57 protein-coding genes and 1 tRNA gene are annotated in these 56,221 nt (G+C 39.9%); 47 read left to right on the top strand and 11 right to left on the bottom strand.

Going from position 1 to position 56,221, the window contains the following annotated elements; translation table 11 throughout:
* The 3 genes from rfbX (DPC56_RS06660) to DPC56_RS06670 all read right to left on the bottom strand — a co-directional run.
* On the bottom strand, positions 1-953 hold a 953-nt coding region (gene rfbX, locus DPC56_RS06660), incomplete at its 3' end, for an oligosaccharide flippase family protein (protein ID WP_112094305.1).
* Positions 940-1,905: an NAD(P)H-dependent glycerol-3-phosphate dehydrogenase gene (locus DPC56_RS06665; RefSeq protein ID WP_112094306.1), complete on the bottom strand. Its 966-nt coding sequence runs from the start codon at positions 1,903-1,905 to the stop codon at positions 940-942. The genes DPC56_RS06665 and rfbX (DPC56_RS06660), both read right to left, overlap by 14 nt.
* On the bottom strand, positions 1,902-2,591 hold the full coding sequence (locus tag DPC56_RS06670) for a phosphocholine cytidylyltransferase family protein (RefSeq protein WP_220084825.1): 690 nt from the start codon (positions 2,589-2,591) through the stop codon (positions 1,902-1,904). The genes DPC56_RS06665 and DPC56_RS06670 overlap by 4 nt, the downstream gene beginning before the upstream one ends.
* An 88-nt stretch (positions 2,592-2,679) precedes the next feature.
* Between DPC56_RS06670 and DPC56_RS06675 the strand changes: the two genes are divergently transcribed.
* The 6 genes from DPC56_RS06675 (at position 2,680) to DPC56_RS06700 (ending at position 9,596) form a co-directional block, all read left to right on the top strand.
* The gene (locus tag DPC56_RS06675) at positions 2,680-3,816 is read left to right on the top strand and encodes a glycosyltransferase (protein ID WP_112094307.1); all 1,137 of its coding nucleotides are present in this window, start codon (positions 2,680-2,682) and stop codon (positions 3,814-3,816) included.
* Complete coding sequence (locus DPC56_RS06680) at positions 3,788-5,431, top strand: glycosyltransferase family 39 protein (RefSeq protein WP_220084826.1); 1,644 nt, start codon at positions 3,788-3,790, stop codon at positions 5,429-5,431. The genes DPC56_RS06675 and DPC56_RS06680 overlap by 29 nt, the downstream gene beginning before the upstream one ends.
* Positions 5,432-5,532: 101 nt before the next feature.
* The gene (locus DPC56_RS06685) at positions 5,533-6,471 is read left to right on the top strand and encodes an NAD-dependent epimerase/dehydratase family protein (RefSeq protein WP_112094309.1); all 939 of its coding nucleotides are present in this window, start codon (positions 5,533-5,535) and stop codon (positions 6,469-6,471) included.
* A gap of 15 nt (positions 6,472-6,486) precedes the next feature.
* A complete protein-coding gene (locus DPC56_RS06690) occupies positions 6,487-7,365 on the top strand; it encodes a glycosyltransferase family 2 protein (protein ID WP_112094310.1) in 879 nt (292 codons plus the stop codon).
* A 17-nt stretch (positions 7,366-7,382) separates the two neighbouring features.
* On the top strand, positions 7,383-8,375 hold the full coding sequence (locus DPC56_RS06695; RefSeq protein WP_112094311.1) for an NAD-dependent epimerase/dehydratase family protein: 993 nt from the start codon (positions 7,383-7,385) through the stop codon (positions 8,373-8,375).
* Between the two features lie 18 nt (positions 8,376-8,393).
* Positions 8,394-9,596 carry a glycosyltransferase gene (locus tag DPC56_RS06700; protein WP_112094312.1) on the top strand — a complete coding sequence of 401 codons (1,203 nt, stop codon included), beginning with the start codon at positions 8,394-8,396 and terminating at the stop codon, positions 9,594-9,596.
* Here the strand turns inward: DPC56_RS06700 and DPC56_RS06705 are convergent.
* The 3 genes from DPC56_RS06705 to DPC56_RS06715 form a co-directional block, all read right to left on the bottom strand.
* A tRNA-Thr gene (locus DPC56_RS06705) sits at positions 9,578-9,651 on the bottom strand. The genes DPC56_RS06700 and DPC56_RS06705 overlap by 19 nt on opposite strands.
* Entirely contained in the window at positions 9,642-10,436 is a 795-nt protein-coding gene (locus DPC56_RS06710) for an MBL fold metallo-hydrolase (protein WP_112094359.1), read from the bottom strand. Before DPC56_RS06710 ends, DPC56_RS06705 begins: the two co-directional genes overlap by 10 nt.
* A 45-nt stretch (positions 10,437-10,481) precedes the next feature.
* Positions 10,482-11,405: a DUF2121 family protein gene (locus DPC56_RS06715; protein WP_112094313.1), complete on the bottom strand. Its 924-nt coding sequence runs from the start codon at positions 11,403-11,405 to the stop codon at positions 10,482-10,484.
* 133 nt (positions 11,406-11,538) lie between these two features.
* On the opposite strand from DPC56_RS06715, the gene DPC56_RS06720 reads away from it, so the two are divergent.
* From DPC56_RS06720 to DPC56_RS06805, 18 genes are all read left to right on the top strand, one after another.
* Positions 11,539-13,581, top strand: a complete 2,043-nt coding sequence (locus DPC56_RS06720) for a thioredoxin domain-containing protein (RefSeq protein ID WP_112094314.1) — start codon at positions 11,539-11,541, stop codon at positions 13,579-13,581.
* Positions 13,582-13,604: 23 nt separating this feature from the next.
* Entirely contained in the window at positions 13,605-15,446 is a 1,842-nt protein-coding gene (locus tag DPC56_RS06725) for a heavy metal translocating P-type ATPase (RefSeq protein ID WP_112094315.1), read from the top strand.
* Positions 15,443-16,015 carry a rubrerythrin gene (gene rbr, locus DPC56_RS06730; RefSeq protein ID WP_112094316.1) on the top strand — a complete coding sequence of 191 codons (573 nt, stop codon included), beginning with the start codon at positions 15,443-15,445 and terminating at the stop codon, positions 16,013-16,015. The genes DPC56_RS06725 and rbr overlap by 4 nt, the downstream gene beginning before the upstream one ends.
* A 12-nt stretch (positions 16,016-16,027) precedes the next feature.
* A complete protein-coding gene (locus DPC56_RS06735; RefSeq protein ID WP_112094317.1) occupies positions 16,028-16,405 on the top strand; it encodes a desulfoferrodoxin in 378 nt (125 codons plus the stop codon).
* A complete protein-coding gene (locus tag DPC56_RS06740; protein WP_181454414.1) occupies positions 16,386-17,000 on the top strand; it encodes a hypothetical protein in 615 nt (204 codons plus the stop codon). Before DPC56_RS06735 ends, DPC56_RS06740 begins: the two co-directional genes overlap by 20 nt.
* Before the next feature lie 287 nt (positions 17,001-17,287).
* Positions 17,288-17,962, top strand: a complete 675-nt coding sequence (locus tag DPC56_RS06745; RefSeq protein ID WP_112094319.1) for a hypothetical protein — start codon at positions 17,288-17,290, stop codon at positions 17,960-17,962.
* A 94-nt stretch (positions 17,963-18,056) separates the two neighbouring features.
* Positions 18,057-18,218 carry a rubredoxin gene (locus tag DPC56_RS06750; protein ID WP_112094320.1) on the top strand — a complete coding sequence of 54 codons (162 nt, stop codon included), beginning with the start codon at positions 18,057-18,059 and terminating at the stop codon, positions 18,216-18,218.
* 26 nt (positions 18,219-18,244) lie between these two features.
* Complete coding sequence (gene rd, locus DPC56_RS06755; RefSeq protein ID WP_112094321.1) at positions 18,245-18,406, top strand: rubredoxin; 162 nt, start codon at positions 18,245-18,247, stop codon at positions 18,404-18,406.
* A 1-nt stretch (position 18,407) separates the two neighbouring features.
* Positions 18,408-19,568 (top strand): FprA family A-type flavoprotein, encoded by a 1,161-nt coding sequence (locus DPC56_RS06760; RefSeq protein ID WP_112094322.1) that lies wholly within the window; start codon positions 18,408-18,410, stop codon positions 19,566-19,568.
* A gap of 6 nt (positions 19,569-19,574) precedes the next feature.
* Positions 19,575-20,090 (top strand): ferritin, encoded by a 516-nt coding sequence (locus DPC56_RS06765; RefSeq protein WP_112094323.1) that lies wholly within the window; start codon positions 19,575-19,577, stop codon positions 20,088-20,090.
* A 3-nt stretch (positions 20,091-20,093) separates the two neighbouring features.
* Positions 20,094-20,741: a peroxiredoxin gene (locus DPC56_RS06770; RefSeq protein WP_245923950.1), complete on the top strand. Its 648-nt coding sequence runs from the start codon at positions 20,094-20,096 to the stop codon at positions 20,739-20,741.
* 16 nt (positions 20,742-20,757) lie between these two features.
* The gene (locus DPC56_RS06775; RefSeq protein ID WP_112094324.1) at positions 20,758-21,363 is read left to right on the top strand and encodes a superoxide dismutase; all 606 of its coding nucleotides are present in this window, start codon (positions 20,758-20,760) and stop codon (positions 21,361-21,363) included.
* Between the two features lie 145 nt (positions 21,364-21,508).
* Positions 21,509-22,141, top strand: a complete 633-nt coding sequence (locus DPC56_RS06780; protein WP_112094325.1) for a cobalamin B12-binding domain-containing protein — start codon at positions 21,509-21,511, stop codon at positions 22,139-22,141.
* Positions 22,142-22,144: 3 nt separating this feature from the next.
* Entirely contained in the window at positions 22,145-23,407 is a 1,263-nt protein-coding gene (locus tag DPC56_RS06785) for a uroporphyrinogen decarboxylase family protein (RefSeq protein WP_112094326.1), read from the top strand.
* Positions 23,394-24,302, top strand: coding sequence for a tetrahydromethanopterin S-methyltransferase subunit H family protein (locus DPC56_RS06790; protein WP_220084827.1), 909 nt, complete (start codon positions 23,394-23,396; stop codon positions 24,300-24,302). Before DPC56_RS06785 ends, DPC56_RS06790 begins: the two co-directional genes overlap by 14 nt.
* A gap of 3 nt (positions 24,303-24,305) precedes the next feature.
* Entirely contained in the window at positions 24,306-26,075 is a 1,770-nt protein-coding gene (locus DPC56_RS06795) for an ASKHA domain-containing protein (RefSeq protein WP_112094327.1), read from the top strand.
* A 108-nt stretch (positions 26,076-26,183) separates the two neighbouring features.
* Positions 26,184-27,479 carry a phenylacetate--CoA ligase family protein gene (locus tag DPC56_RS06800; protein WP_112094328.1) on the top strand — a complete coding sequence of 432 codons (1,296 nt, stop codon included), beginning with the start codon at positions 26,184-26,186 and terminating at the stop codon, positions 27,477-27,479.
* Positions 27,480-27,489: 10 nt separating this feature from the next.
* Complete coding sequence (locus DPC56_RS06805) at positions 27,490-27,921, top strand: ACT domain-containing protein (protein WP_112094329.1); 432 nt, start codon at positions 27,490-27,492, stop codon at positions 27,919-27,921.
* Positions 27,922-28,106: 185 nt separating this feature from the next.
* Here the strand turns inward: DPC56_RS06805 and glmS are convergent, their stop codons facing one another.
* Complete coding sequence (gene glmS, locus DPC56_RS06810; RefSeq protein ID WP_112094330.1) at positions 28,107-29,927, bottom strand: glutamine--fructose-6-phosphate transaminase (isomerizing); 1,821 nt, start codon at positions 29,925-29,927, stop codon at positions 28,107-28,109.
* A 135-nt stretch (positions 29,928-30,062) separates the two neighbouring features.
* On the opposite strand from glmS, the gene purC reads away from it, so the two are divergent.
* The 12 genes from purC to DPC56_RS06870 all read left to right on the top strand — a co-directional run bounded on the left by purC (position 30,063) and on the right by DPC56_RS06870 (position 40,294).
* Entirely contained in the window at positions 30,063-30,827 is a 765-nt protein-coding gene (gene purC, locus DPC56_RS06815; protein WP_245923953.1) for a phosphoribosylaminoimidazolesuccinocarboxamide synthase, read from the top strand.
* On the top strand, positions 30,824-31,075 hold the full coding sequence (purS, locus tag DPC56_RS06820) for a phosphoribosylformylglycinamidine synthase subunit PurS (RefSeq protein WP_112094332.1): 252 nt from the start codon (positions 30,824-30,826) through the stop codon (positions 31,073-31,075). Before purC ends, purS begins: the two co-directional genes overlap by 4 nt.
* Before the next feature lie 2 nt (positions 31,076-31,077).
* Positions 31,078-31,740 carry a phosphoribosylformylglycinamidine synthase subunit PurQ gene (purQ, locus tag DPC56_RS06825; protein ID WP_112094333.1) on the top strand — a complete coding sequence of 221 codons (663 nt, stop codon included), beginning with the start codon at positions 31,078-31,080 and terminating at the stop codon, positions 31,738-31,740.
* Between the two features lie 3 nt (positions 31,741-31,743).
* The gene (gene cobA / locus DPC56_RS06830) at positions 31,744-32,460 is read left to right on the top strand and encodes a uroporphyrinogen-III C-methyltransferase (protein ID WP_112094334.1); all 717 of its coding nucleotides are present in this window, start codon (positions 31,744-31,746) and stop codon (positions 32,458-32,460) included.
* Positions 32,460-33,233, top strand: a complete 774-nt coding sequence (locus DPC56_RS06835) for a uroporphyrinogen-III synthase (protein ID WP_112094335.1) — start codon at positions 32,460-32,462, stop codon at positions 33,231-33,233. Before cobA ends, DPC56_RS06835 begins: the two co-directional genes overlap by 1 nt.
* 6 nt (positions 33,234-33,239) lie before the next feature.
* Entirely contained in the window at positions 33,240-33,524 is a 285-nt protein-coding gene (locus DPC56_RS06840; RefSeq protein WP_112094336.1) for a signal recognition particle subunit SRP19/SEC65 family protein, read from the top strand.
* Between the two features lies 1 nt (position 33,525).
* The gene (recJ, locus tag DPC56_RS06845; RefSeq protein WP_112094337.1) at positions 33,526-34,911 is read left to right on the top strand and encodes a single-stranded-DNA-specific exonuclease RecJ; all 1,386 of its coding nucleotides are present in this window, start codon (positions 33,526-33,528) and stop codon (positions 34,909-34,911) included.
* A 7-nt stretch (positions 34,912-34,918) separates the two neighbouring features.
* A complete protein-coding gene (locus DPC56_RS06850; RefSeq protein WP_112094338.1) occupies positions 34,919-35,719 on the top strand; it encodes a DUF7839 domain-containing protein in 801 nt (266 codons plus the stop codon).
* A 138-nt stretch (positions 35,720-35,857) separates the two neighbouring features.
* On the top strand, positions 35,858-37,063 hold the full coding sequence (gene rfbX, locus DPC56_RS06855) for an oligosaccharide flippase family protein (protein ID WP_245923955.1): 1,206 nt from the start codon (positions 35,858-35,860) through the stop codon (positions 37,061-37,063).
* Positions 37,064-37,076: 13 nt separating this feature from the next.
* Complete coding sequence (gene glf / locus DPC56_RS06860) at positions 37,077-38,219, top strand: UDP-galactopyranose mutase (RefSeq protein ID WP_112094340.1); 1,143 nt, start codon at positions 37,077-37,079, stop codon at positions 38,217-38,219.
* A complete protein-coding gene (locus tag DPC56_RS06865; RefSeq protein WP_112094341.1) occupies positions 38,216-39,268 on the top strand; it encodes a hypothetical protein in 1,053 nt (350 codons plus the stop codon). Before glf ends, DPC56_RS06865 begins: the two co-directional genes overlap by 4 nt.
* Before the next feature lie 3 nt (positions 39,269-39,271).
* Complete coding sequence (locus tag DPC56_RS06870; protein WP_112094342.1) at positions 39,272-40,294, top strand: glycosyltransferase; 1,023 nt, start codon at positions 39,272-39,274, stop codon at positions 40,292-40,294.
* Positions 40,295-40,599: 305 nt separating this feature from the next.
* Here the strand turns inward: DPC56_RS06870 and DPC56_RS06875 are convergent, their stop codons facing one another.
* The 3 genes from DPC56_RS06875 to heR form a co-directional block, all read right to left on the bottom strand.
* A complete protein-coding gene (locus DPC56_RS06875; protein WP_112094343.1) occupies positions 40,600-41,472 on the bottom strand; it encodes a glycosyltransferase family 4 protein in 873 nt (290 codons plus the stop codon).
* A gap of 210 nt (positions 41,473-41,682) precedes the next feature.
* On the bottom strand, positions 41,683-42,819 hold the full coding sequence (locus tag DPC56_RS06880) for a glycosyltransferase family 4 protein (RefSeq protein WP_112094344.1): 1,137 nt from the start codon (positions 42,817-42,819) through the stop codon (positions 41,683-41,685).
* A 56-nt stretch (positions 42,820-42,875) separates the two neighbouring features.
* Positions 42,876-43,700, bottom strand: coding sequence for a heliorhodopsin HeR (gene heR / locus DPC56_RS06885; RefSeq protein WP_112094345.1), 825 nt, complete (start codon positions 43,698-43,700; stop codon positions 42,876-42,878).
* A gap of 159 nt (positions 43,701-43,859) precedes the next feature.
* On the opposite strand from heR, the gene DPC56_RS06890 reads away from it, so the two are divergent.
* From DPC56_RS06890 to DPC56_RS06940, 11 genes are all read left to right on the top strand, one after another.
* Positions 43,860-45,062 carry a tRNA (5-methylaminomethyl-2-thiouridine)(34)-methyltransferase MnmD gene (locus tag DPC56_RS06890; RefSeq protein ID WP_112094346.1) on the top strand — a complete coding sequence of 401 codons (1,203 nt, stop codon included), beginning with the start codon at positions 43,860-43,862 and terminating at the stop codon, positions 45,060-45,062.
* Positions 45,050-46,996, top strand: a complete 1,947-nt coding sequence (tgtA, locus tag DPC56_RS06895) for a tRNA guanosine(15) transglycosylase TgtA (protein ID WP_112094347.1) — start codon at positions 45,050-45,052, stop codon at positions 46,994-46,996. The genes DPC56_RS06890 and tgtA overlap by 13 nt, the downstream gene beginning before the upstream one ends.
* The gene (locus tag DPC56_RS06900) at positions 46,993-47,340 is read left to right on the top strand and encodes a nascent polypeptide-associated complex protein (protein ID WP_112094348.1); all 348 of its coding nucleotides are present in this window, start codon (positions 46,993-46,995) and stop codon (positions 47,338-47,340) included. The genes tgtA and DPC56_RS06900 overlap by 4 nt, the downstream gene beginning before the upstream one ends.
* Before the next feature lies 1 nt (position 47,341).
* Positions 47,342-48,085 carry a metallophosphoesterase family protein gene (locus DPC56_RS06905; protein ID WP_112094349.1) on the top strand — a complete coding sequence of 248 codons (744 nt, stop codon included), beginning with the start codon at positions 47,342-47,344 and terminating at the stop codon, positions 48,083-48,085.
* A 15-nt stretch (positions 48,086-48,100) separates the two neighbouring features.
* Positions 48,101-49,126 (top strand): NYN domain-containing protein, encoded by a 1,026-nt coding sequence (locus DPC56_RS06910; protein ID WP_112094350.1) that lies wholly within the window; start codon positions 48,101-48,103, stop codon positions 49,124-49,126.
* A gap of 1 nt (position 49,127) precedes the next feature.
* On the top strand, positions 49,128-50,333 hold the full coding sequence (locus DPC56_RS06915) for a hypothetical protein (protein ID WP_112094351.1): 1,206 nt from the start codon (positions 49,128-49,130) through the stop codon (positions 50,331-50,333).
* A 78-nt stretch (positions 50,334-50,411) separates the two neighbouring features.
* Positions 50,412-50,642, top strand: coding sequence for a hypothetical protein (locus DPC56_RS06920; protein WP_112094352.1), 231 nt, complete (start codon positions 50,412-50,414; stop codon positions 50,640-50,642).
* 40 nt (positions 50,643-50,682) lie between these two features.
* Positions 50,683-51,873, top strand: coding sequence for a bifunctional ornithine acetyltransferase/N-acetylglutamate synthase (gene argJ, locus DPC56_RS06925; RefSeq protein ID WP_112094353.1), 1,191 nt, complete (start codon positions 50,683-50,685; stop codon positions 51,871-51,873).
* Between the two features lie 15 nt (positions 51,874-51,888).
* Entirely contained in the window at positions 51,889-52,770 is an 882-nt protein-coding gene (argB, locus tag DPC56_RS06930) for an acetylglutamate kinase (protein ID WP_112094354.1), read from the top strand.
* Between the two features lie 175 nt (positions 52,771-52,945).
* Positions 52,946-53,677, top strand: a complete 732-nt coding sequence (locus tag DPC56_RS06935) for an ABC transporter ATP-binding protein (RefSeq protein ID WP_112094355.1) — start codon at positions 52,946-52,948, stop codon at positions 53,675-53,677.
* Positions 53,674-54,843 (top strand): ABC transporter permease, encoded by a 1,170-nt coding sequence (locus DPC56_RS06940; RefSeq protein WP_112094356.1) that lies wholly within the window; start codon positions 53,674-53,676, stop codon positions 54,841-54,843. The genes DPC56_RS06935 and DPC56_RS06940 overlap by 4 nt, the downstream gene beginning before the upstream one ends.
* Before the next feature lie 64 nt (positions 54,844-54,907).
* Here the strand turns inward: DPC56_RS06940 and DPC56_RS06945 are convergent, their stop codons facing one another.
* Positions 54,908-56,005: an acyltransferase family protein gene (locus DPC56_RS06945; RefSeq protein ID WP_112094357.1), complete on the bottom strand. Its 1,098-nt coding sequence runs from the start codon at positions 56,003-56,005 to the stop codon at positions 54,908-54,910.
* Between the last annotated feature and the right edge of the window lie 216 nt (positions 56,006-56,221).

Consider the following 56,221-nt stretch of genomic DNA (forward strand, 5'->3'; position numbering starts at 1 on the left):
TTGACGATGAACGGCGCCATTATGAGGATTATACCACAAAATAAAGTGTTAAATATCAATGTATATTTTAAAATTTTCCTGTAGAATATCTTATTTTTTGTCTTTGCCATATAAGGGTATATGACCTGGATAAGTGGACCATACAGTCCCTGGGCGGCTGTATAAATTTTTTCGGCTGCTGAATAGTAGCCTACCGCAGTGTTACCAGCGAATAGTCCTAGGAAAAATGAATTACTATTTGTATATATGGATACAGAAGCCCTTGATAAGAAGAACTGTGTGCTCTCCTTGAATGTTTCTTTAATATCTTCAAAGGGTGGTATGTGGAATTTTACATTGAATCTTGTTCTTATGATCCATAATGAGAATATACCAGTTATTATCGGGCCTATGGAGTATAAGAGTGGCATATAAATGTAATCTGATGGTTTTTTTATGAAGATAAAGATTGTCACGAGGAATATTAGGTTTGCGATAACATTTAGGATTGTTATATATCTCATGCGTTCCATGCCCTGATAAAACCATGTTGGCGAAAGTGTGGTGCCTATAATAATCCCAAATGCAAAGAGGTATAATAACGAATTAGTTGAGAATTTTTGGATTGAGAATACAATTGTGATGAGTATAACGAAACTTATGATGGTCAGTATACCTTTTATTATCATCACAGAACTGAATATAGTTGAAACTTTAGTTATATCTTCTCTATTTATTGATATTTCCTTGACAGCTGAAAGTGCGAAACCATAATCTGTTAAAATTTGGAAGTAGGTGGTAAATGCTATTGCAAAGTTTACAAGGCCAAATTTGGCAACGCCAAGTGTCCTTGTAAGGTATGGTAATGTTATAAGGGGCATTACATACACTAATATTTGAAGTAGAGACAGTGAGAAGAAGTTCTCGGCTATAACCTTGTATTCTTCAGATTGTAGTAGCTTAAGCAGTTTCATGTAGGATTCCCTGGAAATGTTCTATATGGAGGTTGACGTTCTGAGGATCGTTGAGGGTTTCATAGACAAGTTCTAATACGGGTAAGTTCATTTTACTTGTCAGTGCCTTTATGGCTTTTATGGAGCGCAGACTTTCTACTGTTATGGTGGATTTTTTGCTGAGTTGCATTTTCTTGCCAAGCATTAAACCAAGTGTCCTATTACGGCTCTTATCAGTTAGCGCGGTCAAAAGAAAATCTCCAAATCCGCAAAACTTATCAAATAATTCCCCATATCCCATTTCATCTAATATTTTTCTCATCTCTTTGAAGCATAATGTTAATAGTGTATATTTATGGTTTTCACCGGTTATTTGCCCGTCTAGTATTCCCATGGCTACTGCGTAGACATTCTTAAGTATACCGCAGAATTCAACTCCTTTAATATTCTCTGAATAATCAACCACTATATTCTGGGATTTAATGAGACTGGCTATATCATCTTGATATTCTTTTGAGGCTCCTATTGTAACACCCGAAGTAACGCCCCTTATAAGTTCGTCTGCAAAATTTGGACCGGAAATGCAAAATACAGTCTCAGAGTCTGTCTCCTCTTGGATGACAGTTGTCATAGGTTTGAGTGAAGGATACTCAATACCTTTTATACATGATATGATCTTTTTATCTTCAAGGCGACTATCAAGGGATCTCATGATACTCCTAAGGCTCCCAGATGGGACAGCCAAGAAAATATAATCTGAATCTATTATATGGGAGGATTTGATATTTGCTGCTTTGATCTTCTCATCCAATTTTATCCCCGGATGATACCGACTATTCTCATGTTCTCTGTTTATAGATTCAATTACCTTTTCATCTCTCGCGAGAAGATAAACATTATCAATATTCTTTGATAATATTTGGGCTATTGCTGTTCCGAAACTCCCAGCGCCTATTATCGAGACTTTCATCATAAATTCTCCTTGCAATACTTTTTAGCCTTTTCCAGATCCCCTGGGAAATCAACTTCTATACAGAAATTATCCCTGATGTTAAGGGCCTTAAACTTTTCACCTTTTTCTATTGCTTTTTCTATCGCCTTCTCGAAATAGTCTTGGTCGTGACATTCCATGAGTGATTCCTCCAAAACTGGTAGCGTCTCCCTTTTAACATAGTTTATGCCAACGGCTTCACCTAGACCATCCGGGATGGTCTTTGAAAGTTTTTTAATGTAACCATCACTTGTGAGGTTGTATTTAACTTCTTCATCGCCAACTTTCTTGTTATCCACACAGATAAGGTTTTCTCTTCTCTCCTCCATGATAAGGTGGAGTATCCTTGGATCGAAGACCACATCACCATTTAACCATATAACATCCTCATCCAAGTCCCTTATCCCAATTAGCAAGCTCTTTGAAGTGTTAGTAGCATAGTATCGCCTATTTATAACATATTCAAGGTCTGGGTGTCTCTCTTTTATCAAACCACCCTTGTATCCTATCACGACCCTTATATCCTCCAGCCCTGCACTCTTAAGGTTTTCTAATTGATGATCAAGTATTGTCTTCTCATCACATAATTTTACAAGTGCCTTGGGTAAACCATGTCCTAGTCTACTGCCCACACCCGCGGCCAGGATAACAACTTTAATAGAAACCACCCATTATTCTTTTAAACTACAATCTAAATAATACTACTATTTACCCTTAACCCCCTCAGAGTATGAAGTTATAAAAGGTGAGACTCTTATGCGCATACTTCACGTTTGTCCATACTTTAAGCCTTCATGGGAGGGCGGGGGCCCCCCACGTTTCGTATATGAGCTTGCACTTCAACAGGTTGCAATGGGCCATGATGTGACCGTGTATACAACCGATGGATTTAAAAGGAGGGTTAGGGCCCCAAAGAATACTATGGTGGATGTTGATGGTATAAAAACATATTATTTTAGGAACCTTTCAATGTATTTAACGGCAAATTTTAACATTCCTTTACCCTATTATCTTCCAGTGGTTGCCTTGAAACAGATAGGATCCTTTGATATTATCCATATACATGAGCATAGAACATTCTTGGCGGCGGTAACATCATTACTCGCGACAAGACATAATATACCATATGTTGTGCAACCGCATGGATCCGCGCCAAGGATGGTAAAAGGCTGGCAGAAAAGACTATTCGACACTCTAATAGGTAATAGGATCATATATAATGCGAAGCGTATAATAGCATCCTCGAGGATAGAATCACAATATTATAAAAGAGTATACCCTGACCTAGATGATGAGATGATAGTTAGGGTGCCCAATCCTGTGAACATCCCCGAAATCCCACCTAGAGGATCCTTCAGGAGAAAATGGGGACTTGAAGAAAACCGGATAATACTATACCTTGGTAGGATCCATGAAAGAAAAGGCTTAAACCTATTAATTAGGGCATTCAATCAGATAAGAGACGATAAATTGAAACTTGTTATCGCAGGCCCTGATGATCACTACCTTAAAAGATTGAAGAAATTAATATCAGATCTTGGACTAGAAGAGAGTATAATCTTAACCGGACCATTGTATGGTTTTGATAAATTTGAGGCTCTTGTCGACGCCGATGTTTTCATCCTACCATCAAACGAATATGAATCCTTTGGCATGGCCGCTGCCGAGGCTATTGCCTGTGGCACTCCAGTCGTCGTAACATCAAATTGTGGAATATCCGAATGGATTGACTCAAAAAGCGGTCTCATAGTCCAAGCAGATGAAAAAAAACTAAAAAATGCTATTATGAAAATACTGGATAATGGATCGTTCCATCCAAGAACTCCTAGAGTCTTCGAAATTGAAAGGATCGCGAGGAAGTTCGATGAAATCTACAATGAAGCCACGAGTTAGAGGGGATCGCCCCTCATTGTCGTTTGATAAGAAAATATTCATACTACTAGCTTTGATTGTTTCGATAATCGCATGGAAGCTTGTGACAATACAATCCAACCTTGGAGTCTACTACTGGGATATATTCCTCTATCTTAATAATGCTCTTAGGATGGCCCATCTTGGCTCCAGTGATACACTGTATCTCCCACCCCTTTTACCAGCTATATTATCAGTTTTCTTCAGATTGGGATTTGTGGGGGAATACACAATCTTTATTGTTGGTGGAGTATTCTATATACTCGCAGCGGCTGGGATGTACCTTCTTCTAAGGTTGAGATTTGATGAAATTGAAAGCCTTGCTGGGGCTTTAACCTTCGCATCCTCCACCCTAGTATTGGCGTGGGCTGTGACAGGCTCTACTGACATCCCAGCCATATCATTGTCAATATGGGCAATCTACTTCACATTACTCGCAAAAAGAAAGGATAAGAGATTTTATTATCTGGCATTCCCCGTGGCAATGGCAGCCTTCCTCACAAGGTATACTTCAGCCCTTATAATCATCCCCATACTCCTTGTAATTATCATGGATTCTAAGCCTAGGTTCCGCGAAATCACAAAGGGCATAATCCTTGGAATTCTATTATATTCACCCTTCGGATTATTCTTTTACAGAAACCTCAAGAACCCCTTACCATTCTTAGGCCAGTTCACAGAAACTGCAAAAGGGTCAGTGACAGCTATCAACCCAGGATATAATCCTGACAGCCTATATTATCTTAGACATCTCCCAGAATATCTTTCGGCTCTGCCCTCTGACAATTACATGTTGATTATTAACCCTTCAAGTGCGAGTCCAAGCCCATTAGCATATCTAATAGTGGCCATCATATTAGTGGGTGTTATACTCCATATAATCCATAATAGGACGATACTAGACGGTGTGGAGACTAGAAGGTTAGGCGTGTTCTTGTTATTGTCAATCGCTTTAATAGTTATCTTTGGGAGGATATCTTATGCCCTGGCTGAAGTTTTAATCTTCCTTTGGGCCCTTAGCATATATTGGCTCTTAAAGGGTCGTGGGCTGGATAATCTTGATATCAACCTTGTTATGGTAACATGGTTTTTATCGTTCCTTTATATGCATAGTTTCCATCTTGTTAAAGTTGACAGGTATATTATACCAATTTTACCAGCTCTAGCATATGCAATGCCCCTTAGCATAGACGAAATTTCACAGACGCTAAATTTGGGGCATGGCCGGCGCCTATTCTCGATCCTTGTCATGGTGTTGATGTTATCATCCGCAACCTATTATATGTGGGGCATGCCACATGATTATCCCATTGTAGATGCTGAACGTGAAGCAGCCCAATGGCTCAAAACATATGATCCAAACTACCATAATAAGGTGATAGCATCTGATAGGGGCCCGGCATTCACATGGTACCTTAAAGATTATGTTTTCACAAGAAGAATTAATGAAAATAACAGTGAATTGTTTTATAGGCTATTTTATAAACTCAAACCAGACTATTATATATACTGGTCAACCAGCAAACCGAGGATATATGGTTACAAGGTAATCTATAACAAGAATGGTGTGATAATCGCCGAGAAAATCCCCCCATAATACTTATGTTAACATGGTTTTATAATCGAATAATGTTAAAAGGGGGGGTACCTCCCCATATGCAATAATTTGTGGATTATCAATCCAAGGAGGATAATAGTATGGAAACTCAGAGGATACTCGTCACTGGAGGAGCTGGGTTCATAGGAACCAACCTTGTTAATGAACTTAAAAAGAGAGGCCATGAGGTCATAGCATTGGATCTCATGCATACTAGTCGCGAAGATTATGTGAGGGCTGATGTAAGGGAATACAGGCAACTCGAGAAGGTCTTCGAAGATTATGAGTTTGATTATGTTTATCATCTAGCGGCAGAATATGGTAGATGGAATGGTGAGGCATACTATGAGAACCTTTGGAGGACCAATGTCATCGGCACAAAGAATATTATAAGATTACAAGAGAAACTAGGCTTTAGGATGATATTCTTCTCCTCGGCTGAAGTATATGGAGACTATACTGGGGTCATGACAGAGGATGTCATGGAGAAGAATCCTATAAAAGATACATATCAGATGAATGATTATGCTATGACAAAATGGGTCGGGGAGCTCATGTGCATGAACTCAGCAAAAATGTTCGGCACAGAAACCGTGAGGGTGAGACCTGTCAACTGTTATGGGCCCCATGAGAAATACACGCCATACAAGGGGTTCATACCCATTTTCATATACCATGCATTACATAACAAACCCTACACAGTCTACAAGGGCCATAAGCGTATAATAGATTATGTGGAGGATTCTGTTAGGACCTTCGCTAATATTGTGGATAATTTCATCCCAGGGGAAGTTTATAATGTTGGCGGCCGACCGGAATGGGAACATGATATAAAAGAATATTCTGACATGGTCCTAAAGGCTGTTGGTAGAGATGATTCGATCGTAACATATAAGGAGGCTGAGGCTTTCACAACAAAGGTTAAGAGGGTTGACTGTTCCAAAGCAGAAAGAGACCTTAAACACGACCCTAAGGTGCCCCCGGAGGAGGGTATAAAGCGTACAGTTGAATGGATGAAATGGTACTACAGGATAGAATAACTTGGAGTTAAAAGGATGAGGATAGCGGCCCTGATACCAGCATATAACGAGGAATTAACCATCGGAACCATAGTACTTTTATGTAAAGAGTATGTGGATGAAGTTATAGTTGTTGATGATGGCAGCACTGACAGGACCGCCAGGATAGCCGAAGCAGCCGGTGCGAGGGTTATAAGGCACCGAGAAAATAAAGGGAAGGGTGCCGCGCTTAAAACAGGTTTTAAGGCGACTGATGCTGATATAATAGTCACATTGGATGGTGACGGGCAGCACGACCCCCAAGAGATACCTAAGCTTGTACAGCCTATAATAGATGGTAGAGCAGATATTGTCAATGGTAGCCGTTACCTATCAGGTTCTGATAAGAGCACGCCATTTTATAGGAGGGTTGGACAAAAGATACTTGACAGGGCAACTAACATTTCAACCAGATTGGATATAACAGACACCCAAAGCGGTTTCAGAGCATTCTCAAGGGATACTATCCCATATTTCAAGTTTAAAGAGGATGGGTTTGCAATAGAAAGTGAAATGCTATTAGATGCTGCTGAATCAAACCTTAGAATAGTCGAAGTTGAAATTGGCGTCACCTATGATGTTGAAGGTTCCACTAAACATCCTATAAGTCATGGCGCATCGGTACTCTACAGAATAATCAAGGACATGGAACTAAGACGCCCATTATATTATTTCACCTTCCCAGGGTTAATAATAGTAGTCATAGGAGCCATTCTCACGTTAATATTCCTACGCGATTACATCATAGGGAAAAGTATCCATATGGGGCCGACCATACTTGCTATAATGCTAACATTATTTGGAACATTCTTCATGTTCACTGGTATAATACTAGATTCTATGAAGAAGATGATAAGAAACTTTCAGAAAAGATGACAAGAGGTTGATAATCTATGAAGGATATCAAAATATATGATGGTAAATGTGTGTTGGTAACAGGAGGTGCTGGTTGCATTGGGAGCAACCTTTCAAGACGGCTTGGCGAAGCTGGAGCGCATGTAATCATATTGGATAACCTATCATCAAGTTATGAGTGGAACATACCAATGATGGAGAACATAGAATTCGTAAAAGGGGACATACTCGATGACGAGATCCTGAAAAGAGTCTACAAGGAAAGACCAGATTATGTTTTCCACCTTGCAGCCCACTTCGCCAACCAAAACAGTGTAGACCACCCAGAGGAGGATTTACTAGTTAATGGACTCGGCACATTAAAAGTCCTAGAATATGCACAGCTTATCGGCGTTGAACGCTTCATCTATTCATCCTCTGGCTGCGGAGTCTATGGTCTAGACTCTAAGATACCATTCAAAGAAGATGACATTTCAATTTCACTACACACACCATACCAGGTGACAAAACTACTAGGGGAATTATACACTAATTACTTCCACAACCTTTATGATCTGCCAATAGTCAATGCAAGATTCTTCAATGTCTACGGACCAGGGGAAGTTCCAGGGAAATACCGCAATGTTATACCAAATTTCTTCTACTGGGCCATGAACAATCAGCCCCTACCAATAACCGGGGATGGTACAGAGACAAGGGACTGGACATTCGTAGATGATATAATAAACGGTCTAATAGCCATGGGAGCCCGAAAAAAGGCTATAGGAGAGGCCATAAACCTAGGATCGGGAGAAGAACACCAGGTAATAGAAATGGCCACCATCATCAATGAACTCACAGGAAACAAGGCAGGTATAGTGTACAAGCCAAGAAGAGAATGGGATGCTAAAACCCGTCTATTATCATCCATAGAAAAGGCGAAAAAACTCCTAGACTACAAACCAAAGACAACATTCAGGGAAGGCTTGGAGAAAACCTACCAATGGTTCAAAGAAAACTGGGAACTTATACAAAAAAGCGCCGAATTCTAGACCCCACCAGGTGAAGAGATGAAAATACTCGTAATACAAGAATCTGATTGGATTAGAAGAAACCCCCACCAACAACACCACCTGTTTGATCGTCTAAGCCTCAGAGGGCACAGGATAAAAGTCATAGACTATCCCATAGATTGGAGGAAAAACGAACCAAGAGGTCTCATATACCCTAGGAGACTGTTCAAGGGTATTTGGAAGGTTAAATCAGAGGCTCGAATCGACGTGATAAGACCAACAATATTGAAATTACCAATCTTCGATTACCTTTCAATACCTATAACTCATACTTTAGAGATAAGAAAACAAATCCGAGAATTTAAACCAGACGTCATAGTAGGATTCGGGATAATCAACACTTACATAGGATTAAAGGAGGCTAAAAAAAGGGGCATACCATTCGTATATTACCCCATTGACGTACTATACACGCTCATCCCAGAGAAAACTTTACAGGTTATCGGTAAATGGCTGATGAAGAAAATTCTAAAATCTGCAGATTTCGTGATCACGATAAACAAGCGACTGAGACAACTAATGATAGAAATGGGCGCGAACCCCTATGATACAGTCGTCATAGAAGCTGGTATAGACCTTGAAAAATTCAACCCCAACCTCGACGGATCCAGGATAAGAAAAAAGTATGGGATAAAGGACGATGAAATACTATTATTCTTCATGGGCTATCTTTATGAATTCTCGGGTTTAAAAGAATTAGCCCTTGAAATGGCCAAGAAGGACCATCCAAGGATTAAACTCATGATAGTGGGTGAAGGTGAAGCCTATAACGATCTCCAAAATATAAAGGAAAAAAACAACCTCGAAAATCTTATACTCGCAGGGAGCCAACCCTATGAGATGATACCAGAGTTCTTGGCAGCGGCTGATATCTGCATACTACCAGCTCGCAGAGAAGAAAAGATAATGCAGGATATCGTGCCAATAAAAATCTATGAGTACCTTGCAATGGCCAAGCCTGTTATAGCCACAGGATTCCCAGGTATAAAAATGGAATTCGGCGAAGACAATGGGATATACTACATAGAAAAACCAGAGGATGTGCTCAAGACAGCCAGTGAACTTGCAACTGGTGACCTCCAAGTTGAGGGGATGAAGGGTAGGAAGTTTGTTGAATCCAATGATTGGGAGACCATAACAGACAAATTCGAAAAAACACTTAAAAATTTGGTTGGTTTAAGAGCCCCGGGCGGGGATTGAACCCGCGACCACGGGATTACGAGTCCCGCGCTCTACCAGACTGAGCTACCGGGGCCTCCGGTAACTATAATCGTCTAAGGTTAATTGATGATCTGTTAAATGTTCTAGGTCTATGCACATTCCATCCCTTGCAGCTACAACCCTCGTATCTGTCTCTTTTTGTAATCTGAGGGCTTCGCCATCTGGGTCATTGAATATCATCTTCATGCCAAGGTGGGTCATTATTGCAAGTTTGGGTTTCACCTCTTCTATGAGGAGTTTGAAATCATCTGAGCACATATGCCCCCTTATATGTTCATTATCTGGTCTTATAACACTTGCTATTAGAACATCAGCTCCATGATGATATGAGCCGAGTTCATTGAAATAGGCTGTATCTGACGTATAGGATATTGTTATCTTAGGGGTTTGGAACTTGAAACCTATACATGTAGGGTCTCCATGTATTGTTTTTGTGGCTGTGATTTTTATATTGTCTATTTTTATTGAATCACCCTCTTCTAATATTATGTTTTCTGTTTTGGTTAGATGATACTTGGATATGCAGGGGCCCCAATCCTTGTAACCTTTTATGACGCTGAGGCTCCCTATTACTGTCCCCTTGTTTCTTGTCATCCCCCTTGTCATGGCTTCGATGAGGACTTCGGCATCTGTGTAATGGTCAGTGTGTGAATGTGATACTAATATAAGGTCTAGTCTGCGAGGGTTTAGGCCGAATTGGTATGATCTTATCAATGCTCCTGGGCCGGGGTCTATGTGGATGTTTTTACCTTCGAGGTTGTCTATTCTTAAACCGCCGGTCATCCTTTTTTGTGTGATGGTGGCGAAATCGTCCGCCACCACTTCCTAGGAATGTTAGTTTCATGGGTGATCACATCCTATAATTCATGTTTTGCAGAGTATAACATTGCATTGTAGTGGGATTTTTTTGTCTTTTATTTGTAGATTTTCATCTTCTATAACGACGATGTCGCCCACTTTGACTTCTCCAGGTCCTTCTTTTAGCATTAGCACGTTTTCTCCGGGTTTAGCGACTTTCTTCCATTTTATGTTGAAGGCTTGTACATTGGGGGCTAATTTTACTTCGATTTTATCATTGTCTATGTTTATGACTCTTCCGATTTCTCCTTCTTTTATTATCTTTGATGCCATTTTTATCTGTTCACTCTTTTTTAGGAGTTCTTTTTGTAGTTTGGCTCTCCATTTTTGGAGTGTTTTCACGTCCCTTAGAATGGTTTCTCTGAGTATTCTGTGGGCTTTCCTTTTATCTAATCTTGGAGTTTTTATGTACAAGTCGTATTCTGGGCTTATGGTTGGTGTTTTGGCGGCGACTTCTTCTACTATTTTCGCTAGGAGTTTTGAAACTTCTTTTAGGCTTGTTTTTTTCTTCCAATACTTTTTTAATAGGCTGCTGGCAAGTTTTTTGGTTATCTTATTCCCGAATATTACAATGGAGCTTTCACCCTTCTCAAATTTGGTTATATTAGATCCTATGAGTTCTATGATCTGATAGGCTCCTGTGGTGGCGTATATTCTCCTCCTCTTAGCCTCGAAGGGCGTTTTAAGGCTTACTTCACCCACTACAACGTCTCCGATGCTTCGAACCTTCCTTGCATCATCTCTTATATTTAATCTTATACCAAATTCCTCGGCCCTATCCCTTAATTCTTCCTCTGTTTTAATATCACCATTATATAATTCCCTTTCGAGTTCCCTTCTCTTCTGGGGACTCCCTAAGTAGGCTATCTTTCTCTTATCACCTATCATTACGCAACCTTTGCTACTAGTATAAGTTATTATAAGGCTCATCTAGGAGTCACCTATTCACGTCTGAGTTTGGAAGGTTATACTAGGAAGGTATCGAACTCCTCCCATTTTTGAGAAGTATTTTATCAGAGGATTTATAAATATTGTACCGATTGATGTCTTAGGAGAATTTTGAATGGAACATGAAAACGCCCTTATAAAAGAGAAGAGCCCATACCTTTTACAGCATGCCCATGACCTCGTAGATTGGCTTCCATGGGGTGAAGAAGCATTTAAGATAGCTAAAAAGTATAATAAGCCCATATTCTTGTCAATAGGCTACTCTACATGTCACTGGTGCCATGTGATGGCCAGAGAATCATTTAACGACCCTATAGTCGCTAAACTCATAAATGAAACATTCGTACCAATTAAAGTGGACAGGGAGGAAAGGCCAGACATTGACAGCATTTATATGAACGCCTGCCAACTCCTCACAGGTACAGGGGGCTGGCCACTCACCATATTCCTAACACCTGATGGCAGACCGTTCTTCGCAGGCACATACTTCCCCCGGGAGACAAGCCATGGCATGGCCGGCCTAAAAGAGATCATATTAAAGACTAAGGAACTTTGGGAAAAAAAGCCAGAAGACATAGATAATGCAGCCACAGAGATCTTCATGGCCATCAAGAGGATGAACGCACCCACAAAACCATACGAAATCCAAGAGAGGATAATAGATGCGGGATTCGAAGGATTGAAGAAGGCCTTCGACCATGAAAATGGGGGGTTCGGGTCTTCACAGAAATTCCCATTACCAAATCACCTTTACTTCCTTCTAAGGTATGGTCTTTTAAAAGACAAAAAGGCCCTAGGAATGGTTGAATTAACCCTTGACAAAATGCGCTTTGGGGGTATCTACGACCATGTAGGGTATGGTTTCCACCGTTACACTGTTGACCCCGCATGGAGGATACCCCATTTCGAGAAGATGCTTTATGACCAAGCTTTAATGGCCATAGCATACCTTGAAGCCTATCAAGCACTAGGAAAGGAACTCTACAAGGAAACAGCAGAGGAAATATTTGAATATGTTATACGGGAGATGAGATCCCCGAAGGGTGGGTTTTATTCGGCGGAGGACGCGGAGAGCGAAGGAGAAGAAGGCAAGTTTTATCTCTGGACAATGGAAGAATTAAGAGAAATCCTAGATTCCGATTTGCTCTGCGAATTCTTCAATGTCAAAGAAGAGGGCAATCTACTAGATGAGACTGGGAAACCCTCAGGTAAAAACATCCTCTATATGAAGACCATGCCAGAAAAATTCGCAGAAGAGAAGGGGATAGACCCCATTGAATTCCTAGAGGAACTGGAGGATGGGAGAAGAAAACTCTTCAATCACAGGTTAAAGAGAACACCACCCAATAAGGATGATAAGATCCTCACAGACTGGAATGGGCTAATGATAGCAGCCTTTGCAAGGGGCTATAAGGTACTAGAGGACAAGAGGTATTTGAAGGTGGCCGAGGATGCGCTGGAATTTATCATGGACAAACTTTATGAGAATGGGAGGTTAATGCATCGTTACAGGGATGGTGAAAGTGCGATTTGGGGTAATCTTGATGATTACGCTTTCCTCATCTGGGGAATACTAGAATTATATGATGCAACCTTCAATGAAGAATACATAAAACTCGCTTTAAGATTATCAGAGGAACTAAACGAACATTTCAAAGATGATGAGAATGGAGGATTTTTTTTCACCGCTGATTATTCAGATAGTCTTTTAATAAGGAAAAAAGAGGGTTCTGATAGTGCAATACCATCGGGTAATTCTGTTCATGCACTAAACCTGCTAAGAATGGGAAGCATGCTAGAAGATGAAGGCATGATCAAAACTGCAGAAGATATCATAAAATCATTCATAGCTAAGATTAAACGAGTAGCTATTGCTTACACCCTACTTCTGGTGGGAGCTCACTGGCACCAAACAGGTGGTACTAGTCTAATTATAGCAGCTCGGACAAGATCGTGCATACCCATTAAACTAAAAAGTAAATTTATACCATATTTTACAATAACCCTTAAACTAGAAGACAGTGACTGGTCATTCGCACCAGAAACATTAAGAAATAAGAAACCATCCAACGAATGCACCTATTACCTATGCAAGGATAAAACCTGCCATCCACCCATAAAAGACCCAGAATCCATAATAGATATCTTAACCAAATAACAGGCTCAGGGGTGCCATCCCCAATGGAAACCTTCAAAAAAAGGCTCATAATCTGCACCCTACTAACAATAGCCATAATCGCCATAGTAGGATTCAGGCTAGGATACTGGGCCACAATATTACTATCCTCTATAATCTTCTTCTACGGAGGCTACCCATTCTTCAAAGACACTTTCAGAGAACTGAAAGATAGGAAACTAGGATCCATGAGCCTAGCGATTATCGCAATTACAGCAGCCTACTTGTACATTATATTAACACCCTCAGCAGGGACTATCCCCATAGAACTGGCAATAATCATCATGATAATATTAGTTGGACGCTGGCTCGGAAAAAAATTAACAGAGAAGATAAGAGAACCGCTAGAAGAGCCCGTGCACAGCATACCAGTGAATGCGCATACTATAGAGAACGGAAAGGTCAAGGAAGCCCCTACAGAGAGTATACGACCAGGAGACCTCATACTAGTAAAAAATGGGGAGGTAATACCAACAGATGGTATAATAATAAAAGGTTCCACCATAGTACACCCAGTCATCAAAAATAGTATAGAGAAGACCCCAGGGGAAACAGTGACAGCAACAGCAATAAACATCAAAAAACCTATCCTAATAGAGGCACTAACCACCAGCAGAGGGTCGTTCATCCCCCAGCTAATAAAAATCCTAAAAAAAGAAGATAAAACCAGTATAAGAGAATCAGTAGACAAAATCGCATCCGCCCTCATAATAATAGTAATTGCAGTGGCAATACTCACATTCCTCTACTGGAAAAACATGACACCCGCACTAGAACATGCAATAACAGTACTCCTAGCAGCATCACCACATGCCATTAGATTAGCAGCACCCACCGCACTCTTGGCAGCCACAATAATATCTGCAAAGAATGGCATAATCATAAAAAACAAAAAATCATATGAGACCGCACGCCAACTAGACGCCATAGTATTCAACAAGACAGGAACCCTAACAATGGGCCAATTCAAAGTAACAGATATCATATCATTAGATGATGAAATAGATGAAGGTGACATAATCAACTATGCCGCTGCCATAGAATCCAAAAGCCAACACCCCATAGCAAAGGGTATAAGAGAAGTAGCCAACGAGCCCATACCAGCGAAAAAATCCAAACCAATCCCAGGAAAGGGCATCAAAGGATACGTAGGAGATACAAAGATCCAAATCACAAGTTACCAACACATTAAAGATCTAGGATTCCAAATAGAAAATCCAAAGATCCTAGAGATGATAGACCAAGGAAAAACACTAGCATTTATAATCATCAACGATGAACTTAAAGGGTGCATCGGACTCTCAGATAAAATAAAAAAAGGGGCGAAAAAGACAATAAAAACCCTTAAAGACAAGGGGATAAAATGTATAATGTTAACAGGAGACCATAAGAAAGTCGCAGAACCCATTGCCAAGGAACTCGGATTAGACGAATACCATGCAGAACTCACAAAAGAAGAAAAGGCCAAAAAAATCGAGAAAATGCAAGAAGATGGGCTGAAGGTTGGGATGATAGGCCAATCAGATGACACACCAGCCCTAAAACAGGCAGATCTTGGGATAACCATGGGGACAGGCCATAAACTAGATATTGAAGGCGCTGATATCATCATCCCATGGGGAACGCCATCAGATATTCTAAGTATATTGGAAATCGCCACAGTAGCCCATAATAAGATAAAAGAAAACCTCACATGGGCTGCGATCTACAACATTATAGCAATACCCCTCACCACAGGAATACTATACAAACAAATAAACCCACCCCTAGGAGCTGCTCTAATGGTCCTCAGCATTATAATCCCCATATTAAATTCTAAAACCATAATAAGAGGTGAAAAAGCATGAAAAAAACCCTTAAGAATTTAATTAAAGCTTTTATTGGTGAAAGCCAAGCAAGGAATAGGTACACATTCTATGCTAAGATAGCTAAAAAGGAAGGATTTGAACAAATCTCGGAAATATTCCTAATAACAGCGGATAATGAAAGAGAACATGCAAAATGGTTATTCCGGATGATACAAGAACTAAAAGGAGCCGATGATTCTATAACAGTGGAGGCAGAAGCCCCACTCACACTATCAAACACCGCAGAGAATCTCAAAGCGGCTATAAAAGGGGAGAATTATGAGCATAGCGAAATGTACCCAGAATTTGCAGATACCGCGGAAGAAGAAGGGTACCATGATATAGCTAAACGCTTAAGGGCCATAGCAACCGCTGAAAAACACCACGAAGAAAGGTACAAAAAACTCCTAGAACTCGTAGAGTCCAATAAAGTTTACCAGAAAGACGAAGAAGTCATATGGACTTGTAGAAAATGCGGCTACACACACAAGGGCAAAAAACCACCTGAAAAGTGTCCATCATGCGACCATCCAAGCAGATATTTCCAGATAAAATGTGAAAAATACTAAAGGAGGAGAAAATTGACGAGTATAAATCAAATATTCAGATGCAACATATGCGGGAACATAGTCGAAGTTCTCAACCCCGGTGAAGGGCGCCTAGTATGCTGTGACCAGCCAATGGAGCTACTCTTAGCAAGACACACAGACGTGGGCCCAGAGAAACACATCCCCATAATAGAAGAGATAGAAGAAGGCCTAAAAGTGAAAGTTGGCGAAACAGCCCATCCAATGGAGGAAAACCACCACATCCAATGGGTAGAAATCATAATAGATGATAAGGTGTTAAGGAAAACCCTCAAAGCAGGTGACAAACCAGAGGCAACATTCAAGGAAAAACCATCCAAGAAAATCATGGTAAGATCATATTGTAACATACATGGACTATGGCACGATTAAAAAGAGTACCAGCCCCTCCATGGGTTCACAATTATCATTTAGGTCGATTATCAAGGTTGAACAGCACCTAGATTGGTGGGTTTCTCTTGCAGAGGGAGTAGGGAAGATGAAGAGGGGACTGTTATTAGCCATTATACTTATAATCGTCTTTTGTAGTGGGTGCGTTTCTAATATAGGTGAAATAAACAAGTTATCAGGGGATATCAACCAACACATTAAAAAGGGTGATGAATATTATAATGGGGCTGCAGAGGATGTGAATAATTATAGGCTGGATAGCGCTCGTGAAAAGTGCGAATCAGCATCATCTGAATATAACGCGGCCCGACTTTTAACATCCGAGGCCATGGCATATGCAGAAGATTCAGGGGATGAGGTGCTCATAGAATACTTAAAACTTGTATTAGCAGAAATAGATGCGAAATTGAACGCCACATCCGAACTTAAGAATGCCATACAACTCCTTAGCATGGATGAGGTAACATCAGCCAATAACAGTCTAGACCTTGCGAATAAGTTCATGTATGAGGCTAAAGATTATGAAAGGCAACGAGACGAACTAGTAAATAAAAATCCCCAAAAGTTTAACATCTAAAACCCCCCCAACTAATATTGTACCTGGGATATCTAAGGGGGCCCCCTAATGTGGGGGGTAATGAGCATCCAGTCGGTACATTGAACTTGGACCGTTCCACAAAATAGAATATCCTGATACAACCAAGGGGATAATTTAAGATGGGCATGGTTGCACAGCCAATATTGGACATTCTAACACTGAGAATACCAGTGTCACCAGCCACTTTTATATTTTGAAAATAGATTATTAGGATGCCGGGGGTAGAATCCCCCCAATAATGATAAACTTTAAAGGGTTAGAATATTATGGGGAAAGCTTGGATACTCATATTAACATTCATCATAGCTGGTGTTTTATCCTTTTTAATTTTTTATCAGCCAAGTGAAAAAGCGGGTGAAATTATTATAGGCGAAAACGAATATGGGAAGGTTATACGGGAAGGACCATTCGGAGACCCGAACTCTCCTGATAGAATAGCTTATATAGTTGGGGTGCACCCCCAAGAGTCTCAGGCCCATGAGGCCATCATGAAGGCCATAATGAGAGAAGACAAATCTTTAAGGAAATGTTATTACATCTATAGGGTTAATGTTACAAAAAATCCAGAGGATTATGAAGAGGGAAGGTTGAACGGACAATTACTAGCCAGAGAGTATGTTGTCCCAGACATAGAGAGGATGTCAATAAAACTCGTGGTTGATGTTCACTCTAATGTGGGCCATTATGAAGAAAGAAGGTTCCTTTTTGTCCCATATCATTCTGATGAGACTAGGAGAATTGCTAATATAATAGATGATAGGATTGACTGGTTAAAAGTATATGAGCCCCCAAACCCGACTAGTCCAGAATATGTTACCATCCCTTTAATCAAGAGGGGCATACCAGCAATAGTTTATGAAACATGCACCTATGAGACTCCAGAACAAACATTTAAACAGGCAATGGAGCTTGTATTAGTAATAGATGGCCTATCTTTTTGAGCGAAGCCCATGGTACATATAAGATGTAGTATAATACTTTTGGCCGATAGTTTTAAATAGTATCGTGTGTTTAAAATTTTGTGTGGTGTTATCTTTGAAGAAGTATAAGTGTAAGGTTTGTGGATATGTTTATGACCCAGAGAAGGGCGAGCCGCGTAGGGACACGCCCCCAGGAACGCCTTTTGAGGATTTACCCGATTTGTGGAAGTGCCCCTCTTGCGGGGCTCCTAAGAGGATGTTTAAACCATTAGATTAAAAGAATATGTGGGGGGTTAATTTTCAATGGATAAATACAAGTGCCAAATGTGCGGATATATTTATGACCCAGAGGAGGGTGACCCAAACCATGGTATAAAACCTGGAACACCCTTCGAGGATCTGCCAGATGATTGGACTTGTCCCATTTGTGGGGTGGGAAAGGACCAATTCGAGAAGATCGATTAGAATGGCAATTAAAAAAATAGCAGAGGACGTTTACGCCCTTCAAAGCTTCGACTGGGATAGGAGGACCTTCGATAGCATATTAGAAACTCCTAAGGGTACAACATATAATTCTTTTTTGATAAAAGACGAGAAGAACATCCTAATAGATTCGACGGAACCCTCAATGGCAGGGGAACTATTAGAGGATCTTGAATCCTTAGACGTTCAAATAGATTATATAATATCACAACATGCAGAGCAAGATCACTCAGGTGCAATACCCGCCCTATTAAGAGAATACCCCAATGCCAAGATCCTGGGGACAAAGGCATGCAAAGAACTCCTAGAAAACCTACTAGGAATCCCAGCTGATAAAATCCAGAGTATAGAAGATGGACAAACATTATCGGCCGGCCACCACCAACTAAATTTTATAGTAACTCCATGGGTTCACTGGCCAGACACCATGGTAACATATCTCTTACCAGAGGCTATACTATTCTCCTGCGACTTTTTTGCATCACACTTTGCAACAACTAAGACAATATCAAGGTTAGAGGACATCCAAGAGGAGGCTAAAAGATACTATGCACATATAATGATGCCATTTTCCCAGATGGTGCAAGGAAACCTCGAAAAACTCAGAGACCTTGAAATAAAAATGATAGCACCATCACACGGCCCTATCATAGAAAAACCAGAAATCATACTAGGCCTTTATGAGGGATGGTCATCCCAGAGAGCAAATAAGGTGGTTATAGCCTATATTTCAATGCATGGAAGCACGGAACTCATGGTCAAACACATTGCAAGGATGCTAATGGACTTGGATGTTGAAATCAGAGTATTAAACCTTGCAAATACTAATACAGGGGAGCTTATAATGGAACTTGTCGATTCAAAGGCCATGATCATAGCATCCCCCACAGTATTAACTAGGCCGCATCCACGTATAGCCTCAATATTATACCTTGTTAACATGCTCAAACCACCAATAAAATACGTTGCATTGATAGGATCCTATGGTTGGGGCACCCTCATCGAAAAAGAAACCAGGAACTTACTCGGGACCATCAATGTTGAATTCTTGGAGCCTGTACTCATAAAGGGCAAACCAGGCAAAGAAGATTTTGAAAAGTTAGACGAACTTGCACATGAAATTAAAGAAAAAATAGGGAGATGATGAAAAATGATAAGTGAAAGGATGGAAGAAGCCTTGAACCGGCAATTGAATGCAGAATTATATTCAGCCTACCTGTATCTTTCGATGGCTGCATATTATGAGGCTTCTGACTTGCCAGGATTCGCTAATTGGATGCGAGTCCAAGCACAAGAGGAATTAACCCATGCCATGAAGTTCTTCGATTATATAGTCCAAAGTGATGGCCGAGTAATCCTCGAAACGATCGAAAAACCCCCTGAGGAATGGGAATCCCCATTAGATGTTAGTAAACATGTACTAGAGCATGAAAGGAAGGTCACAGGACTAATAAATGATCTCGTGGATTTGGCTTTGGAGGAGAAAGATCACGCCACCTACAATTTCCTCCAATGGTTCGTCGCGGAACAAGTTGAAGAAGAGAACTCAGCAAAGGAACTCCTCAGGAAGGTTAAACTAGCATCCGAATCACCAGCGGGCCTCCTAATGGTAGATAACGAGCTCGCTGGGAGAGTATTTAACCCACCAACAGATAAGGAGGGATAAGATATGGAAGATGAAAAGGAGGGAATGCCCCTTATAGGGGATAAATTCCCGGAAATGGAAGTGCAAACAACACATGGGATGATGAAACTCCCAACAGAATACAAGGGAAAATGGTTCATACTATTCAGCCACCCAGCAGATTTCACACCAGTCTGCACAACAGAATTTGTAGCATTCCAGAAAAGATACCCAAAATTCAGGGAACTAAACTGTGAACTAATAGGATTAAGCGTAGACCAAGTATTCTCACACCTAAAATGGACAGAATGGATAAAAGAAAACCTAGAAGTAGAAATCGAATTTCCCATAATCGCAGACACAGGAAAAGTAGCTGACACACTCGGCCTAATACACCCAGCAAGACCAACCAACACAGTAAGGGCAGTTTTCATCATAGACCCGGAGAGTATAATAAGGGCCATACTCTATTATCCCCAGGAGCTTGGACGTAACATGGATGAGATACTCCGCATGATAAAAGGTTTCAGGACAATCGATAAAGAAGGCGTCGCCCTACCAGCTAACTGGCCCAATAACGAGATAGTTGACGATGGTGTTATCATACCACCGCCAACAGACGTGAAAACAGCAAAAGAAAGAAAGGGTAAGGAGAACTGTTATGATTGGTGGCTTTGCTACAAAAAAATCTAAGTGGAGGTGATAATTTATGGAAAAAAAGTTTTATGAACTGCCAAGTTTACCCTACAGTTATGATGCCCTTGAACCTTATATTTCAGAGGAACAGTTAACTATACATCATCAGAAACATCATCAAGCTTATGTAGATGGTGCCAACAACTTACTCAGGAGATTGGATGAAGCCCGCGAATCAAATGCTAGCATAGACTATAAAGCCACTGCAAAGGAATTATCATTCCACGTCGGCGGCTTCTTACTACACAGGTTCTTCTGGGAGAACATGGGCCCTGCAGACGAGAACGGAGGAGAACCCACAGGCAAAATCAAAGATCATATAGAAAAAGACTTCGGAACATTTGAAAGGTTCAAAGAGGAATTTTCACAGACTGCTATAGGCACTGAGGGTTCTGGTTGGGCTATGCTAACATATTGCCCACTCACTGATCGTCTGCTCATAGTCCAAGTCGAGAAGCACAATGTTAACCTAATACCACAATGTAAGGTTTTACTCGTATTGGATGTGTGGGAACACGCCTACTACCTCGACTATAAGAACCTGCGCCCAGACTATGTTGAAGCCTTCTGGAACATCATAAACTGGGATGAAGTGAACAATAGAATCGAAAACCTCTAAAGGACCTCTTATTTAATTTTTTTGGAAATGATGGGAAGTATATTAGGTGGGTTCCACAACAATTTTTTCAAGTTTATGTGAATTATATACAAATATACTTTATTTTAATAAGTTTTATATGCATAGATAAAGAGAAGAGATTAACATGACAAGCGAAGATTTTATAAAAGCTCTTGTAGGGCTAGACGAGGAAAAAGCACTAGAACTTGCAAGAGAAAGGATTGAAAAAGGGGATGATCCCCTCAAAATCCTAGAGGATATGAGAAAAGCGGCGGACAAGATAGGGAAAAAATTCGAGGACGGAGAATATTTTGTCTCGGATCTTATACTGACTGGAGAAATATTCAATGAGATCATGGAGATGCTTAAACCTCTAATCAAGAAAAAAAAGGTTAAAAGGAAAGGTAAAGTTGTTGCCGGTACTGTGGAAGGGGACATCCACGACATAGGTAAAAATATAGTCATAGCTCTGCTAGAAGCTGAAGGCTTCGAAGTCATCGACATAGGAGTGGACCAACCACCCGAAGCCTTCATCGAAGCAATCAAGAAACACAAACCCGACATAGTCTCCCTAAGCGGCTTGCTCACAGAAGCGATAGAGTCAATGAAAAATACCATAGACGCGATAAAAGAGGCCGGATTAAGAGACAAGGTGAAAATAATAGTCGGTGGCGGGAGGACCAACGAAGAAGTGAAAGAATACACCGAAGCAGATGAATGGGCAGACGACGCCGCCACAGGAGTGAAGAAGATGAAAAAATTAATAGGAGCGGATTAAAAGATGGACATGGAAGAATTAAGGAAAGAAAAACTGGAAAGACTAGAAAGTGCCCTGACATGTAAAGAACCTGACAGAGTCCCCATACTAGTATTCAATGACGTCTTCTGCGGAAAATATTCAGGATACACTGCCCAGGAAATCTATTTCGACTATGAAAAATGGAAAGACGCCACCCTAAACGTGGCCAAAAACTTCAACTTCGATTACATATTCACACTCAACGGACTCGAAGGAATGTTCCTATTCGCAAGCTTCATCGAAAAAGCCCCAGAAGTCGCAGCCAACATGAGATTCGTGACAGGCCCATACCACCAAATACTAGAAGACACATATACAAGATGGCCAGGAATAGAACTCAAAGAAGATGTCCACCCACAATTCATTGGAAAAGAAATAATGAAAAAGGAGGAATATGACAAGTTCATAGAGGCGCCCATAAAATTTATGCATGAAGTAGCCTTGCCAAGGATCTGCAAAAACCTTGCCAATCCAGGCTCCATGGAATATAATACAACACTCACGAGATTGGGGGCGGAGGCTACCAATTATGGCAACGCCACACTACAACTTATAATGGAATTGAAAAATATAGGATATCCATTCTTCCCGATGGCCCATTCATATGCGCCACTCGATTTCCTAGGCGACTTTTTAAGGGACATAAAGAACGTCATACTCGACCTCTACAGAGACCCCGAGACAGTGAAAGGGGCTATTGAAGCCATAACATCCCACATGATCAAAACTGGGACGATCTCAGGGACCATCCCACCCGAAGTGAAAGAAATGTTCGGAACTGAAATAGTTTGGTGCTTCTATCCCCTACACCTCACCGAGTACCTCAAACCCGAACTTTACAATGAATACTATTGGCCATCCCTCCTCAAGGTATTCAAAGAGACCATAAAAGCGGGGCTTTTACCATTCGTGCTCTTTGAGGGAAGCCACGACACCCACCTCGAAACATTGCAGAGCATCCCAAAGCATAGCATAGCTGGAATGTTCGAAAAAACAGATCCTAGGAAGGTCAAGGAGGTCATAGGAGATAGAATGTGCATCATGTATGGACCCCCAAACTCTCTCCTTATAGGCAGCACACCCGAAAAAGTCCATGATTGGACACGGGAACTCCTAGTTGACATGAAAGATGATGGGGGATTCATACTCTTCCCAGGAGTTGACGCTGCTGGAATAGCTAAAGATGCCAGGCCAGAGAATATAAAGGCCATGATAGATGCAGTGGAAAAATATGGAAAATACTAGAGCAAGGGGGAGAATCTTCAAAATGTTCAAATTTGGAGACCAGAAAACCTTGAAAGTAGGTGGCGTGGAAATTGGCGGCGAACCAGGGAAGAAGAGCACGGTCCTGATAGGATCCATATTCTATAGTGGACATAACATAGTTGAAGATGAAAGGCGCGGAGTCTTTGACAAGGAAGCCGCAGAGGACCTGATAAGGAAACAGGAAGAATTAAGTGATAAGAGTGGGAATCCTTGTTTAATCGATGTTATAGGGATGAGCGAGGAAGCCATTAAAAGGTACATCGATTTCGTGGCTGAAGCGACAGACACTCCATTCCTCATAGATTCCGCGGTGCCAAGTATAAAAATCGCGGCAATGAACTATGTTGAAGAAATTGGACTTGAAGATAAAGTTGTATATAATTCTATATCACCAGAGTCAAAGGACGAGGAGATAAAGGCACTGGCAGATAGTAAAATCGAGGCAGCGATCCCCCTTCTTTACACACCCAACGTAACCAGCGCAAATGCAAGGATAGGCTCATTTAATAAGATATTACCAAGATTGGAGGAAGCAGGGATAACTAAGCCATTAATTGACACATTTGTAATGGACGTGCCGAGTTTGCCGGCCGCGGCCAAAGCTGCCATAGAAATAAAAAAAGAATATGGACTACCATGTGGTTCAGCCGCGCATAATGCTATAGCAAGTTGGAAGGGACTAAAAAACATACTATGGAAAGAAGCCAAAAAGCCAGCAACATTAATAGCAGATATTATGCAGATAATCCTGGGTTCAGATTTCATCCTCTACGGACCCATTGAGGACGCTGAACTCGTTTTCCCAGGCACATTCATCGTGGACACAGCATATCGATACTTTTCGAGGATGAAAGACGAGCTCATAAAATTATAGAAAATGACAGTCAAATTAACATTCGAACCACTGGGACGGGAAACAGAAACTCCCCCAAATTTTATTCTTGAAATAGCAAGGGATGCTAACATCACCATCCGCTCTGATTGTGGCGGTAAAGGACTTTGCGGCAAATGTAAAATAATCATCACTAGTATAAATGGAAAAGTAAGTGAAGTTAACAAAATTGAAAGGGAACATTTAACCTTAAATGAAATAGAAGAAGGTTACAGGCTCGCATGCCAAGCCAAGGCGATTAATGGGGAGATCACAGTCTTCATACCCCCAGAGAGTAGGATAGAGACTAGAAAAGTCGCAGAGACCATACTCGAAACAGATGTCGAACTTAATCCCCCAATAAAAAAAATACATTTAAAACTAAAAAAGCCAACCTTAAAGGATGCGACACCAGATTTTGAAAGGTTAAAATCCCCACTTGGAAGAATTGAAACATCACTCAACATCCTGAAAAGGATCCCAAAATTTTTGAGAGACGCTAACTGGGATGTAACAGCCACCCTATCATATAATAGGTTGATAGAAATTGAAAAAGGGGACACAACAGACAGATCATATGGCCTAGCAGTAGATATTGGCTCCTCCAAGATAATATGCCGGTTAATCGATCTCGTGACTGGTGAAGAATTGGCTGAAGACTATTCTGAAAACCCCCAGGTAGCCTATGGAGAAGACATCATATCAAGGATAAGTTACGCATCAAAAAGTGATGAAAACTTGAGAAGATTGCAAAAAATGGTCATAGACGCGATAAATAAGATAGTGGACAAGCTTTGTGAAAAGACAGGGATAAAAGACCATGAAATCTACGAAGCAATGATCGTCGGCAATTCAGTAATGCACCACCTTTTCTTCGGCATATATCCAAGATATCTTGGAAGATCCCCCTTCGTCCCGGCTATAAAGGACATGATAAATTGTCAAGCAAGAGAACTTGGAATTAAAATAAACCCAGAAGGCCGCATTAACTCATTACCACTTATCGCAGGATTTATCGGTGCAGACGCGTTAGCAGACATCCTAGTCACGCAAATGCATGAAAAAGATGAAACAAACATGCTAATAGATATTGGGACGAACACAGAGATCCTCCTAGGAGATAAAGATAAGATCCTCGCCTGCTCCTCGCCGTCAGGCCCGGCATTTGAGGGTGCGCACATAAAACATGGGATGAAGGCCGTTAACGGGGCGATAGAGAAGATATGGTTCAGTAAAGGCGTGAAGTATGAGACAATAGGTAAAGAAAAGCCAAAGGGAATATGTGGAAGCGCCCTAATAGACCTAGTAGCCGAACTTTATAGAAATGGCATAATTAACAAAAGAGGAAGATTCACAAAGGGAAAGCACGAGTTCATCATTGCAAACACAGATGAAAGAGGGACAAAAGAGGATATAACAGTCAATGAAAAGGACATAGACAACCTCCTAGTCGCAAAGGGGGCTATAAGATCAGCATGGACTATTTTAATGAAAAAGCTAGGAATTGAAGAGGAAGAGATCTCAAAAGTGTATGTGGCCGGTTCATTCGGAAGATACATAGACGTTGAAAATGCTAAAATCATCGGACTCCTACCAGATATACCAACAGACCAAATAATATTCGCAGGAGACATAGCAATTGCAGGAGCATCCATAACACTGAAATCGATTCAAAAAAGGATAGAATCTCGTGAAATACCCAAATTAATAGATTATATCGAACTTTCAGCCGAAAAAGATTTCAATAGAATCTTTGCAAGGTCAATCCAATTATAGGCTTCGCCTTAAACCCTCCCCCCATCCTAGGCTAAATAAATATTTTTTAATAAAATGATTTTCTCATATCCATAAGGAGAAGATTCTAATAGGAAAGGGATAATCTAGATGATCTGGAACGAAGAGATGGAATGCATTTCAAGAGACGATCTAAAAGAATTACAACTCAAAAGATTACAGGAGACTATAAAAAGAGTATATGAAAACGTACCCTACTATAAAAAGAAGCTCGAAGAAAATAACATCTACCCCGAGGACATTGAAAGCCTAGAGGATATAAAAAGGCTTCCTTACACGACAAAAGAAGATCTCAGGAGAGTATACCCCTTCGGCATGTTCGCAGTCCCTAAAAAGGAGATAATAGAAGTACACACATCCTCAGGGACAACAGGCAAACCAGTAGTTTCAAGTTACACAAAAGAGGACATCGAAATATGGGGCGAAGTAATGGCAAGGGGCCTTACAATGATGGGAGTCACAGAAGACGATATAATACAAAATACGCACGGATACGGCCTATTCACCGGGGGCTTTGGAGTACACTACGGAGCCCAGAGGATAGGGGCCACAGTAATCCCTATTTCAACCGGCCAGACAAGGAGACAAATCGAGATCATGAAGGACTTTGGGACCACAGTCATGATATTCACACCATCCTATGGATTATACCTTTCAGAGGTTGCGGAAGAAGAAGGCTACAATCCAAGGGAATTTCAACTAAAGGCTATAGGATTCGGAGCCGAAATGTGGACAGAGGAAATGCGAAGAGAACTTGAAAAGCGTTTCAACGCACCCGCCTTCAACATTTATGGTCTCACAGAAATCATCGGCCCAGGTGTTGCCATGGAATGCCCAGAAAAAGACGGTTTACACATTTTCGAAGATCATTTTTATCCTGAGATCATAAATAGTAAAGGGGAACCATTACCACCTGGAAAGCGGGGTGAACTCGTCATAACGACCCTTACAAGGGTTGGGATGCCAATTATCAGATTCCGCACAAAGGATATCACCTCAATAAATTATACTGAATGCGGTTGTGGGAGAACCCTAGCAAGGATTTCGAGGATAACAGGGCGCGCCGATGACATGCTAAAAGTAAGGGGGGTTTCAGTATTCCCATCACAGATAGAAAAGGCCCTACTTAAAATTGACGGACTACAACCCCATTACCAGATCATCGTAACCCGGCCCCATCTCATGGATGAAATGGAAGTTAAAGTTGAAACTTCAGCGGAGGTCTTCTCAGATGATATAGGAGAAATGATGAAACTACAGAAGAAAATTGAAGAGTATATACAAGATGAGATAGGATTGAGGGTTAAAGTAACCCTTGTAGAACCCAAAACCTTGCCAAGAAGTGAAGGAAAGGCTGTTAGAGTTATAGATAAAAGAAAATTCTGAGGTATATAATATGAAGATCAAACAAATCTCAATATTCCTAGAAAACAAGAAAGGAAGACTCTGGAAAGCCCTCAACACTTTAAAAAATGCGAGTATAAACATTAGAGCATTATACTTAGCTGATACTTCAGAATTTGGTATACTGAGGCTCATAGTCCCGGAACCGGAAAAAGCGAAGAAGATTCTTGAAGAAAACGATTTCGCGGTTAAAACGAACGAAGTAATAGCAGTGGAATTAGAGGACAAACCAGGAGGCCTCGCATCCATCTTAAAAATACTTAAAGATTCTCAGATAAACCTAGAATACATATACGCTTTTGTACATGAAAAAAAAGACAAAGCCATACTTTTTTTAAAAGCTGACGACATAGACAAGACGATAAGAGCATTACAGGATGGTGGGGCGACAATATTAACACCTGAAGAAGTTTATGAACTCTGACTTTGGGTGGAGGATCCTAAAAACACCATTGTAGGTGGAACACCCCCACATACTCTTTGAATGTTTTGGATCCCTCCAATCTAATAATTATTTTATGGAATGAGGAAATCCCCCCAAAAAACATTGGGAGCCTCCCCTCCAAGAGCTTGTTCAACATCCTTTTTTGGTTGGACTTTCTATAAGTTTTAGTCTACTGTTACGCACTTTGCAAGGTTTCTTGGGTGGTCAGGGTCTTCTTTTTTCATTACACTGATATGATAAGCTAGGAGTTGTAATGGTATGATATATAAGAGTGGTGATATTTCTTCTCTTATACTTGGGTTAAATGATATGTAGGCACTTGTATTCTTTTTAAATTCTTCATCATCTTCTGCTCCAAGACCTATGACTTTCGCACCCCTTGATTTAACCTCTTCAATATTGCCTAAAGTTAAACTATGTGAATCGTGGAATTCATCCTCTTCTATTTTTGTTGTTTCTAATGGGAATGGTGGGGGTGCTATGGCCACTACTGGCACGCCATCTTCTATTAATGCTATGGGGCCATGTTTTAGTTCTCCTGATGCATAACCTTCAGCGTGGATGTATGTTATCTCTTTGAGTTTTAGGGCTCCTTCAAGGGCTGTTGGGTATGAGAATCCGCGTCCGATGAATAGGAAATCCGGCTTGTCTTTGTAGGTTTTTGCGATCTCTTTTATGAAGTTATCTTCTCTTAGTATTTTTTCTATTTCTTCAGGGACTTTTTTCAAGTCTTCCATGATCTCTGGTTTTTTGCCAATGGCGGCTGCTAACATGTATATACAGGCTAGTTGGCATATGTAGGTTTTTGTTGCTGCGACGGCTATCTCTGGACCCGCTCGAGTGTATATTACGTGGTCTGCTTCTCTTGTGGCTGTGCTCCCGATGACGTTCACTATTGCTAATGTTTTTGAATTTTTGTTAGCGGCTTTTAATGCGTTGAGGGTGTCTGCGGTTTCACCTGATTGTGTTATGAATATTGCAAGGGTTTCCTCGTCGAGTGTATTGGCAGTGTATTGGAATTCGCTTGCTATTATGGCATCTGTCGGTATGTGGAGGATGCTTTCGAAGAGGTATTTGCCGACTAGGGCTGCGTGGTATGATGTTCCACATGCTACGAAGCATATCCTTTTTATTTCCCCTATTTCATCCACGACCTTTTGGATTGTTTTGAACTCCCTGAGGGTGTCCCTTAAAACTTGTGGTTGCTCGTATATCTCCTTTAACATGAAGTGCTTGTAGCCGCCTTTTTCAGCCATCTCAAGGGTCCATTCAACGTATTCGAACTCTTTCTTTTTAATTTTACCTTCCAAGTCTTTTATTTGGTGTCCTGTATCATCTATTATGACCATTTCATTATCCTCTAGGAATATGACATTTCTTGCGTGCTCTAATATGGCTGGGATGTCTGATGCTAGAAAGTATCCTGAATCGCCCTTCGCCACTATTAGTGGATTTTCCTTCCTGGCTCCTATAATCTTATCTGGTTCGTCTGATGAAATCACAGCCATGGCATAAGAGCCCTTTAAACGTTTAAGAGCCCTTTTAACAGCCTCTTCGAGGTCGTGTCCATCATTTTTATATTTTTCTATTAGGTGTGCTATGACTTCAGTGTCTGTCTCTGATGTGAACTTGTGCCCTTCACTTTTAAGCTCATCTTTTAATTCCTCATAATTTGAGATTATCCCATTATGGACTACAGCTATCTTTCCTTCGCAGTCTAGGTGTGGGTGTGCATTTTCTTTTGTTGGGGGGCCGTGTGTTGCCCAGCGCACGTGGCCGAGGCCTATTCTACCTGGTAATTTAGAAAGATCTAGATATTTTTCAAAATCTTTTATTTTACCCTTGTCTTTCTCGACTATTATGCTGGAATCGAGTGTTGCGATACCAACAGAATCATAACCTCTATATTCCAACCTTTTAACACATCCTAGTAATATTGGGGCGGCTTTACCATTTTTTAGCATGCAAGCAGCTATACCACACATTATTTTTCACCTGGAGAAGCTTCATAGTCTTTATATTCTGAGATCATAGTGTATAATCATGAATAGATGTATACTTAAACTTTGTCGATAATTATATCAAAATAATAGTCCTAACACTTATATAAGTTCTCCTCTATGAAAGATGTGATAACCATGAAACTGGGAAAGCTACTCTACACCGGCAAGGCAAAGGATATATATGAAACGGACCATCCAGATGAGGTTATGATCAGATTCCGGGATGATATAACCGCGGGTGATGGTGAAAAACATGACAAAATCCCCATGAAAGGATACTACAACTCCATAATATCTGCTAAATTCTTCGAAGTTCTTGAAGCTGCTAATATAGGAACCCATTATATAAAGTTGGTAAAACCAGGATACATCCTTGCTAGGAAACTTGAAATGATACCCATAGAAGTTATAGCGAGGAACATAGCAACAGGAAGCCTCACAAGAAGGTACCCATTCAAGGAAGGCCAAGAATTCAAGGAACCCATAATACAAATAGACTACAAAAGTGATGAATATGGGGATCCCATGCTCAATGATGACATAGCCACGGCCCTTGGTATCACAACCATGGAAGAACTAGACAATATAAGGAAGATAACATTAAAGGTTAACAGCACACTAAAAGGGTTCCTCAAGGATAAAGGCTTACTATTACCAGATTTTAAATTAGAATTTGGACGATACAATAGCAGATTACTAGTGGGTGATGAGATAAGCCCAGACACTTGCCGATTATGGGATATCAAAACCAGAAGAACTCTAGACAAAGACCTTTTTAGGAGAGGTGAAGGCAACATAATAGAAGCTTATAGGAGGGTTGCCTCCCTAATCCTCGATGAGGAGGATAAAAAAAGATGGAAACTAAAGGATGATCTATTATGAAATTCAATGTTGAAGTTAGGATAAAATTAAAAAAGGGCATGCTAAACCCTGAAGCAGCCACAATACAAAGAGCCCTGGCATTACTGGGATATGAGGTTGAAAATACTAATACAATGGATATTATAACTTTTACGATGGAAGAGGATAACAAGAGGAAGGTTAAAGAGGAGGTTGAGGATATGTGCCAGCGCCTCCTCTGCAATCCAGTGATACACGACTATAAGATCAATATAAAACCTGAGGATTAAATATGAGGGTTGGAGTTATAAGATTCCCAGGATCAAATTGTGACAGAGACGTCTACCATGTCCTAAAATTGGTTGGAGCCAAACCAGAATACATATGGTGGGATCGAAAAGACCTAGGACATTTGGACGCGGTTATAATACCTGGAGGGTTCTCATATGGGGATTATCTCAGGGCTGGGGCGATAGCAGCTATAACACCAGTCATGGATGGTGTAAAAGGGCTTGTAGAAGAAGAAAAACCAGTACTGGGGATATGTAATGGGGCTCAGATACTTGCAGAAGTCGGCCTAGTACCCGGAGTCTTCACAGTCAATGAATACCCAAAATTCAATTGCAAATGGACAAAACTAAAGGTTAAAACTATCAGAACACCATTCACATCACTCTATAAAAAGGATGAGATTATTAGGATGCCGATCGCCCATGCAGAGGGAAGATACTACACTGACAACCTAGAGAAGCTCTGGGATAATGATCAAGTGGTTTTACAATTTTATTCAGAAAATCCTAACGGGTCCTTAGAAGGGATAACAGGAGTCTGTGACGAATCAGGGCTCGTATGTGCTGTGATGCCCCACCCAGAAAGGGCCTCAGAGGCCATACTAGGATCCGCGGATGGTATAAAATTCTTTAAGGGTATAATAGAATACATTAGTAGGTGTTAAAGGATGGTAGTATATCTTATAGGCGCAGGCCCAGGAGACCCAGAACTCATCACACTAAAAGCGCTAAAAGTCATAAAAAAGGCTGATGTCATAATATATGATCGTCTAATCAACAACAAAATCCTAGAATATGCCCCAGAGGATGCTAAACTCATATACGTTGGTAAAAAACCCGGAGGACATTCCAAGACCCAAGAAGAGATAAATAAGATAATAGTCGAAGAAGCTAAAAAAGAGAATATAGTGGTCAGATTAAAAGGGGGCGACCCATTCATATTCGGCCGCGGAGGGGAAGAACTTCTAACACTAAAATCCCACGGAATAAAAACAAAGACAATACCAGGTATAACATCTGCCATAGGAGTGCCCACAGCAGCCAGCCTACCCATAACCCACAGAGGCCTGGCAACCTCATTCACTATTGTAACAGGCCATGAGGATCCTACAAAGGGAAAAAAGCAAGTACATTGGGATTACAAGGCAGACACCATTATCATATTAATGGGCGTGGGCAACCTCAAAGAGAACACCCAAGAGATCATGAGATATCGTCCAGCAGACACACCAGTATGCGCAATAGAAAATGGCACGACAGAAAAAGAAAAAATAACATTCGGAACACTAGAGGACATACACACAAAGAATATAAAACCACCCGCGATAATCATCATAGGACACATAGTAAACCTATACAAGAAAATAATAAAAGAGGACCCATAATGGACCTCAGAGGCAAAGTAATAGCCATAACAAGACCAGAAGAAAGATGCGAAGAAGCCATAAAACTAATAAAAGAAGCAGGTGGTACACCATTCATCGCACCAACCCTCCAAATCCAAACCCCCAAGACAAAAACCCTCATAAGATTATGCGAAAACCTCAAAAAATTCGATTGGATAATCTTCACATCACCAGCAGCCATAAAATCCCTAAAAAAACACTGCAAGAAGATAAAACTAAAACCAGGTTCGAAAATCGCAGTTATAGGCCCTAAAACCCGCGAAGCACTCAAAGAACTAAGATTAGAAGCACATGTAATGCCATCAGATTACACCGCAGAGGGACTAGTCAAGGCATTATCAGCCTATGATATGCAAAACAAGAATGTTGCAATACCAAGGACGCTCGCAGCCAGAAACATACTACCAGAAAGCCTCCGGAAAATGGGGGCCAATGTACATATAGCAGAAGCATACAAATCCACAAGACCCAAAGACGATAGAATCCAAAAACTCATAGAAAAAATACTAAAAGAGGAGATAGATGCGATAACATTCACAAGTCCACTCACCGTGGAAAACCTCATAAAGGCCGCTAAAGACAAAAAAGAGGATATAATAAAAAAATTATCCAATAGTAGGATAATAGTAGCTGCCATAGGCCCCATAACCGCTAAAAAACTCGAAGAGTATGGGATAACGGCGATAACCCCAAAAAATTACACCATAAAAGACATGCTCACAAGACTATTCCATGAACTTTCAGGGGACTGATAACAGATGCGAACAATCATATGGCCCGCCTACCTCGATTCTAAAAAAACGAAAAAAGAAGGGAGAAAAATCCCAAGAAAACATGCGGTAGAATCCCCCACCTTAAATGAGATCAGGAAAGCAGCTGAAAGGCTAAAATTCAAGGCAAAGATAGAAGCGGATAAAGCATACCCATCATCATGGTGGGAGCGCAGTGGAAGGGTCATAATAGAACATAACAACCTAAAGAAGAGAAAATTACTCCTCAAGATCAGTAAAATGATAAAAGCCTCTCGAAAAAAGGGAGGATAATATGAAAACACCCCCAAGACTCGATAAAGGCTTTTTGAAAGCTAAGAACATTATAGAATCCTCAGAGGATATTAAAGTTTACAGTCACCGCGACTGTGACGGTATAACAGCCGGGGCTATCATCTCAACACTACTTGAAAGACTGGGAAAAGAACACGAAATCGAGTTCATAAACCTCAACCAGGTCGAGAACATCAAAATAGAAAATGAACTTACCATTTTCACCGACATGGGATCAGGCCAACGCATAGAAGAGATCACCACATCCAACTCAAAAATCATAATCCTAGATCATCATCCACCACTACCAAGAAAGAACCTAAAAGGAGAACTGCTAGAACTGAACCCAATAAACCATGGGATAGATGGTTCAACCCAGATTTCAGGGGGTGGAATGGCATACCTACTCTCAAAAAAATTCAACCAATATGATACCAGTTGGATGGGTGTATTATCAGCCATAGGCGACCTTCAAAACTCATTAACAGGCAAACTAACAGGCTTAAACAACCAAATATTAAAAGACAGCACAAGACTAGGGCAAATAGAGATCATAGAAGATCTTTCAATCTATGGCAGGCAAACAAGACCCATATTCGTGGCCCTTTCATACTTCAGTGACGTTAACCTGCCAATCACCAACAACAAGACAGAATCTATACTATTATTGAAAAAACTTGGAATACCATACAAGGAAGGGGAAAGATACCGTTGCCTATGCGATCTAACCATGGAAGAAAAAAGAAAACTATTCTCAGAACTTGTTAAAATGCTATCAAGAGAAGTACCCCCAAAGTACGTGAAATACATCCCCCAACTAGTATCTGCAGAAGCTTACGACCTTACAAGTGAAGAGAAATACACTCCACTCCGTGACCTGGCAGAATTCTCCACAGCTATAAACGCTTGCAGCCGGAACAACGACATCGAACTAGCCATCAGAATATTAAAAGGAGAAAGAGGCGCGGCCCTAGACGAACTGGAAAGCGTTTCAAGAACCCATAGAAGATACCTAGCAGAAAAGGTGGAACTAATAGAAACAGAAGAACTCCTAAAACAAAAAAAGAACCTACAATACTTCAAAACCACAGAGATAAAAGATAACGTGATAGGCACTATAGCAGGGATGATAATAGGCTACGGCGACTGGAGAAAACCCATAATAGGTCTGGGGATCAGAGAACATGGCACCAAGGTCTCTTTGCGCTGTTCAAGGCTCCTTGCATTAGATGGTATACACTTCGGGTCCATAATAAGGAAAATAGCAGAAAAAGTTGGTGGCAGCGGCGGAGGACATGCAATGGCCTGCGGAGCTTACATACCACCCGGCACCGAAAACAAATTCTTAGAATTATTGGACAATTCACTCAAAGGCAAAATAGGGTGAAACCACAATGAAGGAATTCAAAAAGAAAGGGGAACTGACAAGATTCCAAATACTCGCCGAGATAGCGGAAAACCAACCACACATAAGACAAAGAGACATTGCCGAGAAACTAGGCATAACAGTACAGGCAGTCTCAGAAAACATAAAAACACTAACAGACCAAGGGTACATACAAGCAGGAAACGGAAGATCACACTACAAACTAACAAAAAGGGGCATAGAAAAACTAAAAAGAGAAGCCATAACACTAAGAAAATACGCCGACAGCGTACTAGAGACCATGAGCACCTACAAGTCAACATGGCCAGCAATAGCAAAAGAAAACCTCAAAAAAGGCGAAGAAGTCGAACTCTTCATGGAAGACGGAATAGTATACGCAAAAAAGAGAACAGACGGCCAAGCCCACGGAAAAGTCCTACACAACGCCAAAAAGGGGGAGGACGTGGCATTAACAGAACTCAGCGGACTAATAAACCTCAAAAAAGGCAAAGTAACCATACTAGTACTTCCAAGGATAAGCGAAGGAGGATCCAGGGCCGCAAACCTCCAAAAAATAAAAAAAGTATACTCCCAAGGTTATGACAGGGTTGGTATAATGGGGACAGTGGCAAGGGCAGTAGCCGACAAATTAAATTTAAGAGTCGATTTTGAATTCGCAACACCAGAAGCGACCCTAGCCGCGGCCAAGAGAGGCCTAAACGTCCTAGTATTAGCTGTGGGTAGGATGAGTAAAAGCATAGCAAGAAAACTCGAAAGAGAAAACATAGAGTACAAGATAGAAAACGTGGCTGAAGAATCATCAACTTAAATACTCATTTTATAAACTTTAGAGAGTTCACTAAAGATGTGAATTAGTAGTGATGAACAATCTATGGGGTTTTTGATGATTTCAAGGTTAAAGTTGATTCTCTCAAATAAGGATTATCGCCGCATACTAGATAATCTCATGTCCCTTACTGGTATACAACTCGTACAGTATCTTCTCCCACTTGTGACTTTCCCATATCTTACTAGGGTTCTGGGCCCGGCCAATTTTGGACGGGTTGCGTTTGCAGTGGCTTTTATTGGCTATTTTCAAATTTTAACTGATTATGGTTTTAATTTGTCTGCGACGAGGGAAATCTCGATAAACCGTGATGATCTCAGTCAAGTTTCAAAGATCTATAGTTCAGTGATGGTGACAAAAACTATCCTAATGTTTTTAACTTTCATACTGATGCTTGTTATCATATCATCCTTTGAAAGATTTCGGGGCGATCCTCTGCTTTATATTTTTACTTTTGGCTTGGTTGTAGGTAGTGTTCTTTTTCCGGTCTGGTTTTTTCAAGGTATTGAAAGGATGAGATACATCAGCATCCTACGGATTTTAAGTTCGCTCATCTACACCGCACTCATATTCATAATTGTAAGAGGCCCTAAAGATTATCTCTATGTGCCACTCGTAAATTCTATAGGTTTTATAGTTGTGGGAGTATACAGCCAACATATAGTAAGAAAAGAATTTAAAGTTAAATTCTTGAGACCTAAACTCCAAGATATTAAAAAGCAGCTTGTCGAGGGATGGCACTTATTCATATCTACATTGGCGATAAGCCTCTACACAACATCAAACAGATTCATACTAGGCTTACTTGTTGATAATGCAACATTAGGTTACTATGCAGTGGCCGAGGATATAACAAGGGCTTTACAAGGTCTCGTATCCCCTATTGGCCAAGCTATATACCCTTATTTTTCTAGGATACAAGCTGAGGATCGTGAACGTGCAAAGACAGAACTGAAGAAGATACTCATCCTAATAAGTGTATTAACTTTTATTTTTTCCATAATATTAGTATTTCTTGCCCCGTTCATTGTAATGATACTTGCAGGGCCCTCTTACAAGGAGAGCATACTCTTACTCCAAATATTGATATTTATAGTTTTTCTGGTGGGGGTGAGTAACGTACTTGGTATTCAAGGTCTTGTGTCCTTTGGTTACAAAGAAAAGTTTACAAGGATACTTATAACAGCTGGTATAATACACATCATAATGCTCATCATCCTAACGCTGATATTATCTACAATAGGGGCCGCCATAGCAGTTGTCATAACAGAACTCATAGTATGTATATTAATGTACGATACCCTTAAAAAACTCAAAATATTCTAAAGTGGTGAATTATATGTTTGAATATATCATAGTGGGCGCCGGTCTCGCGGGCTCGGTAATGGCTGAAAGGATAGCTAACATCTTAGATGAAAAAGTACTTGTCATCGAACGCAGAAACCACATCGGGGGTAACTGCTACGACGAAATAGACAAAACAGGCATAATCATACATAAGTATGGTCCGCACATTTTCCACACAAACTATCGGGACGTTTTCAAGTATCTTTCACAGTTTACTGAATGGAGAGAATACCAACACTACGTTTTAGGGTTTATTGATGGAAAACTCGCACCATTACCATTCAACCTCAACACACTACACAAACTACTACCAGAAAGTCTTGCCAAGCCTCTCGAAAAAAAACTACTGAAAAAATATAACTATGGGGAACGCATACCCATACTCAAACTCCTAAAAGAAGATGACAGGGATCTCAAATTCCTAGCCAACTACATTTACGAAAAGGTATTCTTGAATTACACTATAAAACAATGGGGTTTGAAACCCGATGAGATAGATGGAAAAGTCACAGAACGTGTCCCAATATTGCTCTCAAGGGATAACAGATATTTCCAGGACAAATACCAGGGCGTGCCACAAGATGGCTACACAAAGATGATACAAAATATCCTAGATCATGAAAACATAAAAATAATGTTAAATACGAGCCACGAAGAAATACTCCAGATAAAAAAAGACAAAATATTATTCATGGACAAAAAATATAATGGTAAAGTGATATTCACGGGTAAAATCGACGAACTATTCAACTACCGTTATGGTAGATTACCATACCGCTCCCTAGACCTTAAATTTAAAAAACTAGACCAAGAATGGTACCAAGAAGCAGCAACAATAAACTATCCAAATGATTACGATTTCACAAGGATCACAGAATTCAAACACATACACCCTGCCGAAACCAAAAAGACAATCATACTAAAAGAACACCCCCAAGAGCATATAGAAGGAAAAAACGAACCATATTATCCAATATTAACACCAGAAAACCAAGAAACTTACAAAAAATATAAAAAACTCGCAGAAAATCACAGAAACCTCGTACTCCTTGGGAGACTTGCAGAATACCGCTACTACAACATGGACGAGATCGTGAAAAGGGCTTTTAAAGTTTTTGAAAAGGAGGTCCGATGAAAGTCTATTCGGATACAAAAATTTACATTGTTGCACCGGCTGGCACAGCCACAGGCGGCCCTGAACTTTTGCACCAGCTAGGGTACCATCTAAGGAATGACCTTAACTTGAACGCTTATATGTTCTATCAGCCATCTGATCATCCTGATCCGGTCCATGAGGCATATGAAATGTATCGTGTTCCATATGTGGATGAGATAAAAGATTCAGAAAGAAATATTATAATTGTGCCTGAATTGTTTCAGCTTATGAAGGTTATGGATGCTTACACGAATATAAGGAAGATAATATGGTGGCTTAGCGTTGATAATTTTTATATTTCAAAGTTTGGAAAAGATTCACCTTTTAAAAGTTACTTTTATATGTTAATAAACAATTTTGCATATCGCTTTTTTAATAAGGAAATTTTTGATATTCCAAATATTGCCATGGAACATTACCAAAGATATAATCTAAATAATGACAAGACAGTTGTAACAGCGGATTTACATCTTGTACAATCCTATTATGCGATGAAACATCTTAAAGATCAAGGATTCAGCAATGTTGAATACCTATCCGATTATATTAATGAGAAATTCCTTAAAAAGGAAATAAACTTAGATAGAAAAGAAGATTTGGTCGTTTATAATCCTAGAAAGGGTTATAGATTTACTTCTAAACTTATAAAACGTCTGAAAAATTACAATTTTAAATTAAAAGCAATTGAAAACATGAGCCGGGAAGAAGTTTTAGAAACCCTAGAAAAGGCCAAAGTTTACATAGATTTTGGAAATCACCCAGGAAAAGACAGACTCCCAAGAGAAGCCGCTATGATGGGATGTTGTATCATTGTGGGTAAAAAAGGTTCAGCGAAGTTTAATGACCTGCCAATCCCTGCGAAATTTAAACTTGACACAAATGAAAACATCAACACGATAATCAAATCCATAGTTGATTGTGTAGAAAATTATAACAAAAACTTCCCAAAATTCGAGGATTATAGAGAAATAATAAAAGAAGAACCCTTAAAATTCAAAAAAGACTTGGCCAGGATATTTAAGGTGTAATTCATGCCCAAAAAGACATTTGCTGTCACTGTAACATATGATGATAGGTTTCATTTACTTAAACAGGTTATTGAAGCCGCTCTTAGAGAAGGTGTTGATAAGGTAATTGTCGTTGACAATAATTCAGAGCCAAATAGCAGAGAAAAATTGAAAAAATATCATAGAAAAAATCCAGAGAAAATTGATGTCTTGTATCTCTCAGAAAATTTTGGTTCGGCAGGCGGATTCAAAAGAGGACTTAAAAAAGCATATAATGATCCAGAATGCGAATTCATCTGGTTACTAGACGACGATAACAAACCACAACCAGGCGCCCTACAACTTCTAAAAGAGTATTGGAAAAAATATGAAACCAGAGAGAAGGATATAAGGTTGGCTTTAGCATCCTATAGGGAATGTAGAGGGAATTATGCTGAAATAGAGGCTTTGATGTCTAAGGATCCTGAGATAGTTTTGGGTAAGAAAAATAACTTCTACCATTTCCACATAGCAGAAATCCCAAAATATATGAAAAGAATCATACGAAGAAAAATTGTAGGGGAAAGTAGACTCGCCCCTCCAGGACCTGGTCAAATTGCGGCCACATTATATGGAGGACTATTTTTCCATAAAAAACTTTTAGAAGTGATCGGCTACCCCCTAGAGGACTTTTATATTTATGAAGACGATATTGAATGGACATATAGGATCACGAAAAACAGGGGCAAAATAATTTTGATCCCAGATAGTATCATAACAGATATAGACAGATCATGGTACATTACTGATGAAAAAGAAACAGCACTCACGACATTCTCACCATCAAATACTTTCAGAATCTATTATACTATACGTAACGGTTTCTATTTCAGGATGCGGCACAGAGTAGACAACAAATTCATCTACTATTTTAATTGTTTAACATTACTTTTTTTAATTTTATTGTACACTATCATATTTTTTAGGGATCTAAGTCCATTTAAAACAGTTATAACCGCTATCAGAGATGCTAGGGGGAACAAACTGGGAAAAATAGAACGATTATGAAAGGTAGTGGGATATGAAAATTCATGTTCTTGGAAAAGCTTGGAAGAGGAAATCAGGTTCATAAAATCTTAACTAAGTTGAGGATATTAAAATAGAAAATGGATTCACTATCTTCATTTACATGGGCTCGGGTTAACACATAAGAAGAAATTTCAAGATCAAAACCAGATAATCTCGGATCACCACCAAAGCAAGAAACATAGAGAATATAATGCTTTTTTTATAGTTAAGCGAATGGAGAGTCATCTGTTTCATGTATAGTTCAGATATAAGCTTACTTAATAAACTGTGAAATAAACAAAAAATTAATCTAATAAGGTCCTATAAATTTGTAATATTCCTCTTATGGTTTTATCTAATGAATGTTCCCTTGCAAATTCTAGATTTTTGCGCGTGTCGCACTCATAACTCCTATTTTTTAAAACCTCTGTCAGTTCTGATAATTCCACTATAAATGTACGATTTTTTATATCCTCTGGAATTACTGCATCTGCTAATGTTATAACAGGTTTTCCGCATGCCATTGCCTCAACGATGGGTAATCCATAACCTTCCAGAAGACTTGGGAAGACAAAAACGTCCAAGGAATTATAGAAATCGCAAAGATCAGCATCTGGGACAAATCCTAGGAATTTTATCCTTTCATCATTTCCACTTATTTTCTTCAGCTTATTTTCTTGAGGTCCTCTACCTGCAATTAAAAGTTCTGAATCCTCCATATTAGCTTCTAAAAACGCCTTTATAAGGATTTCTATGCGTTTTCTTGGCTCAAGAAAGCTGAGGGTGCCTATCTTATATTTATCATCCTCCTTTTTCAGAGGTTTCAGACCACCAGCTATTGCTTGTCTTACCACGTTTACCCTATTTTCATCAACACCTAGATGTTCTACTAGATCTTTAGCTGTTTGTTCACTTACTGCTATTATAGCTTTACAATTAACAGCCCTTTCACAAGCAAATTTAAAATACTTTGAACCGACAAATTCTCCGATTGAATTTATTAGGCCGCCTTTGGATGGGTTTGGATAAAGGATTGGGATCAGATCATGGAATGTTACTACAGAATTGTCTCTATTAGCTATCCATATAGCCTCTGTAGGTGAACATGCATGATATATATCCTGGTTAGGTGGTATTTTAAGGGGTATTTCAAGGAGTGTGTAAATCAAATATTTCAACCTACCTTTTCCTAGGGGGACCCCACCATCCTGGCTTATATACTCTACATCAAAACCACTTTTTTTAGTCCTTTCAAGAGATTTTTTGAGTATCTTCCTATGCCAGCACTACGCAAATCAAAAAAACGTGAAATTAGACAAATCCTCATTTTACCCCCATTTATATCCATGATCTAAACTATATTATTTGATATTTATAGAACCTTTCAACTATCTATTTTTTTGATTCATGTCTTTATACACCTTTAAGAGTTTATCCACAATTTTGTCCCAGACAAACATTTTCTCGACTTTCTTCCGGCCATTTTCCCCAAGATTTCGCTGTAGTTCTTCATCAAAAAGTAATATTCTTATTTTTTCTTTTAGAGATCCTATATCTAGTGGTTCAACTAAGAAACCGTTTTCACCATCTTCTACAACTTCTATGACTCCCCCACTTTTGTATGCGATAACTGGCCTGTAACATGCATTGGCCTCGGCTAGGACCATCCCAAAGCCTTCCCTTGTTGATGGGAGGACTAGTAAGGAAGATCTTTTCATATGATATATAACATCAGAATATTTAAGATTCATGTAAAATGATACCCTGTCTTCTATTTTATAATCTTTCACAAGTCTTTTTAGCCTATTTTTTTCAACACCATCGCCTATGATCTTCAATCTTATAGTGGGGATTTCCTTTTTTAGTTCTTTCACAATCTTTAGGAGGTGGTCAACATGTTTATGGGGTGCCAGCCTACCAACAAATATTAGACTCCTTGGAATTTTAGATGCCTTTATGGAATCTATCAGTGGTAAGTCAACACCATTATAGATAACCTTGACCCTTCTAGGATTTATTCCATAGTCTCTTACAAGAGCCTCTCTAGTCATATTACTTACAGTGACTATCTTATCATAGGGTAACTTTAGGAGTATTTTCTCGGCCAATTTAGCTACTTTTGAAGATTGTATCCACTGATCAGAGAAGGTGGAGCTTACATCATGGATTGTTGCAATCATTGGCGTTCTTTTAATCCTTGAGGCTATAAAAGCTGGTAATAACGGGGCATATGTCTGAGCATCAATAATATCATAATCATGGCTTAGAATCCAAAATATAGCAGCTAATATGAAATGCAAAAAATTTAACAAACTCCTCTTTGGAGGATCAGTTATCACGGGGCCAATATGGTGAACTTTCAAACCTTTTATATCCTCTTTTTCCTTGACACCCTTTATTTTCATGCATATTACATCAACTTCCCAGCCCCTCTTAACTAGTCTCTTTCCTATTTCGAAATATCGCCTTTCTCCCCCACCTGTGTAATGGGGCGCGAAGAAATCGGAAACTATCAATATCCTCATAGAATATCCTAGATGGAACTATATATATAATCTTTTGGATTTTTCCATGAAATTTACTAGAAGGGTGAAAAGACTCCGATGAAGACCAGCCAGGCTAGTATTGTTTTGGCTGTGAGACTGAGGATAATATAAACCTTCTCACCATATAGGTAATCTTTCCATTTACCAATGCTTTTGTATTGTAGTAGCATGTTCACAGAGAATGTGTTGAACATTATAAAGTAGATTAGTAGTGCAAGGTAAACGAATGCTGGTGGATTAGTCTCTGTTGATCCGAAGGCCGCGATAAAGTAGGCTGCTATGACAATCCATGGAGTGAAGCCTGCTATGCACCCGCATATATATGGTGACCAGTCAACCTTTTCCGTGTATTGGTTCAGTTTCTCCATTAGATAACCGAACATTATCATTGAAGCGTTTAAAACGAAGATCATTACAAGTGACCATAGTTCCCAGACTCCCACAAAGGTTGCGAGTATCACTATCATGATTGAACTTGAAAGGGCATACTCGTACCAACGATAGGGATTCATACCCTTCTTAAGATATTTTTCATAATCCTTTGTTTTAAGAAATCCTATGACGAAATGTGCAACTGCCGAGATAAGGAGGAAAGAGGCTAATATAACACCAAGATAGCCTATAGTGAACACGACTTGTGGTTCAGGTAAAACTTGAAATGATGGTGGATTCAGTGAAATTATCTTGAACTTCAAAGAGAATGTGTATATATCACGTTCCCATGTTAAAAGAAACCCCAGAACAACCATTATGATTCCTTGGATAAAATGTAACGACCCGGCGATTATGTTCAACCTTCTAAGTCCTTCAAAACTTATAGGGGATCTTTCTATCGCCCTAATCCTTTCAATATTATCCATTTAAACCACGGGAATATTAATATAGTATTTAATTGAATAGATATTATCTTTTAGCGGGAAAAAAGAAATTTTGTCATGATGAAAAATTTTACATTGCATCTTTTATAGCTTCTATGAGTATACCCCCCCATATGGGATCCAATTTTTTTGGTGTGAGTCATGTACAAGCCTCTAACAGTAAATGATGAAATCATAGTACTCATAAAAGAATATTTGGACAGAGAATGTCTTGGAGAAAATGTAAGAGAAGAGGCTTCAAGGAAACTTAAAAGATATTTAATCAGAACAGATGATGGTTCATACACACTCCCTTCAAAAAAGCTTTCAGGAAAAAGTGAAACCATGCACACAATACATGGCGCCATAACCGAAGCCTATGAAAAATTCGTTAAACCATCACAACTAGAAAACAGGGACAATATTAAAGTTCTTGATATCTGCTCCGGACTTGGATACAACTCAGCAGCCCTCATAGACCATATAAAAGCCGAAAATATCCTCATACATATGATAGAAGCTTCACCAGAGGTTATATGTGCTGGAGTTCTTGTGCCAAGCCCCATACCAGCTCATAGGATCGTAAAAAGGGCATATGAGGAATGGCTCCTTGAGAATGGATTGGCCCGTTTTCAGATGATATCAACCGAGATCCCAGATAACATCTCCATCGAACTTTTCTGTGAAGATGCAAGACAAACACTACCTTCACTCCCACAAAAATACTATGATGCCATATTCTTAGATGCGTTCAGCCCACCTAAAAGTCCAGAACTTTACACTTTAGAGTTTATGTTGGAACTTTCAAGGGTTATAAAAGATGATGGTATCCTCACAACTTATACATCAGCAGCTCCTGTAAGAGCCGCCATGATAGAGGCCGGTTTCCATATATGTGAAGGTCCCAAGTTCGGCAGAAAGAGGGGCGGCACCATAGCATCCCCAAAACCCATTGGAAAGGGTCTTTCATGGGATGATGAGAGGATGATAGCCCTAACCGATGTTGGAATACCCTATAGGGATCCTAACCTGGAGGATGGTCGCGAGGAGATAATAAAAAGGCGGAAAAGTGAAAGGAGGATAGTTAGGAACGCCAATATGCTACCATCATCATATAGAACACCCATATACCTTGGAAGGGAACTCCCAGAAAAGCATGCTAGGAGGATACTGAAAAACCTTAGAAGGATAGGTATACATGATACTTTCTCAAAGGAAGCGCTCTATATTATCTGTCCACAATACCCAGAATGTATATGTGGATGTAAGAGCTTGAGACTTTCATCATCAAGGGAAAGAATACTTGAAATGAGAAACAGACTAGAAAAAGTGAAAAATGGGGAGTGCATATCTTGTTCGAAATAAAAGCCAAAGATGGCCTTGCAAGGGCTGGGATATTCACTATAGGCGATTATAGGGTTAAAACACCAGCACTCATGCCAGTAATACACCCTAGTAAGATGGTGGTTGATGTTAAATCCTTTGGCGCCGAAATCGTGATAACAAACGCTTACATAATCTACAAAAATGAAAAACTAAGAGACATGGCACTCAAAAAGGGCGTTCATAAGCTTATAGGCTTCGATGGTCCCGTTGTAACAGACTCTGGTTCTTTTCAATTGGCAGAATATGGTGACATTGACGTCACTAACAAGGAGATCATAGAATTCCAAGAGGAGATCGGAGCCGATATTGGAACATCACTTGATATTCCAACACCCCCATATGCCCCCTATAAAAAGGCCAAGGAAGATCTCAAAATAACCTTGGAAAGGGCCAAGGAAGCATTATCCCATCGCGAGAATATGATGTTGAATTCAGTTGTCCAAGGTTCCACATATGCAGATCTTAGGAAGTGGTGTGCAAGGGAACTTTCAAGGATGGATTTTGATGTTCACCCTATCGGTGCTGTTGTACCCCTCCTTGAATCCTATGATTATAAGAGTCTCGTTGAGGTTGTTATGGCATCTGTAGAGTATCTTCCACCTTCTAGGCCCAGGCACCTTATGGGTGCTGGACATCCTATGCTATTTGCACTTGCAGTTTCCATGGGTTGCGACCTATTCGATTCAGCAGCCTATATCCTATATGCTAATGATGACAGGCTACTAGACCCCTCTGGGACATACAAGTTAGAGGATCTTAGTGAAATGCCATGCTCTTGTAATGTGTGTGTTGAATATACTCCACAAGAATTGCGGAGCATGGAGGAAAATGGGAGGAGAAATCTTATAGCAGCTCATAATCTTTATGTGAGTTTTGCCGAGATTAGAAGGGTGAGACAGGCTATAAATGAAGGTAGTTTGATGGAGCTTGTGGATCAAAGGTGCAGAGCCCATCCACGATTATTGGACGCCTACAGAAAAATGCTTAATTACCAAGAATTAATTGAAAAATATGATCCGGTTTCTAAAAGGTCTGCTTTCTTTTATACTGGCCCGGAATCTCTTCGAAGGGTTGAGGTCTACCGCCATCATAAGAGGTTGAATCGACTCCCCAAAAAGAAGGGAGTGGCACTTTTATCAGTTTATAATAAGCCTTATTCGAGGCATGTCCCAGTTGATATTGGAGAATTTTTTTCTCCAGTCCCTGTTGAGGTTGATGAGTGGCAGTTCATGGTAGTTGACATCCCATTTGGGATAATACCATTGGAGTTGGATGAATTTTATCCTTTCTCACAGAATGAATCTCCATCTATATTAGATTTTGAATCAGAAAATTTCATTCGTTCAATTATAAAAAAACTTGAGGAGAATTATAAGACTATAATAGTCAGCAAGGATATTAACGAAAGATTTAACCTTGGATTCAAGTTTAGGGTTGACCCTCCCTCTTTTAGAGTTTCTGATAAGGATCGTCTAGTTGCCGTGGCAGATTATCAGTTTGGGGAGGGGGCTGGCGAAGCACTTTTCAAAGGGGATTTGCAGATAATAAAGAGTAAAAAGACGGGGAGAATACGATATATTTACGTGGATGATGAGCTTATCGCGAGTATAAGGACCTCTGATGGTTTTATAATCCCGTCATGGAAGGGTGCGTCACTCCTACATTCAAGCCTAGATTATCCTAGGTGTAGGGTTGTTGTAGATGAAGAATCAGAACCCTTTGCTAGGGAGGGGAAAAATATATTTGCAAAGTTCGTTATAGAATGTGATAAAAATATACGTGCAAATGATGAAGTTTTAATAGTTAACGAGGATGACGAATTACTAGCCACAGGCAAGTCACTCCTCTGTAGTGAGGAGATCCTAGACTTCAATTATGGCCAGGCTATAAAGACAAGGAGAGGAGGAAGATGATACCTGGTATGGGAATGAACCCGAAACAATTAAAGCAGATGCAGAGGGCAATGAAACAGATGGGAATGGAGATGAAGGACCTCAGGGGCGTTAAAGAAGTTATAATAAGGTTAAAGGATAAAGATATCATCATAGGGAACCCTAAGGTTAGTATCATGGATTTCATGGGCCAGAGAACTTATCAAGTAACTGGTAAAGCCAAGGAGAAAACAAGGGAACCTGAGATACCCGAGGAGGATATTGAGCTTGTTATGAGCCAGACAGGCGCCACTAGGAAGGAAGCGGAGGATGCGCTGAAGGAAACCAATGGGGATCTTGCAGAGGCTATCTTGAGGTTAAGTTAAAATGGTGCTCATCGCCCACATATCAGATCTTCATGTAGGCGCGGAAAACTTTAAAGAGGACATACTATTAGAGGCTATAAGGCAGATAAATGACATGGAACCTGATGTTGTCGTTGCTACAGGTGATTTAACAGATAATGGCTACTACCTAGAATTTTTGCAAGTGGCAAGTTATCTTAGTAATATAGAAAGTCCCCTGGTGGTTGTCCCTGGTAACCATGATGCAAGACATGTAGGTAATGAGACATTCAAAGAGGTTTTAAAAGAAAAAAAGGGCACATTAACTGTTAATGACGAATTACGAGTAATAGGATTGGATAGTAGTGAACCAGACCTAGATGAGGGGAAGGTAGGAAGGTCACAGCAATTATGGATGGAGAAGGAGCTTAAAAAGGCCGCTGAGGCCGACTTGTATAGTGTGATAGCATTACATCATCATATTATACCAGTACCGAAAACCGGACGTGAAAGGAACGTTCTAGTCGATGCAGGTGACATTTTATGCTCCATTGTCAAATGTGGGGCTAATCTGGTTATCTGCGGCCATAAGCATGTTCCACATGTATGGAGAGTTGAGGACATTTTCTTTGTAACAGCTGGTACAGTAGCATCGCTCAAGCTTCGAGGTAAAGATATTAATTCATATAACACATATTATATCGAGGATGATATAATAGAGATAAGATTGAACCAAGTGCAAAGGAAAAGCTATTTGATGGGATCATATAAGCTTTGTTCTAAATAATAGAAGGGTGATCAATTGAGGGTTATTATAGATGCATCTAATGTAGCTCATTCTAGAAAGGGAGATGACGACAAGCCCAAGTTAGAGAACATATTAAAGGCCGCTGAAGAACTCCGTAAACTTGGATACGAGCCTGTTATAATCGCCGATGCATCATTAAAGCACGAAATCGATGATAAGGAAAAATTTAAGAAGTATCTTGAAAAGGGCGAGTTTAAACAGGTGCCCTCTGGTACTAATGCAGATCACTTCATTTTAAAATTGGCAGAAGAAGAAAATGCTAAAATATTATCAAATGACGCCTTCAAAGAGTATTCTGATGAATTTCAGGATATAAGTAGTAGGAGGATACCCTACAATTTCAAGGAAGATAAAATAGTTATCGGCCGGCCATCAAAACCTAAAAGGGTTAAAAATATCCTTCAGAAAATCTGTGCAGAAATATTAGTCGAATTCGAGAGGAAGGGCTTCGACTATTATAAGGTTAAAAGGGGTAAAAAATTAAGTGGTATAGCAATTGCAAAGGAAGCCATTGATAGGATAGAAAAAGTGAAAGAGGAGGGTCTTGAACCAAAACTTGAAGGCTTGCTCACGAAATTACCCCTCTTTGATAAGTTCATGGAACTCGTTGAGGAAGCTGAAAAAACAGGAGACTTCATAATATTTGTACTTGTAAACCTCCAAGATTATAGAGAAGTTGTTAAATATGCCGGTAACATTGCAGTAACAGTCTTCGAACGTTTAAAGTTGGATCACGCCCCCCTCGTCGCTGTTAGAAATGATATTTTCATCAAAAAGGGCCGTTTCGAGGTTAATATACTCTATTCTGATGAGGTTATGGAAGAAGCCCCCTATGATATTAACATAATCATCAATGACCATGATTATAATTTTGTAAAGAAGAATTCAAGGAACATTGCAAGTACCATAGCTGCTCGCATAGGATCTTGGAGATTCCCTATAGTCTCTGTGAAGCCTAGCATGTTAATGGAAAAACCTGGAGAATTTGAAGTGGTCTTGGAGAAGGGAGGAAGCAGTTAAAATGCTGACAGAGTATATTCTCCGAGCATTACTAGGTTTACTATTAAAAAATAAGGTTTTGGGTATAGGCACCAAGTATTCCCCAAACAATGCCAGAGAACGCGAATACGTTGACATGATAAACTACACAAAGACCATGCTCATAGAAATAAAAAGAGCAGATATAAACAGCCAAAACATTTTTAACAATCTTATAAGAGAGGTCGGTTCTGAGAACATCCCCCCCAATAGGAAATTCATCGAATTAGAACCACCCTTGGACAAAGTAGACGAGTACGCCCTTTTTAGCAACATCATAATAGGCAGCGACCGTTACCTTTACATAGAAGTTTTTAACAAGGCCAAGATAATCAAAGATTTCATAGAACTTCTAAGAAAAGAAAAGGGAAAGATTATTGAAAAAAGTCCCACAGAAGTCATCGCAAGACTCCCTTCAAAGAATGATGCTATAAGGGCTGCTATAAAACTTATAGGATTGGCTAGTGCAAAAAAGATTGGCCTTAGGGCTGCTGTGGGGATGACAGGAGCCGCTGCAATAGAAAGATCCATAAGATTAAACAAGGAAGTTGGTGAAATCCCAGGAGTGGGTTTCACAAAACTTGGCGGTGAATTCGCCCTCATATTCCCAACACCATTCAACCCAAAGGAGGGTGAACCATCACCCCATGACAATTACCTCTTCATTGATGTTATAAATTCCACAAGTTTTATCGAAGAATATGGTAAAGGAGCCCTAGTCGAGATAATGAACGACATCAAAAGTTACATTGAAAAGGAATGTAAAGGAAAAATCGAAGGTTACAAGGAAGGTGGGGATGATCTAATCGCTAACCTACCAAGCAAAGACATTGCACTAAGGGCCACAATAGATGCTGCATGGCATGCACTTGCAAACGGTGCAAAGATAAGAGCAGGAATAGGTAAAACTAGAAGAGAAGCAGCTGAAAGAGCACAACTTGCAGATGATATAAAATTGTGGAACCCTGCTACTGTCATAATATTCGATGTTGCAGATGGACTCTACGGCTATTTCATCCCCAACCCCTTTACTAGAGCTGTCATAGATTACCTATTCAATGAAAAATCAAAGCTCATCATAATATTCATCTTCGTTTTCATGGCAACATTCCTAGGCTGGAATCTCGGATACTGGCAACTAGGACTACTTGCAATATTACTCGTAATATTATATGGGGCCACTACCTAGAAAATCTCGATCATATCTTCTAATATGATCTTAAATTATTTAAAGGATTATCTCTAATATAATCTGGGGAGTTTTACAATGCGACCCGAAACCGAAGCTAAAATAATTGTTGCACTTTTAATATCATTGATAGCGTTTGGTTGTGGCTCCTGTCTAGGGATAATATTAGCAATATCACCTGGAAATATCAGCCCAAAACCCGCCTATAACAATACAAGCCTAGAGATCCCAAATCCGAACGAATACGTGCCACAGGTTAACGAGACGATTACAAGTAACATGACAAATCCCAACGAATACAATCCATAATAGTGTGACTAATCATCTGTGAATAGTAGGAGGAGCGCCCGTGAAGATGATAGAGGGTGGAGTATGCGCAGTAGATAACATACTCGCCTGGGGGTCCAGGAAAGGAAAATATGGTCTTGGCATATTATATGCTGGTAAAAGCACCGCTGCAGCCGTCTTCACTTCTAATAAGATAAAAGCCGAACCCATAAAATTAACCATGAAGCACTTAAAAGATGGTAGACTATCAGCCATCATAGCCAACAGTGGTAATGCCAATTGCTTCACAGGCCCAGAGGGCATGGAGGATGCTCAGAGAATGGCCAAATTCGTAGCCGAGGGTCTTTCAATCCCAGAGGACATGGTTGCCGTGGCTTCCACAGGTGTCATAGGCAGAAAAATGCCCATGAACATAATAGAACCCCTCACTCAAAAGGTTCTAGGAGGCCTCGAAAATTCACCTAGGGGGTCTAGGAGATTCGCAGAGGCGATAATGACTACCGACACGTTCCCAAAGGAGTTTGCAGTTGAATTCGAACTCGAGGATGGTAACAAGGCTAGGATAGGTGGCGTGGCCAAGGGTTCAGGTATGATAGCCCCTAACATGGCTACAATGCTCTCATTCATAACCACAGATGTTAAGGCATCATCATCACAGTTAAAAGAGGCTCTCAGGACAGCCGTAGATGAGACCTTTAACATGGTAATAGTCGATGGGGATGAAAGCACCAATGATATGGTCATATTAATGGCAACTGGAAAATCAGGAGAAATAGATGATAATTTCCAAGAAGCATTAAATTTAACATGCAGAGAACTCGCGAAGATGATAGCAAAGGATGGTGAAGGAGCAACCAAGTACATGGAGGTGGAAGTTTTAAATGCCAAATCCCAAAAAGATGCCAGGAGAGTGGCGAGGACAGTTGCAAGCTCCTCTCTTGTTAAAACAGCACTATTTGGAGCAGATCCCAACTGGGGTAGGATCATAGCCGCGATAGGATACTCAGGGGCTGTGATAGATGAAAAAAAAGTGTCAATCATCCTAGAAAGTGAAAATAGAAACATTGAACTTATAAAGGAAGGAATGATAGCCTCGGAAAACAACAGGGGACTTAAAATAGCTGCAGATATTATGAATGAAGATGAGATAAGAATCATAATAGATCTGGGAATAGGTAAAGAAAAAGCAAAGGCCTATGGCTGCGACCTAACATATGATTATGTGAAAATAAATGCAGAATACACAACATAGGAGTTGCAATGTGGGATGAAAACAGTCGAAATCCTTGTCGAAGCTTTACCATACATTAAACGGTTCCATGGCAAAAAGATCTTGATAAAGTATGGTGGACATGCCATGATACAAGAAGAAGCCATGGATTCCACAGCAAGAGACACCGTACTCTTAAAATATGTTGGGATGGAGCCAATCGTAGTTCATGGTGGAGGACCGGAAATATCCAGGGCAATGAACAAAATGGGGAAAGAACCAAAATTCATTGAAGGTTTAAGAGTGACAGACGAGGAGACAATGGAAATAGTTAAAATGGTCCTCGTAGGTAAAATAAACACGAGTATAGTGTCAAAGATATGCTTCCACGGGGGTAAAGGCATAGGATTATCAGGAAAGGACAGCCAACTCTTACTTGCCAAGAAAAAAGCACCCCATATAATCAAGGATGAAAAAACTGGAGAAGAGCTCGAAATAGACCTTGGACTAGTTGGTGAGATAGAATCTGTAAACCCTGAAATATTGGAGATGCTGACAAGCAATGGTTACATTCCCATAATATCACCCATAGGGATCGATAAGAATGCTGAAACCTTAAATTTGAATGCTGATACCGTTGCCGGTGAAGTAGCTGCGAAGGTCGGTGCAGAGAAACTCATATTACTCACAGATGTTCCAGGTATCCTAGAGGATCCGAACGACCCAGATACTCTCATAGAAAAAATTAACATAAGCGAATTGGATGATCTCATCAAAGAAGGTATAATAAAAGGCGGAATGCTCCCAAAGGCCCTTACATGTATCCAGGCGATAAGAGATGGGGTTTCATCAGCACATATCATCGATGGACGGATCAAACATTCCCTACTCCTGGAAATATTCACAAAGAAGGGCATAGGAACCATGATAACAAAGTAAACCACCATAGAATCTTAATGGTCTAAAAGATCCATTCCAACAACGCATTTTGAATAAAACACCCTTTCTATCCCTAAATTTTATATAAAGGGTTTCTCCTTTTTTTTATAAGTTTCAAAGTCGATAAATTCACCTTTATATTTGAAGCAACCTATTATTAATTGGGGGTGGATTAATGGAGACAGGAGCTGATCATGCCATTCTAACACTGAATCTAACAAAAAAGTTTGGAGAATTTTGCGCTGTAAATGCCTTAAATTTGAAAGTCAAAAAAGGGGAAATTTACGGGCTTTTAGGCCCGAATGGGGCTGGTAAGACAACCACGATCAAAATGCTCTGCGGGATTTCAAAGGCAACTTCGGGAAAAGCATTTATCCTAGGAAAGAGAGTACCTGATAAAATCGTGGCGCGAGAGATAGGTTACATGCCACAAGAGACAGCACTCTATGACAACTTGACCATTGAAGAAAATCTAGAATTTTATGGGGAAATATTCAACCTCAAAGATGATCAGATATCTAATAAAATCCAAAAACTGCTTGATTTCATAAATCTCAAAGATTGGGGGGATGAAATTGTTAGAAACTTGAGTGGTGGGATGAAACATCGCGTATCACTGGCATGTGCACTAATCCATGAGCCCAAAATCCTTTTTCTTGATGAACCCACAGTTGGGATTGACCCAGAACTTAGGGTCTCATTCTGGGACTACTTCAAAGAACTCAAAAAATCAGGGAAAACTATTCTTATAACAACACATTATATGGATGAAGCAAGACATTGTGACCGCATAGGGTTTATGAGGGCTGGAAAGTTAATAGCAGAGGATAAACCACAACAAATGCTCATAAAAACTGGTACAGAGTCGCTTGAAGACGCGTTCCTAAAAATTGGGGTGGGGCCATGAATCTCCGAAGAATATTAGCCGTGACTAAAAGGGTTTTCAGAGACATTAAAAATGATAAAAGAACCATCGGATTAATGCTCATAGCCCCAATCTTTGCAATGTTCGTTTTTGGATTGGCCTTCAGTGGAAATGTTGAAGATATTCATGTTATAGTAGTCAACCATGACCAAGGATTCCAGACACCAAACGGTGAAAACATCTCTTTTTCAGATAAAATTTTATCAAATCTTAATAATGAAACTTTGGACATTGAGTACATGGACGACGAAGACAAAGCCATCAGAAAAATCGAAGATGGAAATGTGTATGCAGTTATAATTTTCCCTGAAAACTTCACCAGAAACGCTTACCTAGGAGTTGAAAAATTTAGTCCATCATTTATGCGCAATTCTACAGTCGATTCACTACCCCAAGCCCAGATCATGATAAAAGATGATGAAAGCATTACAACCATTAAAAATTCTATAATAGGAGCTGTCCAGGAAGCAATAACCGAGACAATGAAAGATGAGGGTATAAAATTCCCAGTTAAAGTTACTCAAGATGCAATCTATGCTAAAGACGCGGATTTTATAGATTCCTTCGTCCCGGGGATCATGGCCTTCGTTGTTTTCCTATTAGCAACACTCCTCACGCTACTTGCATTTGTCGGTGAGAGAATTTCAGGCACACTAGATAGGCTCATGGCAACACCACTCCAAGAAAGCGAGATAGTATTAGGCTACGCTTTAGCATTTGGGACAATAGGGATGATACAAGCGGCATTTCTCCTTACAGTGGCTGTGCTAGTCTTCAACATTATGATCCTTGGAAACGTTCTTTTAGCATTCTTTGTAGTGGCGCTCTTGGCGGTGGTCTCCCAAGCACTAGGCATATTGTTATCAAGCCTTGCGAAGAGAGAAGGACAAGTAATCCAATTCATACCCTTCATAATACTCCCCGCTTTCCTGCTTTCAGGCGTTTTCTGGCCCATAGAAGCAATCCCAAGGTGGTTAAGGCCATTTTCATATATGGTCCCTCCGACTTATGCAGTGGATGCTTGCCGTGCAATTATGCTCAAAGGATGGGGAGTCTCTAAGATCTGGCCTAATATCATCGCCCTTGTAATTTTTGCCATCTTTTTCCTTATGGTTGCGGTTTGGTCCTTGAAAAAGGGGAAAGATTGAAAATTTGATAAAATCTCCCCAATTCTCTTTGAAGGGAATCGGAATTTATCATTTTTGGTGTGGTTTAGCCTTTGATCCCGAATAGGAATCTGAATCCTTTGATTCTTCTAACCAGTTCGATTGTGGCTATGGTAGATATGAAACTAAGGCAAATGATTAGGATTATTTGTAGTGGTTGGTTGGGTGTCCAGTTTATAATGTAATAGGCGAACATGTTGATCCAGGGTAAATGGAAGATGTAAATGGGGAATGACACCGCCGAAAGGTAGAGTGTTTTTGAGGTTTTAAATTCTAGGTAATGTTTACCCATTCCCATCACACCAAGGACTCCCAGCCACATTATAGAATTTTCAAATATTTTCATTATAAATGCGCCTATGAATGATTGAAAAGTGGATTGGCTGCTATTATTTACCGTGGAACCTATATTAGGTACACTTATCAAGAGATAGAAGATGTTTATAGCTAGAAATGAGATGAAAAGTGGCCATCTTTTATCTTCCAATTTCTGCTGGACTCCTTCATCAGATAATAAAAAGTAACCGAAAATAAAAACTAGAAAGAATTGTAATATGCTTTTTTCAGGGTATAAATTCAAGAAAAGGCTGCCAAAGGCTAAGGGAATGATCAATGATAATAGTTTAGGTATGGTTACCTTTTCTAGGGGAATTTCCCATTTTCCATTTTTATACTTCATGATAATTGGAAGTGCAATCAAAGAGACTATAAAGAGGTACAAAAGAAACCATAGGTGGCCTATGAGTATTCCTGACTTTAGATTGGGCAACCAGTGGGTGAAAAAATCCAGCCAAAAGTCGAGGAAACTTCCAGTATATCCACTGTAGAGTGAACCAAAGTATACGCTTACTGGTATTACAAGGATCATCCCTGCTACTGTGGGGATTAATAGTTTTGATATTCTTTCCTTGAGATATTCGCTTGCACTTCTCTTTTTCAATGAATAATAGGTGGCTATTCCTGCTATGGTGAAAAGTAATTGCATAAACCAAGGTGCCAAACTCAAGATGAAAGTATTGGCAATAACAGAGTTCCCAGCATGGAAATAGTATGATCCAATATTACTGTAGATGAGTAACACATGATATGGGAACAAAAGCAAAATTATAAGCCAGCGTAGATTATCAAGATAATATTTTCTCATTTTTATTGCTCCATCCTGACCAAAGATTTCTACTTGAAAGATTTTCAAACATTTTCAAAAGTGTGAAGATGGATAAAATCATTAGTTAAAAAAAGAATCGTGTTAAGCTATTTTTAGCAGTTCTTTTTTTATCGCTTTTGCTACTTGTGTTGTTGTGTGTTTTCCTTTGAGGTCTGGTGTTTTTATTCCTTTTTTCAGGGTTTCTGTGAGGGCTTT

The organism is Methanothermobacter tenebrarum, assembly GCF_003264935.1.
In the GTDB taxonomy this organism is placed as follows: Archaea; Methanobacteriota; Methanobacteria; order Methanobacteriales; family DSM-23052; genus Methanothermobacter_A; species Methanothermobacter_A tenebrarum_A.

Coding starts and splice junctions, on each gene's coding strand:
- DPC56_RS06665 (WP_112094306.1), bottom strand. CDS start 1,905: ATGATGAAAGTCTCGATAATAGGCGCTGGGAGTTTCGGAACAGCAATA.
- DPC56_RS06675 (WP_112094307.1), top strand. CDS start 2,680: ATGCGCATACTTCACGTTTGTCCATACTTTAAGCCTTCATGGGAGGGC.
- DPC56_RS06680 (WP_220084826.1), top strand. CDS start 3,788: ATGAAATCTACAATGAAGCCACGAGTTAGAGGGGATCGCCCCTCATTG.
- DPC56_RS06685 (WP_112094309.1), top strand. CDS start 5,533: ATGGAAACTCAGAGGATACTCGTCACTGGAGGAGCTGGGTTCATAGGA.
- DPC56_RS06690 (WP_112094310.1), top strand. CDS start 6,487: ATGAGGATAGCGGCCCTGATACCAGCATATAACGAGGAATTAACCATC.
- DPC56_RS06695 (WP_112094311.1), top strand. CDS start 7,383: ATGAAGGATATCAAAATATATGATGGTAAATGTGTGTTGGTAACAGGA.
- DPC56_RS06700 (WP_112094312.1), top strand. CDS start 8,394: ATGAAAATACTCGTAATACAAGAATCTGATTGGATTAGAAGAAACCCC.
- DPC56_RS06715 (WP_112094313.1), bottom strand. CDS start 11,405: ATGAGCCTTATAATAACTTATACTAGTAGCAAAGGTTGCGTAATGATA.
- DPC56_RS06720 (WP_112094314.1), top strand. CDS start 11,539: ATGGAACATGAAAACGCCCTTATAAAAGAGAAGAGCCCATACCTTTTA.
- DPC56_RS06725 (WP_112094315.1), top strand. CDS start 13,605: ATGGAAACCTTCAAAAAAAGGCTCATAATCTGCACCCTACTAACAATA.
- rbr (WP_112094316.1), top strand. CDS start 15,443: ATGAAAAAAACCCTTAAGAATTTAATTAAAGCTTTTATTGGTGAAAGC.
- DPC56_RS06740 (WP_181454414.1), top strand. CDS start 16,386: ATGGACTATGGCACGATTAAAAAGAGTACCAGCCCCTCCATGGGTTCA.
- DPC56_RS06745 (WP_112094319.1), top strand. CDS start 17,288: ATGGGGAAAGCTTGGATACTCATATTAACATTCATCATAGCTGGTGTT.
- rd (WP_112094321.1), top strand. CDS start 18,245: ATGGATAAATACAAGTGCCAAATGTGCGGATATATTTATGACCCAGAG.
- DPC56_RS06760 (WP_112094322.1), top strand. CDS start 18,408: ATGGCAATTAAAAAAATAGCAGAGGACGTTTACGCCCTTCAAAGCTTC.
- DPC56_RS06765 (WP_112094323.1), top strand. CDS start 19,575: ATGATAAGTGAAAGGATGGAAGAAGCCTTGAACCGGCAATTGAATGCA.
- DPC56_RS06770 (WP_245923950.1), top strand. CDS start 20,094: ATGGAAGATGAAAAGGAGGGAATGCCCCTTATAGGGGATAAATTCCCG.
- DPC56_RS06775 (WP_112094324.1), top strand. CDS start 20,758: ATGGAAAAAAAGTTTTATGAACTGCCAAGTTTACCCTACAGTTATGAT.
- DPC56_RS06780 (WP_112094325.1), top strand. CDS start 21,509: ATGACAAGCGAAGATTTTATAAAAGCTCTTGTAGGGCTAGACGAGGAA.
- DPC56_RS06785 (WP_112094326.1), top strand. CDS start 22,145: ATGGACATGGAAGAATTAAGGAAAGAAAAACTGGAAAGACTAGAAAGT.
- DPC56_RS06790 (WP_220084827.1), top strand. CDS start 23,394: ATGGAAAATACTAGAGCAAGGGGGAGAATCTTCAAAATGTTCAAATTT.
- DPC56_RS06795 (WP_112094327.1), top strand. CDS start 24,306: ATGACAGTCAAATTAACATTCGAACCACTGGGACGGGAAACAGAAACT.
- DPC56_RS06800 (WP_112094328.1), top strand. CDS start 26,184: ATGATCTGGAACGAAGAGATGGAATGCATTTCAAGAGACGATCTAAAA.
- DPC56_RS06805 (WP_112094329.1), top strand. CDS start 27,490: ATGAAGATCAAACAAATCTCAATATTCCTAGAAAACAAGAAAGGAAGA.
- glmS (WP_112094330.1), bottom strand. CDS start 29,927: ATGTGTGGTATAGCTGCTTGCATGCTAAAAAATGGTAAAGCCGCCCCA.
- purC (WP_245923953.1), top strand. CDS start 30,063: ATGAAAGATGTGATAACCATGAAACTGGGAAAGCTACTCTACACCGGC.
- purS (WP_112094332.1), top strand. CDS start 30,824: ATGAAATTCAATGTTGAAGTTAGGATAAAATTAAAAAAGGGCATGCTA.
- purQ (WP_112094333.1), top strand. CDS start 31,078: ATGAGGGTTGGAGTTATAAGATTCCCAGGATCAAATTGTGACAGAGAC.
- cobA (WP_112094334.1), top strand. CDS start 31,744: ATGGTAGTATATCTTATAGGCGCAGGCCCAGGAGACCCAGAACTCATC.
- DPC56_RS06835 (WP_112094335.1), top strand. CDS start 32,460: ATGGACCTCAGAGGCAAAGTAATAGCCATAACAAGACCAGAAGAAAGA.
- DPC56_RS06840 (WP_112094336.1), top strand. CDS start 33,240: ATGCGAACAATCATATGGCCCGCCTACCTCGATTCTAAAAAAACGAAA.
- recJ (WP_112094337.1), top strand. CDS start 33,526: ATGAAAACACCCCCAAGACTCGATAAAGGCTTTTTGAAAGCTAAGAAC.
- DPC56_RS06850 (WP_112094338.1), top strand. CDS start 34,919: ATGAAGGAATTCAAAAAGAAAGGGGAACTGACAAGATTCCAAATACTC.
- rfbX (WP_245923955.1), top strand. CDS start 35,858: ATGTCCCTTACTGGTATACAACTCGTACAGTATCTTCTCCCACTTGTG.
- glf (WP_112094340.1), top strand. CDS start 37,077: ATGTTTGAATATATCATAGTGGGCGCCGGTCTCGCGGGCTCGGTAATG.
- DPC56_RS06865 (WP_112094341.1), top strand. CDS start 38,216: ATGAAAGTCTATTCGGATACAAAAATTTACATTGTTGCACCGGCTGGC.
- DPC56_RS06870 (WP_112094342.1), top strand. CDS start 39,272: ATGCCCAAAAAGACATTTGCTGTCACTGTAACATATGATGATAGGTTT.
- DPC56_RS06880 (WP_112094344.1), bottom strand. CDS start 42,819: ATGAGGATATTGATAGTTTCCGATTTCTTCGCGCCCCATTACACAGGT.
- heR (WP_112094345.1), bottom strand. CDS start 43,700: ATGGATAATATTGAAAGGATTAGGGCGATAGAAAGATCCCCTATAAGT.
- DPC56_RS06890 (WP_112094346.1), top strand. CDS start 43,860: ATGTACAAGCCTCTAACAGTAAATGATGAAATCATAGTACTCATAAAA.
- DPC56_RS06900 (WP_112094348.1), top strand. CDS start 46,993: ATGATACCTGGTATGGGAATGAACCCGAAACAATTAAAGCAGATGCAG.
- DPC56_RS06905 (WP_112094349.1), top strand. CDS start 47,342: ATGGTGCTCATCGCCCACATATCAGATCTTCATGTAGGCGCGGAAAAC.
- DPC56_RS06915 (WP_112094351.1), top strand. CDS start 49,128: ATGCTGACAGAGTATATTCTCCGAGCATTACTAGGTTTACTATTAAAA.
- DPC56_RS06920 (WP_112094352.1), top strand. CDS start 50,412: ATGCGACCCGAAACCGAAGCTAAAATAATTGTTGCACTTTTAATATCA.
- argB (WP_112094354.1), top strand. CDS start 51,889: ATGAAAACAGTCGAAATCCTTGTCGAAGCTTTACCATACATTAAACGG.
- DPC56_RS06935 (WP_112094355.1), top strand. CDS start 52,946: ATGGAGACAGGAGCTGATCATGCCATTCTAACACTGAATCTAACAAAA.
- DPC56_RS06940 (WP_112094356.1), top strand. CDS start 53,674: ATGAATCTCCGAAGAATATTAGCCGTGACTAAAAGGGTTTTCAGAGAC.
- DPC56_RS06945 (WP_112094357.1), bottom strand. CDS start 56,005: ATGAGAAAATATTATCTTGATAATCTACGCTGGCTTATAATTTTGCTT.